The organism is Actimicrobium sp. CCI2.3 (assembly GCF_035019065.1).
Lineage (GTDB): Bacteria > Pseudomonadota > Gammaproteobacteria > Burkholderiales > Burkholderiaceae_D > Actimicrobium.
In genome coordinates this window covers 1-56,668 of sequence record NZ_JASJWR010000021.1, presented here as the reverse complement: position 1 = coordinate 56,668, position 56,668 = coordinate 1, and the positions used below count along the sequence as shown (strand labels likewise).

At 57.1% G+C, this 56,668-nt stretch carries 59 protein-coding genes (1 of these 59 cut by a window edge); 15 read left to right on the top strand and 44 right to left on the bottom strand.

From position 1 onward, the window contains the following. From QN370_RS12820 to QN370_RS12805, 4 genes are all read right to left on the bottom strand, one after another. On the bottom strand, positions 1-203 hold the start of the coding sequence (locus QN370_RS12820; RefSeq protein ID WP_322126212.1) for a DUF971 domain-containing protein. 229 nt of this gene lie to the left of the window's left edge; the window shows 203 of its 432 coding nt (coding positions 1-203); its start codon is at positions 201-203; its stop codon lies off the left edge, out of view. A gap of 28 nt (positions 204-231) precedes the next feature. Beyond that, positions 232-666: an HIT family protein gene (locus QN370_RS12815; RefSeq protein WP_322126211.1), complete on the bottom strand. Its 435-nt coding sequence runs from the start codon at positions 664-666 to the stop codon at positions 232-234. Between the two features lie 2 nt (positions 667-668). Beyond that, complete coding sequence (locus tag QN370_RS12810; RefSeq protein ID WP_322126210.1) at positions 669-4,661, bottom strand: FAD/FMN-binding oxidoreductase; 3,993 nt, start codon at positions 4,659-4,661, stop codon at positions 669-671. Positions 4,662-4,755: 94 nt separating this feature from the next. Continuing rightward, positions 4,756-5,244, bottom strand: a complete 489-nt coding sequence (locus tag QN370_RS12805; RefSeq protein ID WP_322126209.1) for a YqaA family protein — start codon at positions 5,242-5,244, stop codon at positions 4,756-4,758. Between the two features lie 117 nt (positions 5,245-5,361). Between QN370_RS12805 and ilvA the strand changes: the two genes are divergently transcribed. From ilvA to hprK, 4 genes are all read left to right on the top strand, one after another. Further along, positions 5,362-6,954, top strand: coding sequence for a threonine ammonia-lyase, biosynthetic (ilvA, locus tag QN370_RS12800; RefSeq protein ID WP_322127195.1), 1,593 nt, complete (start codon positions 5,362-5,364; stop codon positions 6,952-6,954). A 5-nt stretch (positions 6,955-6,959) separates the two neighbouring features. After that, positions 6,960-7,817 carry an NADPH-dependent 7-cyano-7-deazaguanine reductase QueF gene (queF, locus tag QN370_RS12795; RefSeq protein ID WP_322126208.1) on the top strand — a complete coding sequence of 286 codons (858 nt, stop codon included), beginning with the start codon at positions 6,960-6,962 and terminating at the stop codon, positions 7,815-7,817. Between the two features lie 194 nt (positions 7,818-8,011). Continuing rightward, on the top strand, positions 8,012-8,485 hold the full coding sequence (locus tag QN370_RS12790) for a PTS sugar transporter subunit IIA (RefSeq protein WP_322126207.1): 474 nt from the start codon (positions 8,012-8,014) through the stop codon (positions 8,483-8,485). Positions 8,486-8,508: 23 nt separating this feature from the next. Further along, positions 8,509-9,447, top strand: coding sequence for an HPr(Ser) kinase/phosphatase (gene hprK / locus QN370_RS12785; protein ID WP_322126206.1), 939 nt, complete (start codon positions 8,509-8,511; stop codon positions 9,445-9,447). 20 nt (positions 9,448-9,467) lie between these two features. Here the strand turns inward: hprK and QN370_RS12780 are convergent, their stop codons facing one another. The 5 genes from QN370_RS12780 to tyrS form a co-directional block, all read right to left on the bottom strand. After that, the gene (locus tag QN370_RS12780) at positions 9,468-10,550 is read right to left on the bottom strand and encodes a GGDEF domain-containing protein (protein WP_322126205.1); all 1,083 of its coding nucleotides are present in this window, start codon (positions 10,548-10,550) and stop codon (positions 9,468-9,470) included. Positions 10,551-10,614: 64 nt separating this feature from the next. Then, positions 10,615-11,259 (bottom strand): histidine phosphatase family protein, encoded by a 645-nt coding sequence (locus QN370_RS12775; protein WP_322126204.1) that lies wholly within the window; start codon positions 11,257-11,259, stop codon positions 10,615-10,617. 7 nt (positions 11,260-11,266) lie between these two features. Next, positions 11,267-11,908, bottom strand: a complete 642-nt coding sequence (locus QN370_RS12770) for a YbhB/YbcL family Raf kinase inhibitor-like protein (protein ID WP_322126203.1) — start codon at positions 11,906-11,908, stop codon at positions 11,267-11,269. A 47-nt stretch (positions 11,909-11,955) separates the two neighbouring features. Then, positions 11,956-12,414 (bottom strand): D-aminoacyl-tRNA deacylase, encoded by a 459-nt coding sequence (gene dtd, locus QN370_RS12765; protein ID WP_322126202.1) that lies wholly within the window; start codon positions 12,412-12,414, stop codon positions 11,956-11,958. After that, the gene (gene tyrS, locus QN370_RS12760; protein ID WP_322126201.1) at positions 12,414-13,688 is read right to left on the bottom strand and encodes a tyrosine--tRNA ligase; all 1,275 of its coding nucleotides are present in this window, start codon (positions 13,686-13,688) and stop codon (positions 12,414-12,416) included. Before tyrS ends, dtd begins: the two co-directional genes overlap by 1 nt. Before the next feature lie 139 nt (positions 13,689-13,827). Here tyrS and QN370_RS12755 point away from each other — a divergent pair, with 139 nt between their 5' ends. Together QN370_RS12755 and QN370_RS12750 are read left to right on the top strand one after the other, a co-directional pair. Next, positions 13,828-15,192 carry a M23 family metallopeptidase gene (locus QN370_RS12755; protein WP_322126200.1) on the top strand — a complete coding sequence of 455 codons (1,365 nt, stop codon included), beginning with the start codon at positions 13,828-13,830 and terminating at the stop codon, positions 15,190-15,192. 7 nt (positions 15,193-15,199) lie between these two features. Next, complete coding sequence (locus tag QN370_RS12750; RefSeq protein WP_322126199.1) at positions 15,200-16,327, top strand: anhydro-N-acetylmuramic acid kinase; 1,128 nt, start codon at positions 15,200-15,202, stop codon at positions 16,325-16,327. A 65-nt stretch (positions 16,328-16,392) separates the two neighbouring features. Here QN370_RS12750 and erpA read toward each other — a convergent pair whose 3' ends face one another. The 6 genes from erpA to rplM all read right to left on the bottom strand — a co-directional run bounded on the left by erpA (position 16,393) and on the right by rplM (position 19,952). Further along, on the bottom strand, positions 16,393-16,743 hold the full coding sequence (gene erpA, locus QN370_RS12745) for an iron-sulfur cluster insertion protein ErpA (protein WP_009666893.1): 351 nt from the start codon (positions 16,741-16,743) through the stop codon (positions 16,393-16,395). 51 nt (positions 16,744-16,794) lie between these two features. Continuing rightward, on the bottom strand, positions 16,795-17,199 hold the full coding sequence (locus QN370_RS12740; RefSeq protein WP_322126198.1) for a polymer-forming cytoskeletal protein: 405 nt from the start codon (positions 17,197-17,199) through the stop codon (positions 16,795-16,797). A gap of 11 nt (positions 17,200-17,210) precedes the next feature. Continuing rightward, a complete protein-coding gene (locus tag QN370_RS12735; RefSeq protein ID WP_322126197.1) occupies positions 17,211-17,939 on the bottom strand; it encodes a DUF6776 family protein in 729 nt (242 codons plus the stop codon). A gap of 22 nt (positions 17,940-17,961) precedes the next feature. Next, positions 17,962-19,005 carry an N-acetyl-gamma-glutamyl-phosphate reductase gene (gene argC, locus QN370_RS12730; RefSeq protein ID WP_322126196.1) on the bottom strand — a complete coding sequence of 348 codons (1,044 nt, stop codon included), beginning with the start codon at positions 19,003-19,005 and terminating at the stop codon, positions 17,962-17,964. Between the two features lie 116 nt (positions 19,006-19,121). Next, positions 19,122-19,514 carry a 30S ribosomal protein S9 gene (gene rpsI / locus QN370_RS12725; protein WP_009666889.1) on the bottom strand — a complete coding sequence of 131 codons (393 nt, stop codon included), beginning with the start codon at positions 19,512-19,514 and terminating at the stop codon, positions 19,122-19,124. Positions 19,515-19,523: 9 nt separating this feature from the next. Further along, positions 19,524-19,952, bottom strand: a complete 429-nt coding sequence (rplM, locus tag QN370_RS12720; protein WP_322126195.1) for a 50S ribosomal protein L13 — start codon at positions 19,950-19,952, stop codon at positions 19,524-19,526. Positions 19,953-20,182: 230 nt separating this feature from the next. On the opposite strand from rplM, the gene QN370_RS12715 reads away from it, so the two are divergent. After that, positions 20,183-20,608 (top strand): OsmC family protein, encoded by a 426-nt coding sequence (locus tag QN370_RS12715; protein WP_322126194.1) that lies wholly within the window; start codon positions 20,183-20,185, stop codon positions 20,606-20,608. A 3-nt stretch (positions 20,609-20,611) separates the two neighbouring features. On the opposite strand, the gene coq7 is transcribed toward QN370_RS12715, so the two are convergent. After that, positions 20,612-21,241 carry a 2-polyprenyl-3-methyl-6-methoxy-1,4-benzoquinone monooxygenase gene (gene coq7, locus QN370_RS12710; RefSeq protein WP_322126193.1) on the bottom strand — a complete coding sequence of 210 codons (630 nt, stop codon included), beginning with the start codon at positions 21,239-21,241 and terminating at the stop codon, positions 20,612-20,614. A 227-nt stretch (positions 21,242-21,468) separates the two neighbouring features. Here coq7 and QN370_RS12705 point away from each other — a divergent pair, with 227 nt between their 5' ends. Continuing rightward, positions 21,469-22,614, top strand: coding sequence for a porin (locus QN370_RS12705; RefSeq protein ID WP_322126192.1), 1,146 nt, complete (start codon positions 21,469-21,471; stop codon positions 22,612-22,614). Between the two features lie 84 nt (positions 22,615-22,698). On the opposite strand, the gene QN370_RS12700 is transcribed toward QN370_RS12705, so the two are convergent. Both QN370_RS12700 and pyrC read right to left on the bottom strand, forming a co-directional pair. Then, complete coding sequence (locus QN370_RS12700; RefSeq protein WP_322126191.1) at positions 22,699-23,520, bottom strand: DUF3025 domain-containing protein; 822 nt, start codon at positions 23,518-23,520, stop codon at positions 22,699-22,701. Further along, positions 23,517-24,563: a dihydroorotase gene (pyrC, locus tag QN370_RS12695; protein WP_322126190.1), complete on the bottom strand. Its 1,047-nt coding sequence runs from the start codon at positions 24,561-24,563 to the stop codon at positions 23,517-23,519. Before pyrC ends, QN370_RS12700 begins: the two co-directional genes overlap by 4 nt. Here pyrC and QN370_RS12690 point away from each other — a divergent pair. Beyond that, positions 24,562-24,699, top strand: coding sequence for a hypothetical protein (locus tag QN370_RS12690; RefSeq protein WP_323581730.1), 138 nt, complete (start codon positions 24,562-24,564; stop codon positions 24,697-24,699). The two genes, pyrC and QN370_RS12690, sit on opposite strands and share 2 nt — an antisense overlap. Here QN370_RS12690 and QN370_RS12685 read toward each other — a convergent pair. From QN370_RS12685 to QN370_RS12660, 6 genes are all read right to left on the bottom strand, one after another. After that, entirely contained in the window at positions 24,689-25,414 is a 726-nt protein-coding gene (locus QN370_RS12685; RefSeq protein WP_322126189.1) for an amino acid ABC transporter ATP-binding protein, read from the bottom strand. The two genes, QN370_RS12690 and QN370_RS12685, sit on opposite strands and share 11 nt — an antisense overlap. A gap of 58 nt (positions 25,415-25,472) precedes the next feature. Further along, positions 25,473-26,165 carry an amino acid ABC transporter permease gene (locus QN370_RS12680; RefSeq protein ID WP_322126188.1) on the bottom strand — a complete coding sequence of 231 codons (693 nt, stop codon included), beginning with the start codon at positions 26,163-26,165 and terminating at the stop codon, positions 25,473-25,475. A gap of 2 nt (positions 26,166-26,167) precedes the next feature. Further along, entirely contained in the window at positions 26,168-26,911 is a 744-nt protein-coding gene (locus QN370_RS12675; protein ID WP_322126187.1) for an amino acid ABC transporter permease, read from the bottom strand. 173 nt (positions 26,912-27,084) lie between these two features. Continuing rightward, a complete protein-coding gene (locus QN370_RS12670; RefSeq protein ID WP_322126186.1) occupies positions 27,085-28,008 on the bottom strand; it encodes a transporter substrate-binding domain-containing protein in 924 nt (307 codons plus the stop codon). 461 nt (positions 28,009-28,469) lie between these two features. Beyond that, positions 28,470-29,444: a LysR family transcriptional regulator gene (locus QN370_RS12665; RefSeq protein WP_322126185.1), complete on the bottom strand. Its 975-nt coding sequence runs from the start codon at positions 29,442-29,444 to the stop codon at positions 28,470-28,472. A 40-nt stretch (positions 29,445-29,484) separates the two neighbouring features. Further along, entirely contained in the window at positions 29,485-31,338 is a 1,854-nt protein-coding gene (locus QN370_RS12660; protein ID WP_322126184.1) for an ABC transporter ATP-binding protein/permease, read from the bottom strand. Between the two features lie 61 nt (positions 31,339-31,399). Between QN370_RS12660 and QN370_RS12655 the strand changes: the two genes are divergently transcribed. After that, positions 31,400-31,807, top strand: coding sequence for an acyl-CoA thioesterase (locus tag QN370_RS12655; RefSeq protein WP_322126183.1), 408 nt, complete (start codon positions 31,400-31,402; stop codon positions 31,805-31,807). Positions 31,808-31,862: 55 nt separating this feature from the next. On the opposite strand, the gene QN370_RS12650 is transcribed toward QN370_RS12655, so the two are convergent. The 9 genes from QN370_RS12650 to QN370_RS12610 form a co-directional block, all read right to left on the bottom strand. Beyond that, positions 31,863-33,545 carry a long-chain fatty acid--CoA ligase gene (locus QN370_RS12650; protein WP_322126182.1) on the bottom strand — a complete coding sequence of 561 codons (1,683 nt, stop codon included), beginning with the start codon at positions 33,543-33,545 and terminating at the stop codon, positions 31,863-31,865. Positions 33,546-33,744: 199 nt separating this feature from the next. Then, entirely contained in the window at positions 33,745-34,827 is a 1,083-nt protein-coding gene (locus QN370_RS12645) for an aminopeptidase (RefSeq protein ID WP_322126181.1), read from the bottom strand. A gap of 30 nt (positions 34,828-34,857) precedes the next feature. Further along, complete coding sequence (locus QN370_RS12640; RefSeq protein ID WP_322126180.1) at positions 34,858-36,927, bottom strand: molybdopterin oxidoreductase family protein; 2,070 nt, start codon at positions 36,925-36,927, stop codon at positions 34,858-34,860. A gap of 249 nt (positions 36,928-37,176) precedes the next feature. Continuing rightward, positions 37,177-38,352, bottom strand: coding sequence for an acetylornithine deacetylase (gene argE, locus QN370_RS12635; RefSeq protein ID WP_322126179.1), 1,176 nt, complete (start codon positions 38,350-38,352; stop codon positions 37,177-37,179). A 20-nt stretch (positions 38,353-38,372) separates the two neighbouring features. Continuing rightward, a complete protein-coding gene (locus QN370_RS12630; RefSeq protein WP_322126178.1) occupies positions 38,373-39,380 on the bottom strand; it encodes an ABC transporter ATP-binding protein in 1,008 nt (335 codons plus the stop codon). Then, positions 39,377-40,357 carry an ABC transporter ATP-binding protein gene (locus QN370_RS12625; protein ID WP_322126177.1) on the bottom strand — a complete coding sequence of 327 codons (981 nt, stop codon included), beginning with the start codon at positions 40,355-40,357 and terminating at the stop codon, positions 39,377-39,379. Before QN370_RS12625 ends, QN370_RS12630 begins: the two co-directional genes overlap by 4 nt. An 8-nt stretch (positions 40,358-40,365) precedes the next feature. Further along, a complete protein-coding gene (locus QN370_RS12620) occupies positions 40,366-41,271 on the bottom strand; it encodes an ABC transporter permease (RefSeq protein WP_322126176.1) in 906 nt (301 codons plus the stop codon). A 2-nt stretch (positions 41,272-41,273) separates the two neighbouring features. Continuing rightward, positions 41,274-42,251: an ABC transporter permease gene (locus tag QN370_RS12615; protein WP_322126175.1), complete on the bottom strand. Its 978-nt coding sequence runs from the start codon at positions 42,249-42,251 to the stop codon at positions 41,274-41,276. Between the two features lie 84 nt (positions 42,252-42,335). After that, positions 42,336-43,931: an ABC transporter substrate-binding protein gene (locus tag QN370_RS12610; RefSeq protein WP_416172109.1), complete on the bottom strand. Its 1,596-nt coding sequence runs from the start codon at positions 43,929-43,931 to the stop codon at positions 42,336-42,338. Positions 43,932-44,091: 160 nt separating this feature from the next. On the opposite strand from QN370_RS12610, the gene QN370_RS12605 reads away from it, so the two are divergent. Together QN370_RS12605 and QN370_RS12600 are read left to right on the top strand one after the other, a co-directional pair. Continuing rightward, entirely contained in the window at positions 44,092-45,285 is a 1,194-nt protein-coding gene (locus QN370_RS12605) for a M20 aminoacylase family protein (protein WP_322126174.1), read from the top strand. Further along, positions 45,276-46,286 (top strand): DUF2891 domain-containing protein, encoded by a 1,011-nt coding sequence (locus QN370_RS12600; protein WP_322126173.1) that lies wholly within the window; start codon positions 45,276-45,278, stop codon positions 46,284-46,286. The genes QN370_RS12605 and QN370_RS12600 overlap by 10 nt, the downstream gene beginning before the upstream one ends. A 12-nt stretch (positions 46,287-46,298) precedes the next feature. On the opposite strand, the gene QN370_RS12595 is transcribed toward QN370_RS12600, so the two are convergent. After that, complete coding sequence (locus tag QN370_RS12595; protein ID WP_322126172.1) at positions 46,299-47,222, bottom strand: NAD(P)-dependent oxidoreductase; 924 nt, start codon at positions 47,220-47,222, stop codon at positions 46,299-46,301. 234 nt (positions 47,223-47,456) lie between these two features. On the opposite strand from QN370_RS12595, the gene QN370_RS12590 reads away from it, so the two are divergent. The 3 genes from QN370_RS12590 (at position 47,457) to QN370_RS12580 (ending at position 49,045) form a co-directional block, all read left to right on the top strand. Further along, positions 47,457-48,005, top strand: a complete 549-nt coding sequence (locus QN370_RS12590) for an acyloxyacyl hydrolase (RefSeq protein WP_322126171.1) — start codon at positions 47,457-47,459, stop codon at positions 48,003-48,005. A 64-nt stretch (positions 48,006-48,069) separates the two neighbouring features. After that, on the top strand, positions 48,070-48,690 hold the full coding sequence (locus QN370_RS12585) for a flavin reductase family protein (RefSeq protein ID WP_322126170.1): 621 nt from the start codon (positions 48,070-48,072) through the stop codon (positions 48,688-48,690). Positions 48,691-48,745: 55 nt separating this feature from the next. Then, entirely contained in the window at positions 48,746-49,045 is a 300-nt protein-coding gene (locus QN370_RS12580) for a hypothetical protein (RefSeq protein WP_322126169.1), read from the top strand. On the opposite strand, the gene QN370_RS12575 is transcribed toward QN370_RS12580, so the two are convergent. The 10 genes from QN370_RS12575 to QN370_RS12530 all read right to left on the bottom strand — a co-directional run bounded on the left by QN370_RS12575 (position 49,046) and on the right by QN370_RS12530 (position 56,412). Continuing rightward, the gene (locus QN370_RS12575) at positions 49,046-49,546 is read right to left on the bottom strand and encodes a LapA family protein (RefSeq protein WP_322126168.1); all 501 of its coding nucleotides are present in this window, start codon (positions 49,544-49,546) and stop codon (positions 49,046-49,048) included. Positions 49,547-49,643: 97 nt separating this feature from the next. Beyond that, complete coding sequence (gene ehuA / locus QN370_RS12570) at positions 49,644-50,420, bottom strand: ectoine/hydroxyectoine ABC transporter ATP-binding protein EhuA (protein WP_322126167.1); 777 nt, start codon at positions 50,418-50,420, stop codon at positions 49,644-49,646. A gap of 13 nt (positions 50,421-50,433) precedes the next feature. Next, entirely contained in the window at positions 50,434-51,099 is a 666-nt protein-coding gene (gene ehuD, locus QN370_RS12565; RefSeq protein WP_322126166.1) for an ectoine/hydroxyectoine ABC transporter permease subunit EhuD, read from the bottom strand. Further along, positions 51,096-51,752: an ectoine/hydroxyectoine ABC transporter permease subunit EhuC gene (ehuC, locus tag QN370_RS12560; protein WP_322127193.1), complete on the bottom strand. Its 657-nt coding sequence runs from the start codon at positions 51,750-51,752 to the stop codon at positions 51,096-51,098. The genes ehuD and ehuC overlap by 4 nt, the downstream gene beginning before the upstream one ends. Positions 51,753-51,764: 12 nt before the next feature. Further along, positions 51,765-52,610 (bottom strand): ectoine/hydroxyectoine ABC transporter substrate-binding protein EhuB, encoded by an 846-nt coding sequence (ehuB, locus tag QN370_RS12555; protein ID WP_322126165.1) that lies wholly within the window; start codon positions 52,608-52,610, stop codon positions 51,765-51,767. A gap of 63 nt (positions 52,611-52,673) precedes the next feature. Further along, entirely contained in the window at positions 52,674-53,594 is a 921-nt protein-coding gene (thpD, locus tag QN370_RS12550; RefSeq protein WP_416172108.1) for an ectoine hydroxylase, read from the bottom strand. Between the two features lie 14 nt (positions 53,595-53,608). Then, positions 53,609-54,013: an ectoine synthase gene (locus tag QN370_RS12545; protein WP_322126164.1), complete on the bottom strand. Its 405-nt coding sequence runs from the start codon at positions 54,011-54,013 to the stop codon at positions 53,609-53,611. After that, positions 54,010-55,302, bottom strand: a complete 1,293-nt coding sequence (gene ectB / locus QN370_RS12540; RefSeq protein ID WP_322126163.1) for a diaminobutyrate--2-oxoglutarate transaminase — start codon at positions 55,300-55,302, stop codon at positions 54,010-54,012. The genes QN370_RS12545 and ectB overlap by 4 nt, the downstream gene beginning before the upstream one ends. A gap of 50 nt (positions 55,303-55,352) precedes the next feature. Beyond that, positions 55,353-55,883, bottom strand: coding sequence for a diaminobutyrate acetyltransferase (gene ectA / locus QN370_RS12535; RefSeq protein ID WP_322126162.1), 531 nt, complete (start codon positions 55,881-55,883; stop codon positions 55,353-55,355). 79 nt (positions 55,884-55,962) lie between these two features. Beyond that, positions 55,963-56,412: a MarR family winged helix-turn-helix transcriptional regulator gene (locus QN370_RS12530; RefSeq protein WP_322126161.1), complete on the bottom strand. Its 450-nt coding sequence runs from the start codon at positions 56,410-56,412 to the stop codon at positions 55,963-55,965. Positions 56,413-56,668 lie beyond the last annotated feature (256 nt).

Below are 56,668 nucleotides of genomic sequence, written 5' to 3'. Positions count from 1 at the left end.
ATATCGCGCTTGCCAGTCTGCAGCGTTTCCTGGCCGGGACCGTGGCCGCGCACTTCCGCCGACGGCGAATACACGCGCAGCAATTCAAACGGCAAGGAAAAATTCTGGCCATCGTTGAAACCGATTTCCAGCAGGCGGGACTTGCGGTGCACGGTCAGTCCGGTCGGGCTGACTTTTGGTGGGGATTGCTTGGAGCCTGTCATGAATAAGTTATCCGGAAAAAGTTAAAGGTCAGGCATGCAAGGCATGCACAAGCGCGCGACGTAACGCGGGCAACAACGCACGGCGCGCGGCTATTGATGAGGTCGTCGGTACGCGTACCGCTTCGGCCCAGACCGGTGCCGGAAAATGCGCATCATCGATGAAGCGCGGTATCACATGCCAGTGCAGATGCGGCACCATGTTGCCCAGCGCCGCGAGGTTGATCTTGTGCGGCGTCATCACTTGCCGCAACACCGTTTCGACCTTGCAGACGGTCATCATCAACATGCTGCGATCGGCCGGCAGCAGGTCCGTCAATTCGGCCGCATGCGCGTTCCAGATCACGCGGCAGAAACCCGGATAGCGGGCGTCGTCGACCAGCACGACGCGCAGGTGGTCGTTGCGCACGATGACTTCACCGCCATCGGTATCGCACAATTCGCAAGCGGGCACGGTCGTCGTCACGGCTACACCAGAATCCGTTCGATGCCGCCCGCATTGGCCCGGGCGACATACTCGGGCAACCAGTTCGGACCGAGGATGTGACGTGCCATTTCGACGACGATGTAATCGGCATCGGTGCCGGAATCTTCATCGTAGCGCGACAGACCCTGCAGGCAAGAAGGGCAACTGGTCAGTATCTTGACCTCGCCGGTGAAGCCATCGGCGCGGACCTTGTCGACGCCCTTGACCATTTCTTCTTCCTTGCGAAAGCGGATCTGGGTCGAGATGTCAGGCCGGGCCACCGCCAGCGTACCGGACTCGCCGCAGCAGCGATCATTCTTTTCGATCTTCTGGTCGTCAATCGTCGTGATGAGACTGTTGACGGTTTTCAGCGGGTCCTGCAATTTCATCGGGCTATGGCAAGGGTCGTGATACATGTAGCGCGTGCCGGTGACGCCTTCGAGCTTGACGTTCTTTTCGAGCAGGAATTCATGGATGTCGATAATGCGGCAACCCGGAAAAATCTTCTCGAATTCGTAGCCCTGCAACTGGTCATAGCAGGTGCCGCACGACACCACGACGGTCTTGATGTCGAGGTAATTGAGCGTGTTGGCCATCCGGTGGAACAGCACGCGGTTGTCGGTGATGATTTTTTCGGCCTTGTCGAAATCGCCCGACCCGCGCTGCGGATAACCGCAACACAGGTAACCCGGCGGCAGCACGGTTTGCACGCCGGCATGCCATAGCATCGCTTGCGTGGCCAGTCCGACTTGCGAGAACAGCCGCTCCGAACCGCAGCCCGGAAAATAAAACACCGCTTCGGTATCGGCCGTGGTGTTCTTCGGATCGCGGATCACCGGGACGATCTTGTCGTCTTCGATATCAAGCAAGGCGCGTGCGGTTTTCTTCGGTAAATTACCCGGCATCTTCTTGTTGATGAAGTGGATGACCTGTTCGCGGATCGGCGCTTTGCCGTGGGTCGATGGCGGTGCCTTGGTCTGCTTTTTGGCAAACTTTTTCAGGATGTCGTTACCCAGGCGCTGGGCCTTGTAGCCCCAGCCGATCATGACCTGACGGGTCGCGTTGATGGTCGCCGGATCGGTCGCATTGAGGAAGAACATAGACGCGGTCGTCCCGGCATTGAAGGACTTCTTGTTCATCTTGCGCAGCAGGTTGCGCATGTTCATCGACACTTCGCCGAAGTCGATATCGACCGGGCACGGCGTCAGGCATTTATGGCAGACCGTGCAGTGGTCGGCGACATCCTCGAACTCTTCCCAGTGCTTGATCGAGATGCCGCGCCGAGTCTGTTCTTCGTACAGGAAGGCTTCGACCAGCAGCGAGGTGGCGAGGATTTTATTGCGCGGCGAGTACAACAGGTTGGCGCGCGGGACATGCGTGGCGCAGACCGGTTTGCATTTGCCGCAACGCAGGCAATCCTTGATGCTCGTCGAGATCGCGCCGATATCGCTTTGCTGCATGATCAGCGACTCGTGACCCATCAGGCCGAACGACGGCGTGTAAGCATTGCGCAAGTCGGCATCAATGCCCGGCAAGTCCATCATCTTGCCCTTGTTGAAGCGCCCTTCCGGATCGACGCGCATCTTGTAGGCGCGGAAATCCTTGATCTCGTCGTTGGTCAAAAACTCCAGCTTGGTGATGCCGATGCCATGCTCGCCGGAGATCACGCCATCGAGTGAGCGCGCCAGGATCATGATCCGCGCGACAGCGGCGTGGGCATCCTGCAGCATTTCGTAGTGGTCGGAATTGACCGGCAAATTGGTGTGCACGTTGCCATCGCCGGCATGCATGTGCAGCGCGACGAAGACGCGCCCGCGCAGGATGCGTTTGTGGACCGCGCTGCATTCGTCGAGGATGGGCTTGAAGGCCGCACCGCTAAACGACAGACGCAACGGCGCACGCACTTCGGCTTTCCAGGAGATACGGATGGTACGGTCTTGCGCCAGGTCGAATACGGTGGCGGCAGGTTGCTGCAGCAGACGTTCATCGAACGCCGCCGACAATTTTTGCAAGCCCAGCGCGACCAGCTCGTCCTTGGCATCGACCAGCGGACGGTCGAGGTTGGCCAGCACGTAGGTCCAGCGCGCATGGGTCTTATCGAGCAGCGCTTGCGCTTCGGTGACGCGGTCTTCCAGCATTTCGGCCGGGGGAATCGCGTCGCCGTCGTCGCTCTTGCCCAGCGGCAGATTGCCCTTCTCGAAAAATTCGCTCAGGGCTTCGACCAGCTGCAACTTGTTCTTGATCGACAGCTCGATATTGATGCGCTCGATGCCGTCGGTGTATTCGCCCATCCGGTTCAATGGAATGACGACATCTTCATTGATCTTGAAGGCATTGGTGTGACGGGCAATGGCGGCAGTGCGGGCGCGGTCCAGCCAGAACTTCTTGCGCGCTTCCGGGCTGACGGCAACAAAGCCTTCACCGACATGCTTGTTGGCCATGCGCACCACTTCGGAGGCCGCTTGCGCGACGGCCACATCATCGTCACCGACGATATCGCCGAACAGCACCATTTTCGGCAACACGCCGCGCTTGGATTTGGTGGCGTAACCGACCGCACGCAAATAGCGCTCGTCGAGATGCTCGAGGCCGGCAAGGATGGCGCCGCCCTTGCGGGTCTCGCCGTCAAGGTAGTCCTTGATTTCGACAATGGACGGAATCGCTTCGCGCGCCTGCCCGAAAAACTCAAGGCAGATGGTGCGCGTGTGCTTGGGCATCTTGTGCAGGATCCAGCGGGCCGACGTAATCAACCCGTCGCAGCCTTCTTTCTGGATACCCGGCAGGCCGGACAGGAATTTATCGGTGACGTCCTTGCCGAGACCTTCCTTGCGGAATGAGCGGCCGGGGATGTTCAGCGTCTCGGTCTTGAATGGCGCAGTGACGACACCGTGTTCGGCCGGATGGGTCCAGACCAGCTCGAAGGTCGCCATCGGCGCATCGTGGATCTTGCTCAGGTTGTGGCCGATGCGGGTGACTTCGAGCCAGTCGCCATTCGGATCGACCATTTTCCAGCTGGCGAGGTTGTCGAGTGCGGTACCCCACAGCACGGCTTTTTTGCCGCCGGCATTCATGGCGACGTTGCCGCCAATGCAGGAAGCTTCGGCCGAGGTCGGGTCGACGGCGAACACGAAGCCGGCTTTTTCGGCCGCATCAGAAACGCGCTTGGTAACCACGCCAGCGCCGGAATAAATCGTCGCGTAATCGCGCTCGACACCCGGCAGGCGCGTCATTTCGACGGCACCGAGCTGTTCGAGTTTTTCGGTATTGATGACGGCCGACATCGGCGTCAGCGGAATCGCACCGCCGGTGTAACCGGTGCCGCCGCCGCGTGGAATGATGGTCAGTCCGAGTTCGATGCAGCCTTTGACCAGACCGGCCATTTCATTTTCGGAGTCTGGCGTGAGGACAACAAACGGGTATTCGACGCGCCAGTCGGTCGCATCGGTGACATGCGAGACGCGTGACAGGCCATCGAACTTGATGTTGTCTTTTTGGGTGTAACGCGACAAAACCTTGTTGGTGCGCTTGCGCAAATCATAGGTGCGCTTGAATTCTTCGCCAAAATCCGCGACCGCCTTGCGCGCCGCGCGCAGCAGCGCTTCGACATTGGCACTGCGGCGCGTTGCGACCGCATCGCCCGCTTCCGCCAGATCGGTGGTGATGCGACGCTTGTCGACTTCGCCCAGACGATGGTTCAGTGCATCGACCAGCGCCTGACGGCGCTTCGGATTGTCGAGCAGGTCGTCTTGCAAATAGGGATTGCGCCGTACGACCCAGATATCGCCTAGCACCTCGTAGAGCATGCGGGCCGAACGGCCGGTCTGGCGGGCACCGCGCAATTCGTCGAGCAAGTTCCACGCATCTTCACCGAGCAGGCGGATGACAATCTCGCGGTCGGAAAACGAGGTGTAGTTGTACGGAATTTCACGCAGTCGTGACGCGGCAGCATGGCCGCTGTCTGCGATGAGGGATTGAATTTGCGCCGGAGCGTTCATCGAATAATTGCCTGCAGGATTCTAAAAAAGCATTTTAGCGTATTGCGCTGCACCAGACTTGAACACCCTTCCACGAACGCGGGGAAGCAAACATTCAAAACCAGTTGCCAATATGACGCCACCAATCGTCCGGCACAGTCAGCAATACGGTAGTGGCGGCCAGATAGCGCAAAAATTTTCCCAGTGCCATGTAAAAAACACAGGGCCAGAACGGCAAACGGGCCCAGCCACCGAGCGTACACAACGGATCGCCCACCACCGGCAACCAGCTCAGCAGCATAGTCTTCGCCCCGAAATGCCGGACCCAGCGCATCCAGCGGCCATACTCGTCCGGTGCCAACGCTTGCTTGGCACCATAACCCATCCAGTAGTCAACTACACCTCCCAGCGTATTGCCGCAGGTTGCCACCAGAATCGTCGGCCAGAACAGCGCAGGATTGGCCTTGATCACCGCAAACACGGCCGGCTCCGAACCGAGCGGCAACAAGGTAGCTGATATAAAGCTGATCAGGAATACCGATGTCAGGCCGACCGCGGGGGCGGCAATGGCGGCAAGCAGCCAGAGTGTGGCGGTTTCTATCATGGGTGCCGCTTGGACAAGCAGTGCGACAAGGGGATCAAGAGTGTCCTTTTCTGGCTAACGATCAACATCGGAGGTGGCGGGGGCCGTCCATTATAATGACGGTCCGAAGCATTTCCCATTTGCAGTGATGATCCGGCACCTGTCACGGCCGAATCCACCACGCAGCACTCCGACAGCGCTCTCATGACCATCAACTATCTGCAGAAAATCCTTACCGCACGCGTCTACGACGTGGCCGTTGAAACTCCGCTGGAACTCGCACCTACGCTGTCGCAGCGTATTGGCAACCGGATTTATTTCAAACGCGAGGACATGCAGAGCGTGTTCAGTTTCAAATTGCGCGGGGCCTACAACAAGATGGCGCACTTGCCACCGGCGCAAATGAAACGCGGCGTCATTTGTGCGTCGGCCGGCAATCATGCACAAGGCGTGGCACTGAGCGCCACCCGGCTCGGTTGCCATGCCGTGATCGTGATGCCGACCACGACGCCGCAAGTCAAGATTGATGCCGTCAAGGCGCGCGGCGGTGAAGTCGTGCTGTTCGGCGAATCGTTCACCGATGCCTACGCGCATGCGCTCAAACTGGAAAAGCAACTCAAACTGACCTTCGTCCATCCATTCGACGACCCCGACGTGATCGCCGGTCAGGGCACCATCGGCATGGAAATCCTGCGCCAGCACTCCGGCCCCATCCACGCCATTTTCGTCGCCATCGGCGGCGGTGGACTGATCGCCGGGATCGCCGCCTACGTCAAGGCGGTGCGTCCCGACATCAAGATCATCGGCGTGCAAACCACCGATTCGGATGCGATGGCACGCAGCATCAAGGCGGGCAAGCGCGTGACGCTACCCGATGTCGGACTGTTTTCGGACGGTACTGCCGTCAAGCTGGTTGGCGCGGAAACCTTTCGCATCGCGCAGTTGCTGGTCGATGAAATCATCCTGGTCGATACCGACGCCGTCTGCGCGGCCATCAAGGATGTGTTTCAGGATACCCGCAGCATTCTCGAACCGGCCGGTGCGCTGGCCGTGGCCGGTGCCAAAGCCTATGTCGAACGCTCGCTGAAGACCAAAAAGCCGATCAAAAACGAAACCCTGATCACCATCGCTTGCGGTGCCAACATGAATTTCGATCGCCTGCGCTTTGTTGCCGAGCGTGCCGATGTCGGCGAATCACGCGAGGCGGTCTTCGCGGTCACCATCCCGGAAGAGCGCGGCAGCTTCCGGCGATTCTGCGAGCTGGTCGGACCGCGCAATGTCACCGAATTCAATTACCGCATCAGCGATGCCGCCCAAGCGCATGTCTTCGTGGGTATCCAGATTGCCAATCGCGACGAGTCGGCCAAGATTGCCATCCAGTTCGACAAGCATGGCTTCAAGACGCTCGACCTGAGTCAGGATGAATTGGCCAAGTCGCATATCCGCCATCTGGTCGGTGGCAAGAGTGCACTGGCGCACGATGAATTGCTGTACCGCTTCGAGTTTCCCGAGCGGCCGGGCGCGCTGATGCGTTTCCTTGACAGCATGGCGCCCAACTGGAATATCAGCCTGTTCCACTACCGCAATCAGGGTGGCGACCTCGGCCGCATCCTGGTCGGCTTGCAGGTGCCGAAAAAAGAAATGAAAGCCTTCCGCGACTTCCTCGCCACACTGGGTTACGGCTTCCACGATGAAACCGCGAACCCGGTCTACAAGCTGTTTTTGGGATAACACGAATGACCACGACCATCATTGCACCGCGTGCGGCAAACGCCTCGCCACTCGGCAAACCGGCCACTTATCAGTCGCACTATGACGCCTCGCTGTTGTTTGCGATCGCGCGCCAGGACAAGCGCAGCGAACTCGGCCTGGGTGCCGGCAGCACGTTGCCGTTCTTTGGCATCGATATCTGGAATGCGTACGAAGTGTCGTGGCTGAACCTGCGCGGCAAACCGCACATCGCGATGGCCACGATCACGGTGCCGGCCGATTCGCCCAACATCATCGAATCGAAATCCTTCAAGTTGTACCTGAACAGTTTCAACCAGACCCGACTGGCCGATAGCGATGCGTTGCTTGAACTGTTACGTACCGATCTATCCCGCGGATTTGGCGCGCCGGTACAAATCGCTTTGACACTGCCGGATCAGTTCGGCACATTGCGCTTCGGCGAACTCGATGGCTTGCTGCTTGACCGGCTCGATATCGAGGTCGATGACTATATTCCCGACCCCGCGTTACTGCACGCGGCCCATCATGAACCCGCGGTTGAACAGACACTGGTGTCGCATCTGCTGAAATCGAATTGCCTGGTCACCGGCCAGCCCGACTGGGGCAGTGTGCAGATCCACTATGTCGGTGCGGCCATCGATCAGGAAGGTCTGTTACGCTATCTGATCGGTTTTCGTGAACACCATGAATTCCACGAACAATGTGTTGAGCGGATTTTCACGGATATCCTGGCGCGTTGCCGACCGCACAAGCTGGCAGTCTACGCGCGCTACACGCGACGTGGCGGGCTCGACATCAATCCATGGCGGAGCAATTTCACGACCGGGAAGATGCCGCCGAACCAACGCAATGCACGCCAATAGACGACGCGCATTCATTAAAGTAATGGTAGCAAAGACAAATCTACCATTTGGTATCTGTCGGCAAACGATGCCTGCATGACATAGGCGCTTAAAAAGGTGATTTCTGATTGCTTTAATGTTGTAATCAAGCATACAAACAGGCCTATAATCCGCTCGAATTCACCTTTCGTGCGATGCCTTTATCCCTCCGAAATATGACGAACCTTGCCAAAATCCTTACCCCCGACAATGTTGTACTCGGGTTAGAAGTCTCCAGCAAAAAACGGGCGTTTGAACAAGCCGGCCTGATTTTTGAAAATAATTGCGGCATCGCCCGCTCCAGCGTTTCCGAAAACCTGTTTGCCCGCGAACGTCTCGGCTCGACCGGGCTGGGTCACGGCGTGGCCGTACCACACGGACGCATCAAGGGTTTGAAAGCGCCGCTGGCGGCCTTTGTGCGACTCAGCGAGGCCATTCCGTTTGAATCCCCCGATGGCTTGCCCGTCAGCTTGCTGGTGTTCCTGCTGATCCCGGATCACGTCACCCAGCAACATCTCGAAATCCTGTCTGAAATCGCCGAAATGTTTTCAGACGATGCATTCCGTACCATGCTGGCAACCGATCCTGATCCGGCTTCCGTTCACACCCGCCTGATTGCATGGCAGGGCAGCATGCACGACCTGGGCTAATCCCACCCCGCCAAGGAGCCACGATGCCGACCACGACCTTGCTGACCATCCAGCAAATTTACGATGAAAACCGCGAACTGCTTGATCTTGGCTGGTTTGCCGGCTTCGCCGGTGGCGAACGGCTTATTTCCGGTGACGCCGCATCGGCTGCCGACCAGGTCGGTCACCTGAATCTGATCCATCCGGGCCGCATCCAGATTTTCGGCCATCAGGAAACCGAGTATTACCAGCGCCTCTCGCCCGAATCACGGCGCTACCAGACCGCCGAACTGGTCGCCGGCGAACCGCCGGCCTTCATCATTGCGCAAGGACTTAACGCGCCGCCGGAAATCATGGAAGTGTGCGACGCGCGCAGTATCCCGCTATTTTCCACGCCGCTGGCTGCCGCACAGGTCATCGATTATCTGCGCGTCTACTTGTCCAAAAAGCTGGCACAACACATCACGATGCATGGTGTGTTCATGGATGTGCTGGGTGTCGGCGTACTCATTACCGGTGAATCGGGTCTTGGCAAGAGCGAACTGGGACTGGAGCTGATTTCGCGTAGTCATGGACTGGTCGCCGATGATGCCGTCGAATTTGCCCGCATTGCACCGAACATGATCGAGGGCCGCTGCCCTACCCTGCTGCAAAACTTGCTGGAAGTGCGCGGACTTGGCCTGCTCGATGTCAAGACTATTTTTGGCGAGACCGCGGTACGTCGCAAGATGCGCCTGAAACTGATCGTGCATCTGGTTCGACGCAGTACGCTGGAAGAGAATTACGAACGGCTGCCGCTGAATGCCCAGCACGAAGAGGTGCTCGGACTGCCGATTCGCAAGGTTGTCATTCCGGTCGAAGCCGGCCGCAATCTTGCCGTACTGCTCGAAGCTGCGGTACGCAATACGATCCTGCAACTACGCGGCATCGATACGTTGAAGGAATTCATGGTGCGCCAACAGCGGGCAATCGACAGCGACTGACCACGGCACAAGAAAGAGGCTCAGAACAGCGGGCGTGTCACTGGCAGCATTTGCTGGATCGCCTGCTGGATCAGGTCATCGACTCCGCTACTGGCGGGCGTGTGTGTCGCCACACCGACCCCGACAGTGAGCCGGATCGACAGGTTTTTGACGTGAATTGCCTGCCCTTGCAAATACTGCGACAGCTGACCAGCGAGCACTCCGGCCTGCTCGGCATCACATCCCTGCAAGATATAAACAAACTCGACCCCGGTCCAGCGTCCTGCCTGAACCGCCGGTGCCATGCGTGCACCAACCAGGCTGGCAAATGCCGCCAGAATCGCGTCGGCATCGAACCAGCCATACACGTCGTTGAGCTTGTCGAAACCCTGGACCCGACATAACAGCACGGATAAGGGCTCGCCAGCGCGCGTGGCGTGGTCGATCGCTGCAGTCAATACGAATACGGTTTTGCGCCGGTTCATCAGCCCGGTCAATCCGTCGAACTCGATTTGCTGCGTCAGCGACTGCGACAGGTGGGATTGTTTCCAGATAAATTCTGCAACATGGCTGAACGCCTGGAAGGGCACGAGTCCGAGACGGGAAAAATAGTCGATATCAGCGGCATAAAACACCATGAGCCCGGCCACCCCGGCGCGGCCGGAACGCAGCGGAATCGCCAACGCACAATGCGCGGTGCAGCCATCCATGTTGTTGCGCCAGGGTGCGAACAGCGAGGGAAAATCATTGGGCACCGCTACATTTTCGAGGGCGGCCTGCGAGTACGGCACGATGCTGTCGAAACAGGCCGAAGGCAGACTCCAGTCGTCGCAGTCGCTGGCATATTCACCTTCTACAACCAGTGGCGCGACGTTCATGACAGGCTCCTCGCGCATCCCGATCCAGACAAAACGTAATTCGCCCGTCGCGTCAACGATTGCACGACACAGTTGTTCGGCACCAGATGACAATTGCTCCGAGAGCGGCAACTGTTCCAGCATCTGGTTCAACGCACCAGCGAGGTTGGCACGCTCGCTATCGGTCCGTTGCGGACGCGAGGCGATGCGGGTTGTCGCCATCACGGTTGTCAGCAAATTGAAACGGGAAAACAGGTTGAATTTCATCGCGCGTCACTCAGGAGTGTGTCACTCGAAAACCGGGCATCGGAGTGATCAAGAGTAACACGCCCTATTGGCTGGCTTCATCAAGTGCTACCTGGCCAAGATGCGCAACGTTGCCCCATTGCAGCACACTTAATACCTTGCCATCCCAGTGGAATCGGTTGATGCCGGTATTGATGATGTCAAAGTCCCGCACGCTGTCGAGGCCCACTCCACGGGCGGCACGATAGACGCAATCGAGCACGCCGCCGTGAGTCACGATAGCAATTTTTTGTCCGGCATGACGTCGCGCGATGGCAATGATGCTGTCGACCGCCCTTGCTGAAAATTCCCGCAGCGTTTCGGCATGCTGCTGGCCGGGCGGAAAGCGGGCATCGACCTCGCGCGCCATCCAGGAAGCGTGCGCTTGCGGAAAATGACCGGCGATTTCATCGTAGAGCAGTCCTTCAAACGCGCCATAGCAACGCTCGCGCAAGCACGCATCGGTCTGCACCGTCAGGCCGCGCGGCAACGCCAGTGCCTGTGCCGTGTGGACCGCGCGCTGCAGATCGCTGGCAATGACCGCGTCGAGAGCTTCATCGCGTAGTGCCAGCGCCAGCGCGACTGCTTGCTGTCGACCACGATCGTTGAGGCCGATATCGAGGAAGCCTTGCAAGCGACGTTCGGCGTTCCAGTCGGTTTCACCATGGCGGATCAGCAGCAGTTCAGTCATCGGGCAGTCATTCCTGTAACCTCGGGTTCAGTGTGTAAATGGCGACGACACTGGCCTCGTCGAGAACATGCGATGCCATCGCAGCCAGCACCTGGGGACCGGTAAACGTGTCTTCGAGCGGCAGTCGTGCAATATCAAGCGCATACAACGTAAAGACATAGCGGTGGATTTCCGAATCGTTCCAGGGTGGGCAGGGACCGTCGTAACCAAAGTACTCCCCCGCCATCAGCGGATCGTCGGCAAACCAGCCGGTATAGTCATTGAGGCCGTGACGCGCACTGCCGAAAACAGCATCGACGATCTGCGGTCCGAACTTGCCACCCGACGTGACGCCGTCGCTGAAATGTCCTGCCGGCATCGAATGAATACCGGGTGGTATATCGACCATCACCCAGTGAAAAAAATCAACGCGCGGTAAGTCCGGTGGCACGGTCCGATCTTCCTGATTGACGTCATCCGGTTTCGATGGCACGTCGGGATCGACGCAGATCAGGACCAGCGATTGGGCTGCGGCAGGCAGTTCATTCCAGGCCAGGTGCGGACTCCGATTCGCCGACAGCGTCACGTGTGTGACCGGATCGACCGTGCACAAGGCAAATTCACCGGGAATGAAGCCACCGTCTCTGAAAGAATTGCTCCACAATTTCATCGCAGTCTCCTGAAGTCCATGGGATTTGGTCCCTGAAGTGTAGCTGACTAACCGCCAATTTCCACTGGTTTGACCTGCAACCAGAACGTCACGGGGCCATCATTGGTCAACGATACTTCCATGTGTGCGCCAAACACGCCCGCGGCGACCGTGCCGTGCAACTGGCAAGCCTGCGTCAGGAAGTAATCGAACAACCGTCGCGCCTCATCCGGTGCTGCGGCAGGCGTGAAGGATGGACGGGTACCCGAACGCGTATCTGCCGCGAGCGTGAATTGCGGCACCAGCAACAAGGCCCCGTCAACATCGACCACGCTGCGATTCATCTTGCCCTCAGCATCACCGAACACTCTGTAACCACGCAGCTTGGTCAGCAGCAGGTCGGCCTCCCGCACACTGTCGCCGCGCTCGGCACACAGCAGCACCAGCAGGCCGTTGCCAATGGCACCGACTTCCTTTCCCTCGACCACAACACTGGCGCGGGTGACGCGCTGGATCAAGCCAATCATCAGGACAACGTGATCCGTGCGAACTTGCGCTTGCCGACCTGCAATACGAAGGTGCCCGCCTCGACCTTGAGTGCCTTGTCGCTGATGGCCGCACCATCAATGCGAACACCATTTTGCTCGACCATGCGCAACGCTTCGGACGTCGAGGCACACAGATTGGCCTGCTTGAGCAGCTGCCCGATACCCAGCGGTGCGCCGTTCAGTTGTATTTCAGGAATGTCATCCGGAATCCCGCCACGTGCGCGATTGTCGAAGTCTGCCAGGGCATCCACAGCGGCCTGCTGGCTGTGGAAACGCGCCACGATTTCCTGTGCCAGCGCGACCTTGATGTCGCGCGGATTGCGCCCTGCCTCGACTTCCGTCTTGTATTGCGCCAAGTCGGCCAGCGAGCGGGCCGACAACAGTTCGTAATAGCGCCACATCATCACGTCGGAGATGCTCATCACCTTGGCAAACATGCTGTTGGCCGGCTCCGTGATGCTGATGTAATTACCCTTGGACTTGGACATTTTTTCGACGCCGTCCAGGCCTTCCAGCAGCGGCATGGTCAGAATGCACTGTGGCTCCTGGCCCCAGTCCTTTTGCAGCTCGCGCCCGACCAGAAGATTGAATTTCTGGTCAGTACCACCCAATTCCAAATCGGCATGCAGCGCGACCGAATCGTAGCCCTGCATCAGCGGGTACAACAATTCATGCACCGAAATCGGCGTGCCGGCCTTGAAACGCTTGGTGAAGTCTTCGCGCTCGAGTATCCGGGCGACCGTGTACTTGGACGACAACTCGATCATCCCGCGCGCGCCGAGCGGATCACACCATTCGGAGTTGTAGCGAATTTCCGTTCGCTCGGCGTCCAGTACCAGACTAGCCTGTGCAAAGTAGGTTCTGGCGTTGTCTTCGATCTGTTCTTTCGTCAGCGCAGGCCGGGTAATGTTGCGTCCGGACGGATCACCAATCATCGATGTGAAATCACCGATCAGGAAAATCACCGTGTGCCCGAGATCCTGCAACTGGCGCATCTTGTTGAGAACAACCGTATGGCCAAGATGCAAGTCCGGCGCAGTCGGATCAAGTCCGAGCTTGATGCGCAGCGGCTTGCCGCTCAGCTCGGCGCGTGCCAGTTTCTGGGCAAATTCGGACTCGATCAACAGTTCGTCCACGCCGCGCTTGGTAATGGCCAGCGCGTGCTGTACGCTGTCCGACAGAATCAGCGCAGGCTGCCTCGAAGCAAGTGTTGTAAATGATTTATCTATTTTTAATTTTTGGTCAGAATTCATTGATCTAAAGCAGTAAATTGAGGCAGAAATCCAAATCTGGTTTGGTATAATCCAGACTTCTTTCAACCATTGCATCGACTCACTACAAAAGCAAAAAGAAGAAAGAAGTGAATCGAGACGGCAAATTCTAACTTATTGCATGTTCAATTCAGACAAATTCAATCGCATTCGCAATAGCGCCCGCCATTTTGTTGGTACCTCTCGCAAGACACGCATCATCTCCGCCTCGGCGCTGTTCCTGGCCATCTGTGCATTCGGAGCTGCCGCTGTCGCACCATTGGCACCCGATGCTTCCGACATTCCGGTCCGATCAATCGCCCACGAGCTGAACCTGCCCGACATTGCCGACCAGATCGCCAGTCTCGAACAGTCTCCGCAAACGTATGTTGTCGAAGAAAAAATTCGTTCCGGCGATACGCTGGGCACTGTCCTGATTCGACTTGGCATCGACGATGATGCGGCAGAATCCTTCATCAAATCCGACCCTGTCGCACGAGGCGTATTACAACTCAAATCGGGCAAACGCATCCAGGCAAGTATCAGCGAAGACGGTCAGTTGCAGTGGCTGAGCATGCTCACCGACGAGCGCAATGACACGACTAAAAATCTGATGATCACCCGTGATGGTGAACACTTCAAGGCTAACGAAGCACCGATGGAGCTCGAGCGTCGTGTTGAAATGCACGCGGGCGAGATCCAGTCCTCACTGTTTGCCGCAACCGATGCGGCACAAATTCCAGACAATGTGGCACGACAAATCGTTGACATGTTCGCCACCGATATCGACTTCGCCTCTGACCTGCAACGCGGTGATCGCTTCGATATCGTCTATGAAACTTTCTGGCAAAACGGCGAGTTCGTACGCGGCGGCCGCATCCTTGCTGGTGAATTTCAGAATGGAAAGAAAAACTATAAATCGATCTGGTTCGACGATGTGGAACCGCGCCTCGGCGGCGGCTATTACACGTTTGAAGGCAAGTCGCTGAAAAAAGCCTTCCTGAAATCCCCGATTAAATTTTCACGAATTTCATCCGTTTTTTCGATGAGGAAACATCCGATTTCAGGCCAGTGGAAACAACATACTGGCGTTGATTTCGCCGGCGCAACCGGCACGCCCATCCACGCCTCAGCAGATGGCGTCGTGGAGACGGTGGCTACTCAAAACGGTTACGGCAATATCGTCATACTCAAACATTGGTCCAATATCACGACCGCCTACGCACACATGAGCCGCTTTGCTGCTGGCCTGCGCAAGGGTGAAAGAGTCAGCCAGGGTGATGTCATCGGTTATGTCGGATCGACCGGATGGGCTACCGGCCCTCACCTGCACTATGAATTCCGGGTTGCTGCCAAAGCACGTGATCCGATGTCGGTCGACATCCCGAGCGTACAGGCATTGAATAACGCGGACTTGAAACGCTTTCGCACTGTCGCTGGCGACATGACGCACCGTTTCGTGTTGCTGCATCAGGAAGAAAATGCGCTGAAGCTGGCACTCAGGTAATCGACCAATGCCATTGTTCATCGGACTGATGTCCGGCACCAGTCTCGATGGTGCCGACGGCGTGCTGGCGAGCATTGATGAACACGTCGACGGCTGTCAGGTGCAGGTGCTGTCGGCTGGCCACGTTGATTTTCCGGAGAACCTGCGCAGCACGCTGCTTGCACTCCAGCATCCAGGAGCAGATGACCTGCATCATGAGGCGCTGGCCGCAAATCAGTTGGCGACGTGCTATGCCGCCTGTGTCAGACAACTCCTGACAAGTGCTGGCATCACTTCAGATCAGGTCGTCGCCATCGGCGCACATGGCCAGACCATACGCCACCGCCCTGAACTCGGCTATACCCGCCAAACGAACAACGGCGCGCTGCTCGCAGAATTGACGGGCATTGATGTCGTCGTCGACTTTCGCAGTCGCGACGTCGCTGCGGGTGGTCAGGGCGCGCCCTTGGTACCGGCATTTCATCAAGACCTGTTCGCTGCAGGAGGCTTGCGTGTCATCGCCAATATTGGCGGCATCAGCAACATCAGCATTCTGCCGCCTCGCGGCAGCCACGCTGTGCCGACAACCGGATTCGATACCGGCCCCGGAAACATGTTGCTTGACCTGTGGACTCAACGCCATTGTGCCCAGGCGTACGACCGTGGAGGCCAGTGGGCTGCGAGCGGCACAGTCAATGCTGCGCTGCTGACCGTCTTGCGTGAAGATGCATTTTTCCGCCTGCCAGGGCCGAAGAGTACCGGTCGGGATCTGTTCAATGCGCGCTGGCTGGACCAGCAACTGACCCACTTTGGCAATCTGACTACGACCGATGTGCAAGCCACACTGGTCGAATTGACAGCCACAACGTTAATTGACGCACTCGTCACCGTGGCACCTCATGTCAACGAGGTATTCATCTGCGGAGGCGGAGCGTACAACACATTTTTAATGGGCCGGTTGCACAGTGCGTTGGCCGCTCGCGGGAGCACGGCGACCGTGCAGTCGACATTGGAGATCGGCGTACCACCGGATCAGGTCGAGGCACTCGCCTTTGCCTGGCTGGCGTTACGTTTCATGGCACGCACAACGGGTAACTTGCCAACCGTCACCGGCGCGCATGGCACGCGCATTTTAGGTGCCCTTTACCCGGCCTGAAAACACAGCCGTCCAATAAAAAAAGCGCAGATAAGTTCTGCGCTTTTTTTTCCGTCCCGCCTGGATCAGGCCGAGAACGACGATCCGCAACCACAGGTTGTCGTGGCATTGGGATTCTTGATGACGAACTGCGCGCCTTCAAGGTCATCCTTGTAGTCAATTTCTGCTCCGACCAGATATTGATAGCTCATTGAATCGATGAGCAACTGGACGCCGTTCTTGGTCATTGTCGTATCGTCTTCGTTGGCGATCTCGTCGAACGTGAAGCCATACTGAAAACCCGAACAACCACCGCCCTGGACGAACACGCGCAATTTCAGGTCAGGATTGCCTTCTTCTTCGATCAATTGCGCGACTTTCATTGCAGCACTGTCACTAAACAGGATTGGTGCTGGCATTTCGGTAACTGCATTCATTTCATGACTCCCACTGGACTAATGTTTTGTATTATAGACGGCCACACAGGATCATGTGCCGGACGATGCCAACTTTGGCTGCGCCAGCTTCAGCAACGGCTCACCGGCCAAATCATGGGTCAGCTTGCCGGACACAACGGCACCACCGTGCATCTCCAGCGCCTTGTAATAGACGTCACCAGTTATGCGGGCTTTCGGCTGCAGTTCAAGTAGCTCGGACGAAAACACCTGCCCTTTGATTTCCCCATTGACGACCAGATGCGCCACCCTGACGTCGCCCTCGATTTTCGCCTGCTCCGAGATGACCAGAATGCTCGTTTCCGTTTCGCTGGCAATCACGTTGCCCTTGACTTGTCCATCGATGCGCAAGCCGCCCTTGAAATGAACATCACCAACAATGGAGGTTGAAATACCAATCAGACTATCAATAGTGCTTTTGGATTTGCGACCGAACATGACATCCCCCTTTACAAATTTGCCGACGCTTGGGTCCGCATCTGGCCTTTTTCAAAAATCCGTGCCTGCACGGACTTTGCCGATGTACCGTCGGGTAGCGTGAGCAAACCTTCAATACGTTGATAGTGGCGAAACCCAAGCTTGAACTGAGGAGTATCACTGGAATTTGCCGTAGGGAAAAGTATGACTGCACTCCGCCCTGCTTGCAATGTCGTAACGGCAAGCTGGAGTGTGCCAATAAAATCGTTGCTCCCACGCGCACCTTGCATTAGCAGCAAACGATAGCGCAACTGGTTCGGCCCAACCATATCGACCGTAAGACGGCGAATAGAAACCTCCGGGCCGCCGGTATCCTTCGGCAACAAGCTTTCAAAGAAGGCGAGATCTTCCTTGAGACGCACATTCTCACCCTCCAGTAACTTGACTTGCGCGGCCAACTGCTTTTGCGCGCTGCGTTCTATCATCAGCTGACTTTCCGACGCATTGACTGTGCTGGAAAATCGATCTCTCTGGGCGGACAACTTGGCGAGTTGCTCCCGATAGGCGGCAACGTCCTGACTTGGCGACTGATCGTGCCCGGTGAACTGTCGACCAAGGTCGTAAATCCAGAGGGCAGCTGCACCCCCGAGAGCGATCGTGCAGACCATGAACAGCATTTTCAGCGGCCATGGAAAATGACTCTTGATCGTCACGCGAGGGGCAGAAATCGACAACCGCCGCAACCATAACTTGAACCTCATGATGGATGCAGGGCCAGCAACATCAAGGCATGACCGGCACGTGCATCAGACCTGCTGCCTCGTCGAACCCGAACAGGATATTCATGCACTGCACGCCCTGACCAGCAGCGCCCTTGACGAGATTGTCTTCAACCACAAGGATGACCAGCAGGTCACCATTGCCGGGCCGGTGAACCGCAATGCGTAACATGTTGGAAGCCCGAACTGACCGGGTTTCTGGATGACTACCGGCGGGCATCACATCGACAAACTGCTCCCCCTTGTAATGCTGCTCGTACAACGCCTGAAAATCGGTGTCACGCGCATGCGGCAGAATCTGCGCGTACAAGGTCGAATGAATTCCACGGATCATCGGTACCAAATGCGGTACGAAAGTCAGACCAATCGGCCGCCCCGCAATCGCTTGCAGACCTTGTACGGTCTCCGGTAAATGACGGTGTCCCTTGACGCCGTAGGCCTTGAAATTGTCACTGGCCTCAGCCATTAACGAGCCCACTTCCGCCTTGCGGCCAGCCCCGGAGACGCCCGATTTACAATCGGCAATCAGGCCCGATTCATTGACCAACGCGGCGGCACCGCTCAGCAAGGGAGCGTAGCCGAGCTGCATCGATGTCGGGTAGCAACCAGGCAAACCGATCAACCGGGCGCTGCGGATTGCCTCGCGATTAACTTCAGGCAATCCGTACACGGCTTCTGCCAATAATTCCGGACACGAATGCGGCATCCCGTACCATTGCTCGAATGTCGCGGTATCTTGCAAACGAAAATCGGCAGCTAGGTCAATGACCTTGACGCCGGCTTTAAGCAACGCGGGTGCCTGTGCCATTGCGACGCCATGAGGCGTCGCGAAGAACACCACATCGCATTCGTCAAGACGCGCTTTTTCAGGTGCGGAAAACGCCAGCGACACTCTGCCACGCAACGACGGAAACATGTCGGCCACCGGCAATCCATCTTCTTTGCGAGAAGTGATTGCCGTCAGCTCAACGTCAGGATGAACGGCAAGCAAACGCAGCAACTCGACGCCGGTGTAACCGGTACCTCCTACGATTCCAACTTTGATCATTTGTATTTCCCCGAATAGTTATTTCTAATTCTAACAGCAGCCGAAATACGTCGGCCGCACGCAAAAAAAAACCGCCAGACGAATCCGGCGGTTTTTTTGCAAAACTGAAGACGCGATTAACGCTTCGAGAATTGCTTTGCGCGACGTGCTTTGCGCAGGCCGACTTTTTTACGCTCGACTTCACGTGCGTCACGAGTAACAAAACCAGCCTTGGCCAGTTCTGGCTTCAGGGTGGCATCGTAGTCGATCAAAGCACGGGTGATACCGTGACGAACTGCACCAGCCTGGCCGGATTCGCCGCCGCCGTTGACGTTAATCATGATGTCAAAAGTGGTGACGTTGTTGGTCAGTTCCAGTGGCTGGCGAATCACCATCAGACCGGTTTCGCGCGAAAAGTATTCGTTCGCTGGCTTGCCGTTGACGACGATTTGACCGCTTCCGGTTTTGATGAAGACGCGGGCGACTGCACTCTTGCGACGGCCGGTCCCGTAGTTGTAGATACCGATCATGTCAGTTCCTTAGAGTTCAAGTACTTTGGGTTGCTGCGCGGTATGCGGATGTGTTGCCTCTGCATAAACCTTGAGCTTCGTGATCATCGCGTAGCCCAGCGGGCCCTTAGGCAACATGCCTTTGACTGCTTTTTCAAGCGCGCGACCCGGAAAACGCTGTTGCATCTTCAGGAAGTTGGTTTCGTAGATACCGCCTGGATAACCGCTGTGGCGATAGTACGTACGCTCGGTAGCTTTGCTACCGGTAACACGCAACTTGCCTGCATTGATGACGATAATGAAATCACCCGTATCAACGTGCGGGGTGAATTCAGGTTTATGTTTGCCGCGCAATCGGAGTGCCACTTCGCTGGCAACACGTCCGAGGATTTTGTCCGTCGCGTCAATCACAAACCATTCACGCTTGACCTCATGGCCTTTAGCGGAAAAAGTTTTCATGATGACTTCCTAACTAGATTGATTCGCTCAAAGATAGGTGGTTCCACGCGCACCATTGCGCAGACTCTGCCTTGTTATCTCTTCCTGAGCGTACAGAAGAACGCGAGAGTGTACCCGTATTGCGTGCATCGGGTCAATTAAAACGGAATCACCTAAGACAACGGCCGCACCAGTCGTTAAACTCCGTCCGGTAAAAGATGACGCTCACCGAATACTTGGAGAAACCACCCATGGAATGCACCGTACGCTGGACCGGCTTATCCGGAATGACTTTTCTTGCCGAGACCGGTTCTGGTCACGTTGTCGCCATGGACGGCGCACCGGATGGCGGCGGACGCAACCTGGCACCACGGCCAATGGAAATCGTACTGCTCGGCACCGGCGGATGTACTGCCTATGACGTCGTCCTCATCCTGCGCAAAAGTGGCCAGGAAATCCGCAACTGTGAAGTCAAACTGACTTCGGAGCGTGCAGAAAAAGACCCGAAAGTTTTTACGAAAATCCATTTTCATTTCGTCGTCACCGGCATCAACCTGAAACCCAATCTGGTCGAGCGTGCCATCAAGCTGTCTCACGACAAATACTGTTCGGCATCGATCATGCTCGAAAAATCTGCTGTCATCACACACAGCATCGAAATCCTCGAGCAAGCCTGACGCTTACAAATAATAAGCAGTACGAGTCATGACCTTGCTGACCAGGCCCATCAGCAGGCGCGCTGGCTTCGGCATAGAGCTGGCACCGAGCGCCTGGGCTGCTGCACCGTGGGAGACTTCGTCATCGCGCATTTGCAGCACGATGGCGCGCGACCTCGTGTCCGTGACCGGCAACGTGTCGAGATGGTGCGAGAGGTGCGCTTCGACTTGCCTTTCGGTTTCAACGACGAAGCCAAGACTGTGGGCGTCGCCTGCACGCGCGGCAACCATCCCGAGCACGTAGGCACCAGCAAACCAGATCGGATTGAGAACGCTGGGATGCGACCCCAATTGTGTAATGCGCTCGGCAGTCCACGCCAAGTGATCTTCTTCTTCCCGCGCTGCATGCGCAAATTGCACGGTCAGTTCGGTACTGCGGGCAAATTGCCCCTGCGCTTGATACAGCGCTTGTGCACACACTTCACCCACATGATTGACGCGCATCAGACCTGCGCTATGCCGCCGATCCGGTTCACTCATTGGCACATCCTCGATCGACAAGCCCGGGCTCGTCCGCTCTGCCATCGCCACGCCAGCGATGATTCGCAAGGCACGATCAAAACCAGTAATCCAGTTATCCGTGCGAAAACTCATGATTTATCCCATTTGCCAATATAAAAATATGGTGTTGCGACAACACAACATGATGACTTATTTACTACCAACAAACAAAATTCTCTTTGCTCTAGAGACTGTAATTTGTTGAAATGCTTCCCAGCTTCTTGTCTCGCAATAGAGAGTCGGCACCGCAGACCAGCGTCCCGTCGAGCGTTTTAAATTACAACAATAATGTTTTCTCAAAAAACTCGTGGAGATTATCAATGAAAAAATCATTACTCGCACTCGCCGTCTTGAGCGCTATCGCTGGCTCAGCTTCAGCCCAAAGTTCGGTCACGGTGTACGGCATCATGGATGCCGGTGTTGTTCATGAAAGCGGCAACCCATCCGGTTCCGTCAACAAACTGACAAGTGGCATTACTGCCGGTTCACGCCTCGGATTCCGCGGCGTGGAAGACTTGGGCGGTGGTCTTGCAGCCGTTTTCCTGCTGGAGACGGGTATCACCATCGATACTGGTGGCAGTGCTCAATTGGCATCGAGTGCGAATCCAACCGGCACTGTTTTCGCTCGCCAGGACTTTGTCGGCCTGAAAAGCAATAGCGGCACGCTGACCATGGGTCGTCAATACAATCCCTACTTCAAAACAGTCGCTGCAATTGATCCGTTCGGCGCAGGCGGCGAAGGCAACACCGGCAACCTGATGGCGTTCACTGGTTCGAACGGCCGCAGCAACAACAGCATTTTGTATGTCAGCCCGTCATTTTCGGGTTTCAGCGGTGAATTGCTTTACGGTTTTGGTGAAGTTGTCGGTGACTCGAAACTGGGTCGTGTCATCAACGGCGCAGTCCAATATGCAAATGGTCCTCTGGTAGTACGAGCAGCGTTACAGCGCCAAAATGCAACACCTGCGGCCGCCACTCCGGTAGCCTTCGCGACCGCTCAGAACACAGCTGTCGCCAAAAACGCCATCATTGCTGCAATCTATGATTTTGAAGTTGTCAAAGTAAGCGCGGCCTATGCCACGCTGAAGACACCGACCAAGTTCTCCTATTCGTCCGAAGCGATCGGTCTGGGCGTACCATATCGCACAGCGGCGACAGCGCTGGCATTCCCGGCATCACCTACGACCGACGCGCGGGATTTCATGCTCGGCGCAACCATCCCGTTTGGCGTAAGCAATGTCCAGCTGTCGTACATCGACCGCAAAGACAAGACCGCAGCGGCGCAAAATGCCAAGCAAATGGCAGTCGGCTATGAATATAACGTGTCCAAGCGGACCGCTTTGTATGCCCAGTTTTCACGCATGAAAAATGAAAATGGCGCAGGTTATACGGTCGGCAATGCTGGTGATGTCACTGCTGGCTCCGGCGACAAAGGTTACGCAGTCGGCGTTCGCCACACATTCTGATACCCCTTTGGTCACAACGGTGACCAGTGGAGCTCAGCAAAAAAAGCACCTTCGGGTGCTTTTTTCATGTTCACTTATTACTCATCACCGATTGCGGCCGGACCTGAATACCGACGAATCGGCATAGAAGTCCGCATCTTGTGCCTCGGCCCAGCCGGGGATGCCCATTAACGGTAGCGGCGCGTAATCGCGATTACGTAAAGCTGACGTGAGCTGACCAGCGATCACGCCATCGACATGCGCCATCCGGTCGGCTTCAGGAAGGTCAAAATAATCCTCGTCTACCTCGACCAGCCAGGCATGGGCGGTGATTCCCTTGTAGGGCGCAACCAGCTTTTCCATCAGCGCATGCCCAAACAAATAGACTTCGCATGTCTGTCCGAAATCGTCACGCCGTTCAATAAAAACCGAACTCCAGTCATGCGCACGCAAGGCAGCAAACAGGCTCACGTCACTCGACACCAGCAATGCCGAGCTTTCGTCGAAGATCGTCAGCGCGTCACGCAGTTGGCCGCGATGGCCGGCGACAACGCCACCAGACTCGATTAACTGGCGCGCAATATCTTCGGCCTGTAATGCATTGAGCCTTGCCTTAATCCGAGGGAAGGCCAGCCAGACTTGCGCATTGAAAAAGTCATGCGCATTGTTACGGGTGGGAACCTGGCCAGTCGCACTGATGAACGCCTCGTAGCCTTGCCCGGACGGCAAATCCGACTGCGCAACGAAGCGCACCGGCAAGTCGCGATGATTGCGCATACCACTGCGCAGCGCCTGCTCATTGAGCGCGCTGCGCCAATCTACTTGCGGCTGACAAAGCGGTTCGCCGCGCACACGCAACGGTGCCAGCCACGGTTGATGCCAGTCGATACCGAACCTGAAATCAACCGGCTCGGCACCACCATTCATTCCAGCTTCCAGGGAAGCATCTCGCCAGCATTGAGCGGTACGACAGTTGACTCGCCAACCGCCAGTTCGGCGGGCATTGTCCACTCTTCGCGTCGCAACGTGATGGAGTCGGCATTGCGGGGCAACTGATAGAAATCCGGCCCGTTGAAACTGGCGAACTGTTCCAGCTTGTCGAGTGCGCCGACGCTGTCAAAAGCCTGCGTGTACAACTCCATCGCATGCAACGCGGTATAGCAACCGGCACAACCGCAGGCATGCTCCTTCAACCCCTTCGGATGGGGTGCCGAGTCAGTTCCAAGGAAAAAGCGCGGATTGCCCGACGTCGCGGCCGTCATCAACGCCAGTCGATGCTGCTCGCGCTTGAGCACTGGCAGGCAATAGTAATGAGGACGGATTCCCCCTTTGAAAATTTCATTCCGGTTATAAAGCAAATGATGTGCGGTAATCGTTGCCGCAATCGGGCCGGCGGACTGCGCCACGTACGACGCCGCCTCGCTGGTCGTGATGTGCTCGAAAACAATCTTCAACGCCGGCATGGCCGCGCGCAACGGCATCAGCACGCGATCGATGAAGACAGCTTCCCGATCGAACAGGTCGATCGCCACATCGGTGACTTCACCATGCAACAGGAGTGGCAAGCCGACTTCCTGCATCACTTCCAGCGTCTTGTAGCAGTTGGTCAGGTTGCTGACACCGGCATCGGAATTGGTGGTCGCGCCCGCTGGATAGAGTTTGACACCATGCACGATGCCACTGTCTTTCGCACGACGGATTTCATCCGGTGCAGTGTTATCGGTCAGGTACAAGGTCATCAATGGCTCGAACGTCAACCCGACCGGCAAGGCGGCAACGATGCGGTCACGGTAGGCCACTGCGTGACTGGTCAACGTAACCGGCGGCTTGAGGTTTGGCATTACGATGGCGCGACCAAATTGCCGCGCCGTGTGCGGCAGCACACTCGCCATCATCGTGCCATCTCTCAGGTGCAAGTGCCAGTCGTCGGGACGAGTGATCGTAATCGTTTGGGGCGTGGAATTGGACATGCGTGCTCTCATCAATGGCGTGCCGCATTTTACCTGTTGCGCTGTCTGGCGCAGATCGACGATGCGCGAAAAAAAACCGCCTGTTGCTAATGCAGAGGCGGTTTTTGATCATGCCGGAAGCAGACTCAATGAATGATTTTTGCCAGGAAGTCACGTGCCCGGTCGGAGCGCTGCGTATTGAAAAACTCATCCTTGGTGCAATCCTCGACAATCAGACCGCTATCCATAAAGATGACACGATTGGCAACCCGCTTGGCGAAACCCATTTCGTGTGTCACGACCATCATCGTCATGCCTTCTTCGGCCAGTCCGACCATCACGTCCAGCACTTCATTGATCATTTCCGGATCCAGTGCCGAGGTCGGCTCATCAAAGAGCATCGCGATCGGATCCATGGACAGCGCACGGGCAATCGCCACGCGCTGCTGCTGGCCACCTGACAACTGCCCCGGAAACTTGTCCTGCTGCTCGATCAGGCCTACCCGATCAAGGTATTTCAAGCCTTTGGCAGTGGCTTCGTCGACGCTACGACCCAGCACCTTGATCTGGCCGATCGTCAGGTTTTCGCGGATCGACAAGTGCGGAAACAACTCGAAGTTCTGGAACACCATCCCGATCCGGGCGCGCAGTTTCGACAAGTTGGTTTTCGGATCACCGACGGAGACGCCATCGACAAAGATCTCGCCTTTCTGGAATGGCTCAAGACCATTTACCGTCTTGATCAACGTCGATTTACCCGACCCCGATGGACCGCACACCACGACCACATCGCCTTTGGCAACCTTCGTGCTGCAGTCGGTGAGGACTTGAAACTTACCGTACCACTTGCTGACATCTTTGAGTTCTATCATGTGTTTCTCCTGAATCCGTTAATTTTTAATCGTCAACCACGCTGAAGGGAGATGAGCGTCACCGGATAATGGCAACCCGTTGCTGCAACTTTTTCACCAGCAGTGACAAGCCGAAGCACATGATGAAATACACCACGGCGACGAACAGGTACATTTCAATCAGACGCCCGTCGCGCTGCGCGATTTTCGAGGCTGCGCCGACAAAGTCGGTGATCGACAACACGTAGACCAGCGAGACATCCTGAAACAGCACAATGGTTTGCGTCAGCAGCAAAGGGATCATGTTGCGGAAGGCTTGTGGCAGCACGATATGACTCATCGTTTGCCAGTAGTTCATGCCCAGTGCCCTGCCTGCGGAGACCTGGCCACGCGGGATCGACTGGATACCGGCGCGCATGATTTCGCAGTAGTAGGCTGCTTCAAACAAGATGAAGGTAATCAGCGACGATGAAAACGCCCCGACCTGGATGGGTGTCGGTGAGCCGATCATCCAGGCACCGATGTAAGGCACCAGGAAATAGAACCAGAAGATCACGAGGATCAATGGCATTGAGCGAATCAGGTTGACATAGTTGGTCGCCGGCAGCGACAGCAACTTGTACTTGGACAAGCGCATCATCGCCAGCAGCGTACCCAGAACAATCCCGCCGGCCATCGCCATGGCGGTCAGTTTCAGCGTAAAGACCATCCCGGTCTGGAACAGATAAACCCAGGACCGTTCGATGACATTAAAGTCGAAGTTAGCGAGCATGGTCAATGCCCTCCCGAACCGGAAGTAATGAAGCCGGGAACAGCGACTTTCTTCTCAAGCAGGCTCATCAGATTGACGACGATAATATTGACGACAATGTAGATGATCGTGACGACCGTAAAAGCTTCGAATACCTGAAAGGAAAACTCTGACATCGAGCGTGCCCGCGCGGTCAATTCCATCAAGCCAATGGTCAGCGCAACCGAACTGTTTTTGATGATGTTGAGAAATTCGCTGGTCAACGGCGGCAAGACAATCCGAAACGCCATTGGCAACAGCACATAGCGGTAAGTCTGCGGCAGCGTCAGTCCCAGTGCGGTACCGGCAAGCGTTTGCCCGCGCGGCAAGGCCTGGATACCGGCAGAGACCTGGACGGCGACACGCGATGAAGTAAAAAATCCAAGGCAGATGACGGCCGTGATGAACGGCGCATTCGGCATGGCCTTAAGCCAGTCACCCGTTGATGTCGGCACCAGTTCCGGCATCACGAAGTACCAGAGGAACATCTGCACTAGCAACGGAATATTGCGAAACAGTTCGACATACGCATTGGCCAGGCGCACAGCCCAGCGATTAGGCATCGTGCGTATCGTGCCGACAATGGCACCGATGACCAGTGCCATGACCCAGGCCGTCAATGCCGTCGCCAGTGTCCACACCAGTCCCGACATCAGGGTATCCATGTAGGTCCCCACGCCGTCCGGGGACGGCGCCCAGAATATTTGCCAATTCCAGTTGTAATTCATCGTGGCCTCTTTGCTATGTTGTCTTGATTACGGTACTCGCCCCGGCAATGCCGAGGACGTCTTCGTCAGGTGAAAATCCGCTCCCCGCATTATGCGGTGCAGCATCTGAATTGCATAAAATAAAGCGGGAGGCGTTACGCCCCCCGCATCGTCCATCGTGTCGCGGATACTGATTATTTCTTGGCTGATACCATCGCGTAGTCCGCAGGATCACCTGAATCGGTAGGCTTGGCAATCACGCCCTTCAATTGCTCGCTCATCGGGATGTTCAGGTTGATGCCCTTTGGCGGGATTGGTGACTGAAACCACTTGGCATAAATGCGGTTGATCTCACCCGATTTGAACAGGTTCGTGACGGCGGTATCCACCGACTTCTTGAACGCAGGATCTTCGCGACGCAGCATGATGCCGTAAGGCTCGGTCGACAGCGCTTCGGTCGTGATGCTGTAGTCGGCAGGTGCCTTGGAACTGGCGGCCAGCGAGGCGAGCAAGATGTCGTCCATGCCGAATGCAACGGCACGTCCGGTCTCGACCATCAGGAAGGCTTCTGCGTGGTCCTTGGCCGTCATGATGTTCATGCCGAGATTCTGCTCGCCATTGAGAGTAACGAACTGCTTCAGGTTGGAGGTGCCCGATGTCGAAACAAGTGCTTTACCCTTCATGTCTGCCAGCGTCTTGATGCCGGCAGATTTCTTGGCCAGCAGGCGATTGGCGGTGACAAAGGTCGTCGGCGCGAAGGCGACCTGCTTCTGACGCTCGGTGTTGTTGGTCGTCGATCCGCACTCAAGATCAACGGTGCCATTGGCCATCAGTGGAATGCGGGTCGCTGAAGTCACCGGATTCATTTTGACGTTCAGCGAGGTCAGTCCAAGTTCTTTCTGGATTGACGTGACGATCTTCATGCAGATATCGATCGAGTAGCCCTGATACGACTGCTTGTCGTCCAGGTAGGAAAAAGGAATCGACGAATCGCGAACACCCAGCGTGATCTGGCCGCTATCCTTGATTTTTTTCAGCGTCCCTGATTCCTGGGCCTGTGCTGCGGAAGCAATCAAACCCGAACCTATCAGAACCAACATCATTTTCGCTAATTTCATACAGTCTCCTGAGAGTAGAAAGCCATCGGCTCGATGCATCAACATCAATAGGGAAAAATTACCCTATCGTGCATAAAAATTTGTTCATTACAGATTATCCACTTCATCTCAAAGCCCGTATCTCGGATAGTACGTAGTCGTCAATTTGTCACAGGATAACCAGGCAGTTCTTCTCTGTTTTCAGAGTGGAATACTACGATACTCACCAGTACAGCAAAATCCGGGCCATAAATAACGCACCATCTTATCCTTTCGGGAATGCCACCGCGCTAATGACGGGGAGAACAGGAGCCATCAGTTAGCAAGTCCGCACCCGAAAGGTGCTGCGCGTCACATCGCAGCAACGAATCCTAAGACAAGCGCCCATTGCCGCACCAATGTTTTTTCAGCATGATTTCATGCTGAAAAAACATAATTAAAAAAGGAACCAGGCGGCAAAGAAAACCACCGCACGCCCCTGTTCAAGTCGGGATTTTTTTCACACCGCGCTTCCTGCCTGCCGGTTTATCGGTCAGCGCCTGCTGCGCGACCAGATAGTCCCACAACCGGCCGACCAGTGGCTTGCCGGGACGACCGACCGACGGTTTTTCGCGGTATAACCGGATTTCCATCTCGACTTGCCACTCTGGCTGGTCGCTATCCGCGCGCGCCAGTTGCTTTTGCCGCAGCTCGCGCGTCACCGAGGATTCCGGCAGGAACACGACACCGCGCCCTTCCAGAGCCATCATTTTCAACCCCTCGGCCATGTCAGTTTCGTAGCATTTTTGCAAATGCAATGGGTGTTTCGCATCGGCCAGAATCAGTTCGACCATGCGTCCCAGATACGCGTTGGACGTGTACGACAAAAACGGCAAAGGTCTGAGTGCGCTGCCCGGCAAGACAAAGTCGGGAACGCCGGCGCGATTACAGCGGGCGTAAGGACGCAGCGATTCGCTACCCAGCACCAGCATGTCGTAACGACCGGAATCGAGTTGCACTGGCTGGCGCGGATGGTGATAGCACAACAGCAGGTCGCAACCGCCTTCCACCATACTCATCACGGCGTCATGCACATTGAGAGCCATCAAGCGGGTATTGATCGGACCGAAATCGACATCCAGCGCCGTCATCCATTTCGGCATGTAGGTCAGCGATAAGGTGTGCGGCACGGCGAAATCCACCGTGGTTTGCGCGGCTGGCCGCTTGCCGCGCAAGAGCGCCCGGGCGTTGTTGATCTGCCCCAGCATGTCCATTGCTTGCTCGTAAAAAATTTCCCCGGCTGGCGTCAGCCGTGTCGGATACGAAGTACGGTCGATCAGATCAGCGCCTAACCAGGCTTCAAGGGATTGGATGCGTCGCGAAAATGCCGGTTGCGTCACGTGGCGCAATTGCGCCGAACGGCTGAAACTGCGGGTTTCTGCCAGCGACAAAAAATCTTCAAGCCATTTAGTTTCCATCAGATGATGTTAGTCGGCTTCGCGGGCGCAGGTAAAGCAATTACGCCTGGACGGTAACCGGGCTGCCCATCACGACGGGCACGCCGTCCTGGTCTACCCTCGCCTGCTGCCGCTCCCACATCAGGGAATACGCACCGCCAGCTGCCAGCAGGCTGGCATGCGTGCCCCGTTCGATGATGCGCCCCTGGTCGAGTACCAGGATCTGTGCCGCATCGGCGATGGTCGAGAGCCGATGCGCGATCACCAGCGTCGTACGATTGCGGGCGATATCCTTGAGCTGGGTCTGGATCGCCTGTTCGGCTTTTGAATCCAGTGCCGAGGTGGCTTCGTCGAAAATCAGCAGCGCAGGATCTTTCAGTACCGCGCGGGCAATCGCCACGCGCTGCTTCTCCCCACCCGACAATTTCAGTCCGCGCTCGCCAACCATCGTGGCATAACCATCCGGCAACGAAGCGATGAAATCATGGATGTAGGCCGTACGCGCTGCGGCAATCACGTCGTCTTTGGTGGCACCTGTCTTGCCATAGGCGATGTTGTATTCGATCGTGTCATTGAACAGCACCGTGTCTTGCGGCACGATACCGATCGCATGCCGCAGCGAAGCCTGTGTGACGTTGCGCACATCCTGACCATCGATCGTAATCGCGCCGGCATTGACGTCGTAGAAGCGGAACAGCAAGCGCGCCAGCGTCGACTTGCCTGATCCGCTGTGGCCAACGACAGCCGTCGTCGTGCCCGCCGCAATCGTGAAATCGACATCAAACAGAATCTGGCGGTTGGTTTCATAACTGAAATCGACGTGCGAAAAACGGACTTCGGCCGCCGGTGTTGCAAGCACGGTCGCATCAGTCGCATCCGCCACTTCGCGGTTCTGGTCGAGCAGCAGAAACAGCCGCTCCATGTCGGCCAGACTTTGCTTGATCTCGCGATACAGCACACCCAGAAAATTCAACGGGATATACAACTGGATCATGAAGGCATTCACCAGCACCAGGTCGCCCAGTGTCATGGTCTTGTCGATCACGCCTTGCGTGGCGCGCCACAGGATGAGTGTCACGGCCGTGGCGATGATCACCGACTGACCTGTGTTGAGTACCGACAGCGACGTCTGCGACTTCACGGCCGCACCTTCGTAGCGCCGCAAGCCGTCATCGTAGCGACTGGCTTCGTAATCCTCGTTACCAAAATACTTGACGGTCTCGAAGTTGATCAGCGAGTCGATGGCCTTGGTGCTGGCCTTCGAATCGAGGTCGTTCATCGTGCGGCGAAAATGCGTGCGCCACTCGGTGACACTAATTGTGAAGACGATATACACCACCAGCGCGACGGCCGTGATGACCGAAAACCAGACGTCGTAATGCAGCGCCAGATAGCCGATCACCAGCGTGATTTCGATCAGCGTTGGCAAGATACTGAACAGCGTGTACGACACAAGCGACGAAATCCCGCGTGTGCCGCGTTCGATGTCGCGTGTCATCCCACCAGTCTGTCGGTTCAGATGGAAGCGCAGCGACAGCGAATGCAGATGCCGGAATACTTTCAGCGCGATCGTGCGTACCGCGCGCTGCGTGACTTTCGCAAAAACAAATTCGCGCAATTCGGTAAACAACGTGGTCGACAGACGCAATGCGCCATAAGCCACCAGCAAACCCAGCGGCAGAATCAGCGCCGCTTGCGGATGCGACACCGTCACCGTCAATTGATCGACCAGCTTTTTGAGCAGTAACGGCACGCCGACGTTGGCCATCTTGGCACCGATCAGACAGCCAAGCGCCAGCAAGACCCGCCATTTGTAAGTCCACAAATAAGGAACCAGGGTTTTGATGGTGGTCCAGTCATTACGCGTTGCCTGATTGGCGGCGGCGACCGGAGGAGCTACGGAGTGATTACGCATGGAAGGATCGGATCAGATTAGTTTATGCTGCACGGATTGTAGCGGGATAAAGGAAAACATCATGACGAAGACCAACGATAACGCACTGCCCGAAGGAAAAATGCCGGTACTACGGATGCTGCCGATGCCCTCCGATGCCAACGTCTATGGCGACGTATTTGGCGGCTGGATCATGTCGCAGGTCGACATCGCCGGTTCGTTGCCGGCCACACGCCGCGCCAATGGCCGGGTCGCCACCATCGCCGTCAATTCGTTCCTGTTCAAGAACCCGGTATTCGTCGGCGACCTGCTGTCGTTTTATGCCGAGATCGTCAAGGTCGGCAACACCTCGATCACCGTGAATGTCGAAGTCTTCGCCGAACGCAACCGGCTGCAAGCCGATACCGTCAAGGTCACCGAAGCCACACTGACCTATGTCGCCACCGGCGCCGATCGCAAGCCGCGACAATTGCCACCACTGACAGAATAAAAAAGCCGCCCTCAATGGGCGGCCAGCACGCTACGAACACGACAGCATGATCAACTCATGCTGTCTTTTTTTCGTCGCGCAATTCGCGTCGCAAGATCTTGCCGACATTGGTCTTGGGCAGATCGGTTCGGAACTCGATGTACTTGGGTTTCTTGTAAGCCGTGAAATTTTCCTTGCAGTATTCCATCAGCTGCTCGACCGTCAGCGTCGGGTCCTTGCGCACCACGTAGAGCTTGACCGCTTCGCCGGAATGCTCGTCAGGGACACCGACGCAGGCGCTTTCGAGCACACCCGGATGCATGGCGAGTACGCCCTCGATTTCATTCGGATAGACATTGAATCCGGAGACCAGGATCATGTCTTTCTTCCGATCGACGATCTTGATGAATCCGCGCTCATCCATGATCCCGATGTCTCCCGACTTGAAGAAGCCATCGGCCGTCATGACCTTCGCGGTTTCGCCAGGATTGTTCCAGTAACCAGCCATGACCTGCGGACCGCGTATCGCGATTTCACCAGGCTGACCGAGCGCCACGACGACACCGTTATCATCAAGAATGACGATGTCGGTCGACGGCACCGGCAAGCCGATGGTGCCGGTGAACGCCGCCGAGTCCGACGGATTGCAGGTGGCCACCGGTGCCGTTTCGGACAAGCCATAGCCTTCGACAATCGGACAACCGGTCAGCTTGAACCACTTGTCGGCCACGGCTTTCTGGACCGCCATCCCGCCGCCGTTGCACACCTTCAGCATCGAGAAATCGACGGCGGCAAAGTCGGGGTTGTTCAGCAAGCCGTTGTACAGCGTGTTGACCGCCGGCAGCATGTTGATCTTGAACTTGGTCAGCGTCTTGATGAAACCCGGCATGTCGCGCGGATTCGGAATCAGGATGTTCATGCTACCGAGGCGAGTCCCCATCAGGCAACACGAGGTCAGCGCAAAAATATGATAGAGCGGCAGTGCGCAGACGATGGTCAGCTTTTCGATTCTCGGCTCGCGGTTCAGCGCGGGCTGCGCCCATGCTTCGCTTTGCAGGACATTGGCAATCACGTTGCGATGGCTGAGCGTGGCACCTTTCGACACGCCGGTGGTGCCGCCGGTGTACTGCAGGAAAGCGACGTCATCATGTCCGAGCTCGACCGGCTTGAGCGCGATCGCGGCACCCTCGGCGACGGCCTGCTTGAACGAGATCGCATTCGGCAACGAAAACGCAGGCACCATTTTCTTGACATTGCGGACCACGAAATTGACGATACTCCCCTTCACCAATCCGAGCAGATCGCCCATGCTGGCCACGACAATATGTTTGACACGCGTCTTCGACAGCACGTGTTCGAGTGTCGTCGCAAAATTTTCAAGGATGATGATGGCTTCGGCACCCGAGTCATTGAGCTGATGTTCGAGTTCACGCGGGGTGTAGAGCGGATTGACATTGACCACGGTATAACCGGCTCGCAAGATCGCTGCAATCGCCACCGGATACTGCAGCACGTTGGGCATCATGATAGCCACGCGTGCGCCTTTTTTGAGTCCTTTGCCTTGCAGCCACGCGCCCAGTTTTTTCGACATCGCATCGAGCTCGGCATAAGTCAGGAATTTGTCCATGCAGACGTAGGCATTGCGGTCGGCATATTTGGCGAATGCTTCTTCGAGCAAGTGCACCAGTGAGCGGTATTGCGTGTAGTCGATTTCTGCAGGAACGCCTTGCGGGTACGACTTGAGCCAAATCTTATCCATGGTCCACCTCTGTCTCTGATTGTTATGATCCGATTCCCGGCAAAAAAAATAGGAACGCTCGTTCTATTAATTGCTGATGCTATCGGGCAGGACTCCCGGGCGCAAGCTTTTTGCGTACTATCCGAGCAACCCTTCTACCGGACAGTCTCACGGCAGCGCTCCATCGGCCACGCTGCGGCGACAGATTTTGGCGCGTCGTTCAGCGCTTGACCGAAGCATCGACTGACGCCAGCGACGCATTGCGCGTCAATTGGGCCAGCTGCATGTTGCGCTGCGCCGGCTCCAGCGCAGCCATCTTGCGAACCGACGTATAGAATTTTCCCAGCGATTTTTGCTCGGTCATCAGCGCACGAAATGCCGGCACGTAATCGTGGTACGACGCCACTGAAGCCAGATGCGCATTCGACAGTGGCTCGGCAAACCAGCGGTCATAACCGGCGTAACCACCCCAGGCGGTTTTCAGGACCAGGTACTCGTCCTTCAGCGCAGCGAATAGTCTTTTCTTTTCACTGCGCTTGTCGCGATCACTGACCGGGCGGGCATAGTTGGCCACCAGCTGCTTGCGATACTTGAGCAGCAAGCCGAGAAAATCACGCTTGCGCCCATCGAAGACCACGAAATTTTCGCGCATCGCTTCGTCGCCATGTGCCGCCATCCAGCGCTCGACACCGAGTTCCTCGACGGTGGTCGCGAACGATTCATTGAACTGGGTATCGTTGCGCGCGTAGGCGACCTGATGTGCCAGCTCATGGAATACCAGCCGTGCCAGTTCGCCATCGGGATACTGGATGAAGGTCGACAGCACCGGATCATTGAACCAGCCCAGTGTCGAGTACGCCGCCACGCCCGACATCTGCACGTCGTAGCCGGCCTGGCGCAAAACCGCCGCATAGTCGAGCGCTTCCTGCTTGTTGTAGTAGCCACGGTAGTTGACACAGCCCGCAATCGGGAAACACCATTGCGCCGGCTGCATCGACAACTCCGGCGTGGCCACCACATTCCACAACACGTAGGGCCGCTTGACATCGGCGTAATTGGTATAGCTGTTGTTGTCCGGCAGGCCCAGTTCGCGTGCGGCGTAACGGCGAATGTCGCGCACCTTGGTCAGACGTGCCTTGAGCTTTTCTCCGACCTCGGGATCGGCCAGCCAGTCATCAATCGGGCGGGCATCGGACAGCAGCGCAAACTGGCCCTGCGCCGCCTGATAGTAATAATCGATCTGGGCACAACCGCTGGCCAGCAAGATCGTTGTTGCTACCGTTGTCACCGTGTGCCATTTCATGATCGTCTTTCACCTGCATGGAATATCACGTCACTTTTTTTCGACCTCGACCAGTACGTCGTAAAAAGTCGCTCCGCCTGCCATGTCCGTCAGACGCTGGCTGGTTACTTCATTGGCGTTCTTGCCATCGGCCGCCATTTTTTTCCACCAGATCGACAAGCCGACTACCAGCCCTTTGCGGGCCCGGTCCGTCACGCGCGCCTTCGCTTCAAAACTGCCGCGATCATTAAAAATCCGTACCGTGTCACCGTCGCCGATCGCGCGCCGGGCGGCATCCTCGGGATGGATATCCAGATGCGGCTCGCCTTCGGTCGCACGCAAGCTGGCAACATTGACGAAGCTCGAATTGAGGAAATTGCGCGCCGGTGGCGAGATCATCGCCAGCGGATATTTGCTCCCCAGCGAGGCATTGCTGGCGACCGATTCGTACGGCGGGATATACGCCGGGAGGGGATCAAAACCATCGGCCAGCATCTGCGCGGAATAGAACTCGCACTTGCCCGACGGTGTCTCGAAACCGCCATCGGCAAACGGCGCATCGGGCACTGCCAGCTTTTGCCAGCCGGTGCGCTTGAGGCTCTCCCAGTCGAAATGCACCGCACGCGGGTTGCTCTTGTCGAACGCGCTGGCGGCAATCGTCTCGTCGCTCTCGCTCAGGCACGGATCATCGAAACCCATGCGCGCGGCCAGCAAGCGGAAAAATTCGGTATTCGGTTTGGCCTCGCCCATCGGCGCAATCGCGGCATTGTTGGCCATCATGTACAGATGGCCGTAGGTTGCGTGGATGTCGACATGTTCGAGCTGCGTCGTGGCCGGCAGGACGATGTCGGCGTAGTCCGCCGTATCGGTCTGGAAGTGCTCGAGCACGACAGTAAACAAATCCTCGCGTGCAAACCCCTGCATGACCTTGCCGGACTCCGGTGCGACCGCCACCGGATTCGAGTTGTAGACAATCAGCGCGGCGATTTTCGGGCCAAACTCGGGTGACGCCTCGCGCAGCAAATCATCGCCGATCGAACACATGTTGATGGTACGCACAGGCCGGGCCAGATCGGGACGCTCGAGCGCCTGCTTGTTCTTTGCGAAGCTGTCCGAAGTCGACAGCAAGATGCCTCCGGCCGCATTGCGCCACGCGCCCACCAGCGCCGGCAAGCAGGCAATATTGCGCACTGCCATGCCGCCGCCATGCACGCGCTGCAAGCCATAGTTGACCCGGATCGCGACGCCCTCGCCGCGCAATGCAGCCTGTCCGTATTCGCGCGCCAACGTGATGACTTCCTCGGCGCTGATGCCGCACGTGGTCGCGACGCGTTCGGGTGGCCATTCGGCTGCACGGACTTTTAATTCCTCGAAGCCGGTTGTATGACGCGCAACATAATCGTGATCAATCAAATCATCTGCAATCAAGACCTGCATCATGCCCAGCGCCAGTGCGGCATCGGTGCCGGGCAACAGCGCGATATGCTGCTGGCATTTTTCGGCGGTCAGCGAACGGTACGGATCAATCGCGATCACTTTCGCGCCACGCCGCTTGGCTTCCTGCACGCGCATCCACAGATGCAGGTTCGACGCGATCGGATTGCCGCCCCAGATCAGGATCAGTTTCGCGTTCTGGAATTGCTCGGGATCGGTACCGATCCGCTTGCCGATGGTGTAGGTGTAACCGGTGCCACCGGCCGAGGCGCAGATGGAACGATGCAGTTGCGACGCGCCCAGCACATTGAAAAAACGCGATGCCATTGCCTCGCCCTGTACCAGTCCCATCGTGCCCGCGTAACTGTAAGGCACGATCGCTTGCGGATCGGTCGCGGCAATGGCACCGAGACGCAAGGCAATGGTGGTGATGGCCTCGTCCCAGCTGATGCGCTCAAACTTGCCTTCGCCTTTCTTGCCGATGCGTTTGAGCGGAGTCAGCAGGCGGTCAGCATGGTAGGTACGTTCGGTATAACGCGCGACCTTGGTACACAGCACGCCGGCGGTGGTCGGATGATCGGGATCACCGCGCACGGCGGTCGCCACTCCGGCATCAACAGTCACCAGCAACGCGCAGGTATCGGGGCAATCATGCGGACAAACCGCACGCACGGTGGTGATGGTCATCGGTGTTTCCAGTAAGCAGTTAGGTGGTCGCCGCGCACCAGAGAAGCCGTTGCGGCGTTGCCTGTTTGAAGCATCATAAGCGCAGAAAGCGCGATGCGGGAGCCCCGCGCCGCACCCGTTTGCAAATATTTGTCGGTGCGGCTGCGAGCCGTGATCAGTTTGTTATCGAATGCGATGGTAGTGCGGCAAGTCAGTCGATGCCGTTGGATTCAGGCGATCGGTGGCCACCAGCGAGCCACCCTTTCCGGCTTACCGTGACGCTTCCGTTTCCACTAGCCGCGTCATGAATTGCTCGCATTGCGCGAGCTGTTCGAGGGCGACGAATTCATTGGGCCGATGCGCCTGTTCGATATCACCAGGACCGCAAATGACCGACGGGATACCGGCCTGATGAAACAAGCCTGCCTCGGTGCCATACGACACCGCACCGTTCGGTTTGTTGCGTGACAAGCCAACCGCCAGTTGAACAATCGCATCGCTTTCTTCGGCACTCATGCCGGGGGCACTGGCCAGCATCTCGAACGCGATCACGGCGTTCGGCTCGACCCGCAGCATTTCGGGCAGCAGCGTCGCGGCGAAGTCCTGGATTTCCTGATACATCCGGTCTGCCGATGCACCCGGCATCGTGCGCGCCTCGAAATTGAACTCGCAATCTTTCGGCACGATGTTCGAGGCAATACCGCCCTTGATGGTGCCGGTTTGCAGGGTCGTGAACGGTACCGTGAACGCATAGTCACGCGTCTCCAGCTGCGCCAGCCGGTCGGCCATCTGGCGAATGTAGACGATGATGCGCGCCGCGTATTCGATCGAATTGACGCCCTGCGTGGTGTAGCTTGAATGCGCTTCGCGTCCGGTAATGCAGCAACGGAAACGATGGGTGCCCTTGTGCGCAATGATCGGCTGCATCATGGTCGGTTCGCCGACGATGCAGCCGGCGGTTTTCAGACCCATTTCGGTCAGGTCCCGGATCAGGCTGCGCACGCCGATGCAACCGACTTCTTCGTCATACGACAACGCGATATGCAGCGGCGCGTCGGTTTTTGCGGCGAGGTATTTCGGCACCAGCAGCAAGGCGTTGGCAATGAAGCCTTTCATGTCGGCGGTACCACGGCCATATAACTTATCGCCGACGACGGTCGCCTTGAACGGATCGGTATCCCAGATCTGGCCATCGACCGGTACCACGTCGGTGTGACCCGACAGGACCAGCCCGGCGCGACTGCCCTCGCCCACCGTGGCGAACAGGTTGGCTTTCTTGCCGGTCGAGTCATAGGTCAGTCGCGATGTGACGCCCATGCCAGCGAGGTAATCGCGGACCCATTCGATCAGTCCGAGATTGGAATCGCGCGAGACGGTCGGGAATCCAACCAGTCGTTCGATCATCGCCATCAGTTCAGCCGAGGGCTGCAAGCGGTTCGTTTCCATGGTGTCTGCCTTTAAAAAATTCAGGGTTGATCATTCAGATGGCAGGCCGAAAAATGCGCCGGCGCGACTTCTTTCAATGCCGGCTTCTCGACACTGCAGCGCGCCATCGCATGCGTGCAGCGCGGATGAAAATGACATCCTCCCGGTGGATTGAGCGGTGACGGAATCTCGCCGCGCACAGCAAAAAATGCGGTCTTGCGGGCGTCCAGTTTCGGTGCCGATGCCAGCAATGCCTGTGTGTACGGATGATTGGCGTGATCGAAGACGGCGTCGGCCGGTGCCGATTCGACGATCCGTCCGAGGTACATGATAACCACGCGATCGGAAAGATGCCGGACCACGCCGAGGTCATGGCTGATGAACAGGTAAGTCAGGTTCAGTTCATCGCGCAGGCGGATGAACAGGTTCAGTACCTGCGCCTGGATCGAGACATCGAGTGCAGCGACGGCTTCATCGCAGACCAGAAATTCCGGCCGTACCGCCAGCGCCCGTGCAATGCCGACACGGGCACGCTGGCCACCGGAAAACTGATGCGGAAAGCGGCGCAGTACGGCGGGATCGAGACCGACCCGCTGCAACAGGTCTTCGACATACGCGACCTGCTCGGACCCGCTGATCATCTTGTGCGCGACCGGCGCTTCACCGACGATATCGAGCACGCGCATGCGCGGGTTGAGCGACGCATACGGGTCCTGGAAAATCATCTGGATACCCAATTGCTTGATGCGGCGCTCGGCTGGAGCTAGCGCATCGATGTCTTCGCCTTTCCAGCGCCGCGTGCCGGACGACAAGCTGTGCAAGCCGACTGCCATCCGGCCCAGCGTCGATTTTCCGCAACCGGATTCGCCGACCAGACCGACCACTTCGCCGCGCCGGATGACCAGGTCAACTTCATCGACCGCATGGACGATTTCTTCCTTGATGCTGGCACCAAAGACATTGGCAATCCGTGCCGCCGTATCGATTGATTTGACGAAGCGTTTGCTCACGCCACGCAGTTCCAGCATCGGCTGGTCAGGGAGCGTCATGAGGTTGCCTCGGCCAGTTCGGTGATCGGATGAAAGCAGCGCAGTGCGCGACCTTCGGCATGTTCGAGCGGCGGCGACACGGCGCAGGCTGCGCTGGCGCGGTCGCAGCGTTCGCGAAATGCGCAGCCCGTGGGCAGGTTCAGCAACGACGGCGTCATGCCGGGAATCTGGCGCAACGGCTGGCCGCGTGGATTGCGTGATGGTGCCGACGCGATCAGCCCATGCGTGTACGGATGGCGCGGCTGGTCCAGCACTTGGGCGACGGTGCCGCTCTCGACGATTTTTCCGGCATACATGACGCAGACGGTATCGGCCAAACCAGCCACGACGGAGAGGTCATGCGTGATCCAGATCAGCGCGGTGCCGGACTCGCGACACAGCTTTTGCATCTCGTAGAGAATCTGGCCCTGGATCGTCACATCCAGCGCGGTAGTCGGTTCGTCGCAAATGATCAGGTCGGGCTTGTTGAGCAGCGCGATGGCAATCGCCACGCGCTGGCGCATGCCGCCGGAGAACTGGTGCGGATAGGCCAGCAGCCGTTCATCAGGCGATGGAATCCCGACCCGCGCCAGCGCATCACGCGACATCGCGCGCGCCGTGTCCTTGCTGACTGCGTGATGCGCGCGCACCGCTTCCATCATTTGCGTATCGATCCGCAAGACCGGGTTGAGCGTCATCATCGGGTCCTGAAAAATCATCGCGATGCGGTCACCGCGAATCTTGCGCATCGCCTCGGCCGGGATGCCGCGCAACTCGCGGCCCTTGAGCAGAATCGATCCGTCGACGACTTTGCCGGGATGATCGATCAAGCCCATGATCGAGTAACCGGTCATCGATTTACCGGAACCGGACTCGCCGACCAGACCCATGATCTGGCCCGGCATGACCGAGAACGAGACATCGTCGACGGCCTTGACGATACCGGCGCGGGTAGTAAATTGCGTGTGCAGGTGGGACACGCTCAGAGTAGGAACCATGTCGTCTTTCATTGCGTTTGCAGGCGCGGATTGAGTACATCGCGCAATTGATCGGCCACCAGATTGATCGCCACGACGGTCAGCAGCAGCGCGATTCCCGGGAAAAAACTGATCCAGTATTTGCCGGACAACAGGTACTGAAAGCCGTTGGCAATGAGCAGGCCGAGCGAGGGTTCGGTGACCGGCAAGCCCAGCCCGAGGAACGATAGCGTGGCTTCGAGCGAAATGGCCGACGCCACTTGCAGCGCCGAGATCACGATCAGTGGCGGCAAACAGTTCGGTAACAGATGGCGCAGCATGATGCGCGTGGGCGACAAGCCCAGCGCGGTGGCGGCCTCGATGTATTCCTTCTTGCGCTCGACCAGCGCGGCACTGCGCGCAGTGCGGGCGTAATACGCCCATTGCACCGCCACCAGCGCGACGATGATCTTGCCGACACCCGGCCCGGTCAGCGCCAGCAGGATCAGGGCGATCAGGATGGGCGGGAACGACAACTGGATATCGGCCACGCGCATGATGAAGGCTTCGATGCGACCACCCAGATAGCCGGCCAGCAGTCCCAGCGTCAGGCCGATCATCAGCGCGATGACGGTGCTGGTGACGGCCACGGCGACCGAAATCCGAATGCCATACAGGATGGCCGAGAGCATGTCGCGGCCCTGCTCATCGGTGCCGAGCAGGAAGGTCATGGTGCCGCCGAACGACTGCTCGCCGGGTGCCATGCGCGAATCCATCACATCCAGCAGCGACAGGTCGTACGGATTTTGTGGCGAGAGCCACGGCGCGAATAGCGCGGCGAAGACGATCACGACCAGCAGGACAAAGCCGGCAGACGCGATTTTGCTACTGAAAAAATTGCGCACGAAACGCCGGAATGGCGTCTCAAGTGCGACTTGCGGAGTGGTGTTTTCCATGGTCAGCCTTTGGTGTCGGACAAGCGCACTCGTGGATCGAGCAACGAATACAGCACGTCGACCACCAGGTTGATGAAGATGAAAATCACGACGATCAGCATCAGGTAAGCGACGATCACGGGCCGGTCGAGAAAGCGGATCGAATCAATGATCAGCTTGCCCATGCCCGGCCAGGCAAACACCGACTCGGTGACGATGGCAAACGCGATGATCGAACCGAACTGCAGCGCGATGACGGTGACGATCGGGATCAGGATATTTTTCAGTACATGCACGCTGATGATGCGGGCGTTGGTCAGCCCTTTGGCGCGGGCGAACTTGACGTAATCCTGCAGCAGGGCTTCCTGCGCACCGGCGCGCGTCAAACGAATGACCAGCGCGATATTGAACAGCGCCAGGTTAAACGCCGGCATCAGCAAATGCCGCAAGCCGTCGACCGACAGAAAGCTCACCGGCACGCCGAGCAGCAAGCTGGTGGGTCCGCGACCACTCGATGGCAACCAGCCCAACTGCACCGCGAACACCATGATCAGCATCAGGCCAACCCAGAATGTCGGCAACGAAAAACCGAGGATGGAAATGGCCATGATGGATTTGCCGGCAATGCCGTTGGGCCGCAGTCCGGCCCACAGGCCAAGCGGAATCCCGAGCACGATTGACATCACGATGGCAGTCAGCGCCAGCTCCATAGTGGCCGGCATGCGTTCAAAAATCAGCGTCAGCGCCGGCGTTGAAAAGGCAAACGAGTTGCCCATGTCACCGCTCAGTGCATTTTTGACGAAGATAAAATATTGCTCCCACAGCGGCTTGTCGAGTCCGAAAGCGGCGATGGTGCGAATGCGGTCCATCTGGTCGGCATCGGGGCTGATCAGCATGTCGATCGGATTACCGATCGCGTACACGCCGACGAATACCAGCAACGACATGACCAGCAGCACGACCAGGCTTTGCAGCAGTCGGCGAATGATGAATACGAGCATTGAAAAACCTTGATCGGAAAGACTGCATCAGGCCCGCTTGCGGCAGGACTGATGCAGTAGATTGTTGCGTCGTTTTTGCAAAGATTATTGCTGGATGAACTGATAAGCGTGAGTCCGCTCGTCGGTACGCGGAATGTAGGCAATCCCTTTTTTGGTAGCCCAGGTAGTCACTTGCTGATGAATCGGGATGAGACCACCGTCATTGATGACAATCGCCGTGGCATCTTGCAGCAACTTCAGACGGGCCGGATCGTCGACCGTGGCCAGCGCCTTGATCAGCAACTCATCCATCTTCGGATTGCAGTACTTGGCCCAGTTGAAGCCGCCCAGTCCCTTCGCCGGATTGTCGCAAGCCGCCAGCGCACGCAATGGCGACGAGGCTTCGCCGGTTTGCGCACCCCAGCCGAGCATGCCGAGCGAGTACTCCTGCTTGGAACCGCGTGACGAATAAATTGCCATCGGCAACCCGTCGACCTTGGTCGCCACGCCAATACGCGAGAACATCTGGGCCAGCGTCTGGGCAATTTTTTCATCGTTGACGTAGCGGTTGTTCGGCGTGTGCAAGGTCATGCCGAAACCGTCCGGATAGCCAGCGGCCGCCAGCAATTTCTTGGCACCTTCAGGGTCGTACTTGACGACCTTGAGCGCCGGGTTGTTGCCGAACAGGGTGGCCGGAACCAGGTTGTTGGTCGGCTCGGACAAGCCTTCCATCACGCGATCGCGGATCGCATCACGGTTGATGGCCATCGATAACGCAGCACGCACGCGCTGGTCTTTCAGCGGATTCTTGTCGAGCGGCTTGCCATCCTTGTCGGTGATGAACGGCGACTTGTCACGCACGGTATCCGGGAACAGGTAAATGAGACGATGCGAGACCTTCGAATACAAGGCGATATTCGGATCGGCACGCACCCGCGCCAGATCCGGCGTTGGGACGTTTTCGATTGCCTGCACATCACCGGCCAGCAGCGCGGCCAGACGGGTCGAACCGTTCGGGATGAAGCGCAACGTCACTTTCGACCAGGCCGGTTTCTTGCCCCAGTAATTGTCGTTGCGTTCCAGTTCGAGGCGGTCATCGCGCTGGAATTTGACGAACTTGTAAGGGCCGGTGCCGTCCATGCCTTTGCCGCTGGAGAAGTCATCGCTGGACAGGCCGGTGGTGGCCTTGCGCGAGACGATGTAGATCGATGTCAGGTCGGCCAGCAACAGCGGATACGGTTCCTTGGTGGTGAAGCGGATCGTGTTGGCGTCGATGACCTTTTTGCTGGCGATGGCCTTGGTGTAGACGTCCATCTTGCCGGGGCTGCCGACAATCAGCGAAGGACGTTCCATCGACCAGGCCACGTCGTCGGCGGTGAGGTCGCTACCGTCATGAAACTTGACGCCCTTGCGCAGCTTGAACTCCCATGTCGTGTCGTTGATGAGGGTCCATGATTCGGCCAGGGACGGGATCACCTTGCTGTCGGCATCCATCGTGACCAGCGTCTCGAACATGTGGTCGGAGACGTTCAGGTTCGGGAACAGGTTATAGAAATGCGGGTCCATCGACGTCGGTGGCGAACTCATCGCCAGCTTGAATTCCTGAGCGATGGCCATTGGTGCGGCAAAGACAAACAGCGCAGCAAGCGCCGAGGCAAGCACATTTTTCGTGATGAATTTCGATGATAACGACAAACGCATAAGGCTCTCCTTGTGGTTGAACACACTCTGACGGTGCTGGCGTAATATACAAGCTAAAAGACAAAAGTTAAAAGACAAACCTCCCGTAGTCAGCCGAAGAAAAGATCGGTGACACGCGAACATCTCTCCTTCCGTTACGCCCACATCTCAGGTGATAGCCATGAAATTGATCGACCCGATCGTTGCATTCCATTCCGAGCTACAAGCATTGCGACGCAATATCCATGCCCATCCTGAGCTGTGTTACGAGGAGCAGCGCACCGCCGACGTCGTGGCTGAAAAATTGACTCAATGGGATATTCCGGTACTGCGTGGCATGGGCGTCACCGGAGTCGTCGGCATCATCAAGCGCGGCACCAGCAACCGGGCAATCGGCTTGCGCGCCGACATGGATGCATTGCCAGTGCAAGAGTCGAATACCTTTGCGCACCGTTCGACCATCGATGGAAAAATGCACGCGTGCGGTCATGACGGACATACGGCGATGCTGCTCGGCGCGGCACGGCATCTGGCTTTGCATGGCACGTTCGATGGCACCGTGTATGTGATTTTCCAGCCGGCCGAAGAAGGCGGTGCCGGTGCCAGGCGGATGATTGAAGACGGCTTGTTCGAGCGCTGCCCGATGCAATCGGTGTACGGCATGCACAACTGGCCGGGGCAGGCAGTCGGTACTTTCGGCGTTACGCCGGGACCGATGATGGCCTCGTCCAACGAGTTCGAAGTCATCATCAAGGGCAAGGGTGCGCATGCTGCACAACCGCACAAGGGCATTGATCCGATCATGGTCGCCGTGCAGATTGCACAGGGCTGGCAAACCATCGTCTCGCGCAACAAAAGCCCGCTCGATGCGGGCGTGCTGTCGATCACGCAGATCCACTCCGGCAGCACCACGAACGTGATCCCCGACGAAGCGACGCTGGTTGGAACAGTGCGTACCTTCACCATCGAGGTGCTGGACCTGATGGAGCAGCGCATGCGCGATGTCGCCACGCACACTGCCGCGGCCTACGATGCAACCATCGAATTCAAGTTCAAGCGCAACTATCCGCCGCTGATCAATCATCCAGCCGAGACCGCGTTTGCCGTCGACGTACTGCGCCAGATGGTGGGTGAGGACGGTGTCAATGCCAGCGTCGAACCGACCATGGGATCAGAAGATTTTGCGTTCATGTTGCAGGCGCTGCCGGGGTGTTATGTGTTTATCGGCAATGGCGAAGGCGACCATCGCGACATGGGGCACGGCCTCGGTCCGTGCAACCTGCACAATCCGAGCTATGACTTCAATGATGACTTGCTGCCGATCGGTGCGAGCTACTGGGTCAACCTGGCCGAAGCGGCGCTGCCATGCCGCTGACCTTGCCACTCATCGTTCCAGCATCGGCCTACGCCCGCATTGCCCTCGACAACATCGGACAGGAATATCCGAACAAGCTCGATCACGTGATGAATACGGCAGTCGATGTGCGCTCGCCGCGCGATTTGCATCCGGTTTTTTTCGGCAGCTATGACTGGCATTCAGCGGTGCACATGCACTGGCTGCTGGTGCGTCTGCTACATCGGCAACCTGATCTGACGGAAGCCGGCGAAATCACCGGCCTGTTCGACCGCCAGTTCACCAGCGCGCAGGTGGCGATCGAAATCGCGTACCTGCACCAGCCTTCCCGCACGACCTTCGAGCGCACTTACGGCTGGGCGTGGCTGCTGAAATTACAGGCAGAACTGATCGAGATGGCACGGACCCAGCCGCGCGCCGAACCGTGGCGCGATGCGCTGCAACCACTGGCTGATGCGTTTGTCGAACGCTTCCTGCATTTCCTGCCGCTAGCGCAATTCCCGATCCGCGCTGGCACCCATGCCAACAGCGCGTTTGGCTTGTTGCTGGCGCTGGACTACGCGCAAGCCGCCGGACATGACGCCTTGCGCAATCGAATCGAACTGAGCGGCAGAAAATGGTACGGTGAAGATCGTCAATATCCTGCCGGGTACGAGCCGGGTGGCGATGATTTTCTGTCGGGGGGATTGATCGAGGCGGCGCTGATGCGGCGCGTGCTAAGTGCCGATGAACTGGTCGGCTGGTGGCAACGTTTTTGTCCGACTCACGACGCCTTGCAATGCTGGCTGAAACCCGTTGCAGTGAGTGACCGCAGCGATCCGAAAATGGCCCATCTGGACGGACTGAATCTGTCGCGTGCCTGGTGCTGGACCATGCTCCGTCCGGACTTGCCGGTCTCGCTGCAGGAGCCTGTAGCCTTGGCCATCCAGCGGCATCTGGCCGCATCCCTGCCGCATGCGGTAGGTGGTGATTATGTCGGCACGCACTGGCTGGCCAGTTTTGCAGCGCTGGCATTAACCTGAGCGCAGGTCGGCTCAGGTCACTTGGTCATCCTGCTGACCGAGCCGCATGCCGGGATTGGCTAGTTCCAACCCGAGCAGAATCGCCGACTGATCGGCACCTGCCAGTGCGTCAGGCAACGCGCGATAAGCCGCTTGCACCAGCGCCGCCAGAGGCAAGGCGATGCCGGCATCAGCTGCGGCAACGAGCACATTATCGAGATCCTTTGCCTGACTACGCACTTGCCCACCTGCGCGAAAATCCCGCTCAAGCATGCGCTGACCGTGCACTTCGAGCAGCCGGCTTTCGGCAAACCCGCCGCGTAGCGCCTGCCTCACAGCAACCGGATCGGCACCGGCGGCCTGCGCCAGCAACAGTGCTTCGGCAATCACGCTCAAGGTCGCGCCGACGATGAGCTGATTGCATAATTTGGCGACCTGACCGGAACCCGGCTGACCAACCCGCGTCGGACGACCCATCACTTGCAGCACCTCGAGCGCCCGCTCGAAATCCGCCACGGTACCGCCGACCATGATGGCCAGCGATCCCGCTTGCGCACCGAGCACGCCGCCGGACACCGGGGCATCCAGGCAGGCGATACCGCGAGCAGCCAGTACCGCATGCAAAGCCAGTGCTTCATCCTGCCTGGTCGAACTCATGTCGATGACCAGCGCACCCGGCGCTATCGCTCCGATGACAGCCGCAATGACTTCTGCGACAACAGGCCCGGCTTCGAGCATCGTGATAATGATCGCTGCGCCAGCGACGGCGTCAGCGGGTGTCGCGGCGCGTGTGGCACCAGCCGCGACCAGCGCATCGGTTTTCGCCGTCGTGCGATTCCACACCGTGACCCGGTAACCCGTCTTGAGCAAACGGTCGGCCATCGGTCCGCCCATCAGGCCGGTACCAAGAAAGGCGATGCACGGTAGGTTTTCCGGGGAGTTTTTATGCTGAGTCAAAATTTACTTTCAAGAGTTTTCGCCGGCAAAGGGTATGGCAGGATACTTTTTTTCGTAGCGCGCTGTCCAAAAAGTTATTTCATTTTCTGACCGTCATCAGGATCGCATTTCATTGCATTGTCGGACGGTTATTGGCAATAATGGCCTCCATTGAAAATTGCGTTTTTTTCAAGCACAACTTATGGGTTTCATCAACAAGAAACCATCTAATACTTATATTCGTCAGGAGGTTTCATGCGGTCTGCAACAACAGGTTTCAAAGCATTGGTCATCGGTTGCGTTCTTTGTGCCGCCAGCAGTTCGGCATTGGCAGTCGATTCTGTTTCAGCAGAGTTCGGCACGGGCAACAAATCGCAACTCTATCGCGTCGGCATGCAGTGGAACATGGAGCAATCATGGATGCGTTCGGACAAATCCGAAATCTGGGGTTACTGGGACCTGACCGGCGCAGTCTGGCGCGGCAACCAGTTCGAGAATCGTCCGGGCGCGACCCAGACTTTTGGCGATATCGGCTTCACGCCGACCTTGCGCTGGCAGGGACTGAATCACCAGGGTGTCTATGCCGAAGCCGGTCTGGGGCCACATCTTAGTACGGACGTCTACGACAACTTCGGTCGTCGTCTGTCGACCAACCTGCAATTCGGTACGCATCTGGGCTTGGGCTACACGACGGTCAGTGGCCTGGACCTGTCCTTGCGTGTCACGCATTTTTCGAATGGCGGGATCAAGCAGCCGAACAACGGCGTCAACCTTGCATTGGTCCGTGTCGGCTACAAATTCTGAGAAACCGTCTAACTCTGTGATGGCCTCGGCTACTGGCCGGCCATCGCAGCACTCCGGAGCAACCATGTCTGATGCTTTTCATTTCTATGAGCCCCGCAACGGCCATGGATTACCGCATGACCCGTTCAATGCCATCGTCGGTCCTCGTCCGATCGGCTGGATTTCATCGTGCAGCACTGAGGGTGTGCTGAACCTGGCACCGTACAGTTTTTTCAATGCCTTCAATTACACGCCACCCATCGTCGGGTTCGCCAGTGTCGGCTACAAGGACACCGTCCGCAATATCGAACAAACCGGTGAATTCGGCTGGAACCTGGTCACCCGCGAACTGGCCGAAGCGATGAACCAGAGTTGCATGCCCGTTCCGCCTGAGGTGAATGAATTTGAACTGGCAGGTCTGACACCCGTCGCTTCGCGCCTGATCACGCCACCGCGCGTGGCAGAAAGTCTGGTTTCGTTTGAGTGTCGCTGTACACAACTCATTCAGCTGCAAGGTATTGACGGCGAAAAAGTACCGACCTGGCTGATTCTTGGCGAAGTCGTCGCGGTCCACATCGCGCAGACCCTTCTCGAGGATGGCGTCTACAATACGGCACGCGCCGGCCATGTGCTGCGCGGCGGCGGACCAGCAGATTATTTTTCAGTCGGACCGGAACAATTGTTCAAGATGAGCCGTCCCACTTGAACCGCCCCTTTGCACGACCGGGCACACCTCACTATTTTGAAGGACACACCAACGCATGAACGAACAAGCTATCAACACCAGCACTAGCACCAGCAACGCATTCTGGGATGAATGGCAATTGGCCGCCATCGAAGCGGGCGTCGCCGTCCCGCTGGCCGAACTGGGTTGCGAAATTTTGCGCACCCATCGCAAGAATCGCTGGAGCAAGGATTTTTTAGGTGTTGAGGACGACGGTCCGGTCATGCTGGAAATGTGCCTCACCGAGCCGGTCGAGGCAGAGATGCTCTTTATCGAAAACCTGCATCCCTACAATACGGCGCTGTTGGAAGCAACCCGGATCCGCCTGGGATTCTGATCAGTAAGTTTTGTCGAGATTGACGACGCCCGCGTTCCTGCCAAGGCGGTCGTCGAGTTCACCGATGCTGGCGCTCAGTGACAGTTCGGCTTGTTCGAGCGCGGCCTTCCAGTCCTTGTCGGTCCGATCCATTCGCTCCAGCAATGCCGTGCGCGACGCCAACCCGGCCTCCGATTGCAGTGTCAGTCCTGCTTCAAGAACACTACGTAATTCCGTGAAGCGCGACGCTTCCGCCTGATCAGCCAACTCGCGATTGCTGCGCAGTTCGCGGGCGTGGTGACGGGTGTCGAACAGCACCGACGTCTGCAAGTACAGGATGAAGATCAGGAAAAAAACAATGAGTACGCACATTAACCCGAGCATCACCATGCCCAGTGGAGCCTGAATGTCGGCGATACCGAGCGACAGCGTGGTGGGGGTCATGAACGCATTCCAGTTCAATGCAGCAAAACTGGCAATCGCCACCAGCACGATCAGTAAAATCAGGGTGCGTGCTTTCATGGTCGTACTCCTTTTTTAAAAAAGCAGATTGTAAGTCCGAAGCATTGGCGGCTTGTGCGGGTTAAGTCGCTTACGTTGCTTACGTTGCTTACATTGTTCATGCCGCGTCCATGACTGCACTGAGGAATGCCTGCGTCCGTTCATTTTTCGGTGCGCCAAAAATTTCTTCGGACGTGCCTTGCTCGGCAATTTTCCCTTCCGAAAAAAAACAGACCCGGTCCGCAAACTCGCGTGCAAATCCCATCTGGTGCGTGACCATCAGCATGGTCAGATCGTGCTTGTCGCTGAGGCGGCGGATGACGTTGAGCACTTCGCTGCATAGCTCCGGATCGAGCGCCGACGTGACTTCATCGAACAGCATGACTTGTGGTCGCATTGCCAGCGCGCGGGCAATCGCGACGCGCTGTTGCTGACCGCCGGAGAGTTGCGACGGATAGTGATCGAGCTTGTCGGACAGGCCGACCATATCGAGCAGTTCGACACCGCGCTCGTTGGCTGCCTGTCTGGTCAGCCCCAGCGTTTTGCGTGGTGCTTCAGTCGTATTTTGCAGCACGGTCATGTGTGGAAACAGATTGAAATTCTGGAACACCATGCCGATATTGCGGCGACCGTTGCGCTTGTAACTCTCGCTCGCCGGCACCAGCGTGCCGTTGCGGTTCATGTGCGTGAGCGGTTCGCCATCGACTTCAATGACGCCGTCATCGATGGGTTCAAGCATCATTAGCACCCGCAACAGCGTCGATTTTCCGGACCCGCTAGGGCCGATAATGGCGACTTTTTCATTGCGTTCGACATCGAGATCGAGCTTGTCGAGCACCGTCAGCGGGCCATACCGTTTTGTTACACCGCGAAAGCGGATCAGGGGAGATGTCATCTTCAGGAGTCCTTTATGGCATGCGCAAATGCGCTTCGAGACGGCGCACCAGTAGCGCAACGACCAGACTGATCAGCAGGAAAAACAGGCCTGTCAGCGTGATGGGTTCGATGTAGCGAAACGATTGTGAGCCGATATTTTTGGCTTGCAGCATGAGCTCGACCACGGTGATGGCCGATAGCACTGGCGTGTCCTTGAACATCGCAATCAGGTAATTGCCCAGCGCCGGGATGATGGGCCGGATTGCCTGCGGCAGAACGATGCTGCGGTACACGTTCCACGGCCCGAGGCTCATCGCCTTGGCCGCTTCCCACTGACCACGTGGCACGCTGTCAAGACCGGCCCGGTACACCTCTGCGACATAGCACGCGTAATGCAGCGCCAACCCGATTGTGCCCGCCGTCAGTGCCGACATCGTTACGCCATATTCCGGCAACACGAAGAATAAAAAGTACAACTGAATCAGCAGTGGCGTACTGCGGATAAATTCGATGACGCCCGTTGCGGGCCAGGAGAACAGGCGCAACCGGGAACGTCGCATCATGGCCAGAACCAAGCCGAGTGCCAATGCCAGCGCGAACGCCACCAGCGTGATGACTATCGTCGTCATGGAAGCATGCAACAGATCGGGCAATATCTGCCAGGCAAACTGCCAGTCAAACAGGGTAGCGTTATTCATGCATGCCCCCTGACGATGCCACGTGTCAGCCGGCGCTCAAGCAGGCGCATCAGTAGATTGATCGCTTGGGCAATGACAAAATAAATCACCAGTGCAATCGAAAAAATCTCGGTGGTCCGAAAGGTGGCTTCGACCAGCTGGTTGGCACGAAAGGTCAGGTCTGCCAGTGTGATGAGCGACACCAGTGACGTTCCTTTTAATAGTTCGATCAGCAGGTTCGTTGCCGGCGGAATCGCATTGGCTAGTGCCTGCGGTAGCACGATGTGAAAGAACCGATGCATGGGCGAGATGTTGAGCGCCACAGCCGCCTCGATTTGCCCACGCGGTACCGAGCTCAATGCGCCGCGCATGACTTCGGCACCATAGGCTCCGATGTTAAGTCCGAGACCGAGAACCGCCACTGAAAACGGCGTGAGCGTGACATTGAACGGCGGTAGCGGCAGCACGAAGAACAGCCAGAACAGCTGCACCAGCAGCGACGTCCCGCGAAATACCTCGATATAGGCATTGGCCAGCCAGCGCAATGCGCGCCAGGGTGACATCTTTGCCACCGCTGCGAGCAATGCCAGCGCCCCTGCGAGCAACGCGGCGAGTGCAGTAATGCGTAACGTGACCAGCGTTCCCTGCAGCAGTAGCGGCAGCAAGGTCGTCAGTGCGTCACTCACTTATTGCGCCGCAATGTCGGCGACGGTTTTCTTGGTCAGGTTGCTCTTGTCGAACCCGAACGGTGCCACGGTTGCCAGATGCTCTGGGCTACCAAGCCATTGCTGAAGCGCCGTGTTGACGGCATCGCGCAGGGTCTGATCCTCGTAACGAAAGGCCAGCGCGCCGTAACCGATATGGGATGGATCATCGGTGAAATCGGTGATGGCTTGAACCCGCTTGCCCCCCTTGACCGCCAGTGCCTTCATGGTCAACGCCGTACCGACTGCGGCATCGGCGCGGCGGGTGCGCACTGCTTGCAACTGCGCCGTGGTGGTCGGGACCTGCATGATGCGGCTCTCTGGCACACCGGCTGCAACGGCATACGCATATTGGGATGTCCCCGCCATGACGGCTAGCCTGATTTTATCGTTGCCGGCAATGTCGGCGTAACTGCGCAGCTTGCCCGGATTGCCTCTCGCCACCAGCAGTGTATCGGCAAGCTGGTAATGCGGATCCGTGAACAACACTTGCTTGGTGCGCTCAGGAGTCACGTACATGCCAGCCGCAATGACATCGAAACGACCCGCCATCAAACCCGGAATCAAGGCCCCCCATTCCACCAGCACAGGCTTGACGGTTTTCACACCTATCTTGGCAAAAATGATCTTGGCGATTTCCGGCGACTCGCCGGTTACCTTTCCGTCGGCTAGGGTGTAGGCGAACGGCGCTTCGTTGGCATAGGCGATGCGAATTTCGCCAGTACGCTGGACACGCTCCAGTGTGGTTTCGGCACTGGCTGACGTACCCAATGTGAGCGCAGCAACGGAAAGTAAAGCAAGGAAGGGGAATTTGATGAAGGATTTCATGACGATGCCTTTCGAATTTGAATTGATGGTCCGCATCGCGTGACACGATGCGGCAGGCGTCAGTCAGGGAAGAACGAACGGCTCGGATTCCAGCGCTGCAACATCGTCGCGCGCAGCGATGAAGTTTGGTCGTGGTGCGAGGCCATCAACTGGCGCTTGCAACTGATTCTCGACGCTGTTGTAGACAAAAAACAAGTTGCTGCGCGGGTACGGTGTGATATTGCCGTTCGAGCCATGCATCGTGTTGCAATCGAAAAATACGACCGATCCAGCCTTGCCAGTGCAGGAGGTGATTCCACCAAGATCGGCCAGATAGGTCAGCAGAAAATCATCCGGCACACCTGCCACCTGTTTTTTTAATGACTTTTTGTAGTTGTCATCGGGCGTCTCACCCAGGCAGGAAATGAAGTGTCGCTGCGAGCCCGGAATCAGCATCAACGGACCGTTCATGTCGCTGTTGTCGGTCAGCAGGATCGAGCAACTCAGGGCGCGCATGGCCGGCATGCCGTCTTCGGTGTGCCAGGTTTCAAAATCCGAATGCCAGTAAAACTCTTTGCCGGTAAAACCCGGTTTGTAGTTGATCCGTGACTGGTGGATGTAGACCTCGCTACCGAGAATTTCACGCGCGACGTTGAGGACGCGCGGATCACGGACTAGATTGGCAAACAGCGCGTTGAGTTTGTGGACATCGAAAATCGAGCGGACTTCGCCACTGCCAGGTTCGGCGATGACTTCGGCGCGTCCGGTCCGGGTAAAGTCACCGCGCATTTGCTGCATTTCATCGTACAAGCCCGTGACTTCATCGGCTGAAAACAGGTCGGGCAGAAGCAGGAAACCGTTTTCACGGTAGACGTCGCGCTGCGCCGAATTGAGTTGCGGTGCGCTGGTGGTCTCGACTTCGTCGTACACGACCGGTTCATTGCGTTTCAGAATGGCAGCCGTGCTCTGCGCACGGCTTTTGTAAGCATCTTGGGATAACAGCATAGGGATCCTTTCTCTTATTGGCCGCCGGTTTCCGCGGCGACGGCGTACACGCCGTCGGCATCATGGACTTCGGTACCAACCAGTGGTGGATTGAAGGAACAGACGACACGCATGTCGCCACCCGCATCGGCACGCAGCCAATGCTGGTCATTTTTATTGAGCGCGTACATGGTGCCGGGCTCGATCCGGAAAATTTCTCCGGAGGGAATCAGCTCGACCTCACCGGAACCTTCGACGCAGTAGACCGCTTCAAAGTGATTTTTGTACCAGATGTGGGTCTGTGTTCCGGCAAAAATGGTGGTCTCATGCATCGAGAATCCCATGCCATCTTCGCGTAGTAACAGGCGGCGACTGGCCCAGGTATCGGTGACAATATCGCGCTCGGTATGGAGAATATCTTTCAGGCGACGGACGATCATACGGTTACCTCCACGGGTTCTGCATCGGTTGCACTCAGTTGATTGACGGTATCGGCCATTGCTTGCTCCAGGATGTCTAGCCCGGCCAACAATTTTTCCGGTTCGATGGTCAGTGGCACCAGAAACTTGATGACTTCGCTGTTACCACCGGAGGTCTCGATAATCAGGCCGTTCTGGAATGCTAGCGTGGTGATGCGGTCAGCCAGTTCAGGATCCTTGAAAGCCAGACCCTGCATCAGGCCACGACCGCGACGGGTCATTTCGGCCGCCGGATAATTCTTGACCAGCTTGTCGAGGTAAGTCGTCATGGTCTGGCTTTTCTTTTCGATGGACGCCTGGAATTTGCTGTCGCTCCAGTAGTGATCGAGTGCGGCAACGGCGGTGACGAACGCCATGTTGTTACCGCGGAATGTGCCGTTGTGCTGACCGGGTTTCCAGATATCAAATTCGGGCTTGAGCAGCACCATCGAAAATGGCAGGCCATAGCCGGACAACGACTTCGACAGGGTGATGATATCCGGGGAAATGCCCGCCGGCTCGAAACTAAAGAAGGTACCGGTACGACCGCAACCGGCCTGGATGTCGTCGACGATGAGCAGGATGTCATGGCGGCGGCAGAGTTTTTCCAGCTTTTTGAGCCAGTTCAGCCCCGCTACGTTCAGACCGCCCTCGCCTTGCACGGATTCGACAATGACAGCGGCAGGATGATCGACACCGCTACTCGGATCGGCAATGAGCTTGTCGAGCATGGCGATCGTGTCGACGTCTGGTCCAAAGTAGCCAGCGTAGGGTGCGTGGTGCACATTGGATAAGGTGACGCCGGATGCTTCACGGTATTTGCGGTTGCCTGTCAGCGACAACGAACCCAGGCTGACGCCGTGGAATCCGTTGGTAAATGAGATCACGTTCTGGCGCTTCGTCACGTTGCGGGCCAGCTTGATGGCTGCTTCCACGGCATTCGTGCCGGTTGGACCCGTGAACTGCAATTTGTACTGCATCTTCCGAGGCTTCAGGATACGGTCTTCAAAAGTATGCAGGAACTTCTTCTTGGCTGTGGTGGCCATGTCGAGCCCGTGCACCACACCGTCGGTGGCCAAGTAATCCATCAATGCTTTCTTGATGACAGGATTATTGTGGCCGTAATTCAAACTACCGGCGCCTGCAAGGAAGTCGATGTACTCCTGGCCGCTCTCGTCGGTCAGTACAGCATTCTGGGCTTTGGTGAAAATAGTTGGAAAGGAACGGATGTAACCACGAACCTCTGATTCCAGTCGGTTAAATATACGCATCAAGCTTCTCCTTACGGATGGATGGATGGATGGTGAAGAACGTCGTTGAGTCAGTCTCTTTGGTCCAGCGGACCGATTTTGTAGAGGCGCTCTTCTTCGTGACCACTTTCACCGAAATTTTCGGCGGTGAATAAAGTGGTGATTGAACAGCCTGCGTCGTGTTGCGACGCAAAGCTTGTGAACAGTTTGTGTGATGCCGCGTTGTCCGGGCTGATGGTGGTTTCAATCCAGCGTAACTGGTGCGGAATACACATTTCCTGGAACAGGTAGTCGAGCATGCGCTTGCCTAAGCGTTGGCCACGACTTGCTGATGCAACGGCAACTTGCCAGATGAATAATGTATCGGGCTGTGTCGGCGGAATGTACGCCGTTACGGCTCCGACAAGCACGCCGTCGAGTTTGGCTACGACGCTGGTCTGTGCGTGATGGTGACAGAGCAGCAAATAGGCGTAGCGGGAATTCAAATCCAGTGGCGGACAGGCAGCAATTAAGTCATGCAGTGCTGCGCCATCTTGTTTTTGCGCCGGTCGGACAATTGCCGGGTGATGCGTTATTGGCTTTTCAGCCATCAACTTATTCATTCAGTCTCCTTTTTTAAAAAACTCATTTATCCGGAGGATTTCAACCAGAGAAACAAGGTGTAGATCAATTACTGCGGGATCAAACTTCAAGCAATCCCGCGAAGCGTTCCAGCATCGCAACCAGTGCCGATCTGTCATTTTCTGGCAAGGCACTGAGTGCGCTGACGAAGCCAGGAGGCATTGCTGACGGAGCATCGTCGGCGAGTAACTGCCCATCGGCAGTCAATGCAACAAAAACATTTCTCCGGTCTTGCGCGTCGCGTTTCCGGACGACTAATTTTTTTTCTTCCAACCGGTCAACGATACCAACCACGGTGCTCGGACTCAGGTGGATTGCCAGGCCAATGGATTTCAGGGTGCTCGGTCCAAGTTGTGCAATGGCGAGCAATGCAATCAATTGCGGCGATGTAATGTCGTAGGTCGCATTGAGGTGTTTGGAGTGCTGCTCTACTTTTTGCGCAATGCGACGCATGCTTTGCAGAACGCGGAGGGAGTCACTTTTGGCGACAAACTTTGAGACATCGCTCATTGCACACATCCAATTTCTTATTGAATTTTTACTCTGCTAACTGCTTAAAAATGTGGCTTTTCATCAAGCAATTTCGCTTCCATGTGAATTACTATACCCTCCTGACTTTTTATGTCAATAAGAATCGAGTTATATCGAATCATTCGTATTGAATTTAATTAAATGGAGTCAAGATGAACGTAAGCGGTCACCCAGCGGCGTTATAGCCCCCCGTTAAACCTCCCGTCAGAATCGAATTTTGATCAATGACGCGGAG

Bases quoted from the DNA above. Each gene is read 5' to 3' on its own strand.
- QN370_RS12810 (WP_322126210.1), bottom strand. From the start codon at position 4,661: ATGAACGCTCCGGCGCAAATTCAATCCCTCATCGCAGACAGCGGCCAT.
- QN370_RS12805 (WP_322126209.1), bottom strand. From the start codon at position 5,244: ATGATAGAAACCGCCACACTCTGGCTGCTTGCCGCCATTGCCGCCCCC.
- queF (WP_322126208.1), top strand. From the start codon at position 6,960: ATGACCACGACCATCATTGCACCGCGTGCGGCAAACGCCTCGCCACTC.
- QN370_RS12790 (WP_322126207.1), top strand. From the start codon at position 8,012: ATGACGAACCTTGCCAAAATCCTTACCCCCGACAATGTTGTACTCGGG.
- hprK (WP_322126206.1), top strand. From the start codon at position 8,509: ATGCCGACCACGACCTTGCTGACCATCCAGCAAATTTACGATGAAAAC.
- QN370_RS12780 (WP_322126205.1), bottom strand. From the start codon at position 10,550: ATGAAATTCAACCTGTTTTCCCGTTTCAATTTGCTGACAACCGTGATG.
- QN370_RS12775 (WP_322126204.1), bottom strand. From the start codon at position 11,259: ATGACTGAACTGCTGCTGATCCGCCATGGTGAAACCGACTGGAACGCC.
- QN370_RS12770 (WP_322126203.1), bottom strand. From the start codon at position 11,908: ATGAAATTGTGGAGCAATTCTTTCAGAGACGGTGGCTTCATTCCCGGT.
- dtd (WP_322126202.1), bottom strand. From the start codon at position 12,414: ATGATTGGCTTGATCCAGCGCGTCACCCGCGCCAGTGTTGTGGTCGAG.
- tyrS (WP_322126201.1), bottom strand. From the start codon at position 13,688: ATGAATTCTGACCAAAAATTAAAAATAGATAAATCATTTACAACACTT.
- QN370_RS12755 (WP_322126200.1), top strand. From the start codon at position 13,828: ATGTTCAATTCAGACAAATTCAATCGCATTCGCAATAGCGCCCGCCAT.
- QN370_RS12750 (WP_322126199.1), top strand. From the start codon at position 15,200: ATGCCATTGTTCATCGGACTGATGTCCGGCACCAGTCTCGATGGTGCC.
- erpA (WP_009666893.1), bottom strand. From the start codon at position 16,743: ATGAATGCAGTTACCGAAATGCCAGCACCAATCCTGTTTAGTGACAGT.
- QN370_RS12740 (WP_322126198.1), bottom strand. From the start codon at position 17,199: ATGTTCGGTCGCAAATCCAAAAGCACTATTGATAGTCTGATTGGTATT.
- QN370_RS12735 (WP_322126197.1), bottom strand. From the start codon at position 17,939: ATGAGGTTCAAGTTATGGTTGCGGCGGTTGTCGATTTCTGCCCCTCGC.
- argC (WP_322126196.1), bottom strand. From the start codon at position 19,005: ATGATCAAAGTTGGAATCGTAGGAGGTACCGGTTACACCGGCGTCGAG.
- rpsI (WP_009666889.1), bottom strand. From the start codon at position 19,514: ATGATCGGTATCTACAACTACGGGACCGGCCGTCGCAAGAGTGCAGTC.
- rplM (WP_322126195.1), bottom strand. From the start codon at position 19,952: ATGAAAACTTTTTCCGCTAAAGGCCATGAGGTCAAGCGTGAATGGTTT.
- QN370_RS12715 (WP_322126194.1), top strand. From the start codon at position 20,183: ATGGAATGCACCGTACGCTGGACCGGCTTATCCGGAATGACTTTTCTT.
- coq7 (WP_322126193.1), bottom strand. From the start codon at position 21,241: ATGAGTTTTCGCACGGATAACTGGATTACTGGTTTTGATCGTGCCTTG.
- QN370_RS12705 (WP_322126192.1), top strand. From the start codon at position 21,469: ATGAAAAAATCATTACTCGCACTCGCCGTCTTGAGCGCTATCGCTGGC.
- QN370_RS12700 (WP_322126191.1), bottom strand. From the start codon at position 23,520: ATGAATGGTGGTGCCGAGCCGGTTGATTTCAGGTTCGGTATCGACTGG.
- QN370_RS12690 (WP_323581730.1), top strand. From the start codon at position 24,562: ATGCGTGCTCTCATCAATGGCGTGCCGCATTTTACCTGTTGCGCTGTC.
- pyrC (WP_322126190.1), bottom strand. From the start codon at position 24,563: ATGTCCAATTCCACGCCCCAAACGATTACGATCACTCGTCCCGACGAC.
- QN370_RS12685 (WP_322126189.1), bottom strand. From the start codon at position 25,414: ATGATAGAACTCAAAGATGTCAGCAAGTGGTACGGTAAGTTTCAAGTC.
- QN370_RS12680 (WP_322126188.1), bottom strand. From the start codon at position 26,165: ATGCTCGCTAACTTCGACTTTAATGTCATCGAACGGTCCTGGGTTTAT.
- QN370_RS12675 (WP_322126187.1), bottom strand. From the start codon at position 26,911: ATGAATTACAACTGGAATTGGCAAATATTCTGGGCGCCGTCCCCGGAC.
- QN370_RS12670 (WP_322126186.1), bottom strand. From the start codon at position 28,008: ATGAAATTAGCGAAAATGATGTTGGTTCTGATAGGTTCGGGTTTGATT.
- QN370_RS12665 (WP_322126185.1), bottom strand. From the start codon at position 29,444: ATGGAAACTAAATGGCTTGAAGATTTTTTGTCGCTGGCAGAAACCCGC.
- QN370_RS12660 (WP_322126184.1), bottom strand. From the start codon at position 31,338: ATGCGTAATCACTCCGTAGCTCCTCCGGTCGCCGCCGCCAATCAGGCA.
- QN370_RS12655 (WP_322126183.1), top strand. From the start codon at position 31,400: ATGACGAAGACCAACGATAACGCACTGCCCGAAGGAAAAATGCCGGTA.
- QN370_RS12650 (WP_322126182.1), bottom strand. From the start codon at position 33,545: ATGGATAAGATTTGGCTCAAGTCGTACCCGCAAGGCGTTCCTGCAGAA.
- QN370_RS12645 (WP_322126181.1), bottom strand. From the start codon at position 34,827: ATGAAATGGCACACGGTGACAACGGTAGCAACAACGATCTTGCTGGCC.
- QN370_RS12640 (WP_322126180.1), bottom strand. From the start codon at position 36,927: ATGACCATCACCACCGTGCGTGCGGTTTGTCCGCATGATTGCCCCGAT.
- argE (WP_322126179.1), bottom strand. From the start codon at position 38,352: ATGGAAACGAACCGCTTGCAGCCCTCGGCTGAACTGATGGCGATGATC.
- QN370_RS12630 (WP_322126178.1), bottom strand. From the start codon at position 39,380: ATGACGCTCCCTGACCAGCCGATGCTGGAACTGCGTGGCGTGAGCAAA.
- QN370_RS12625 (WP_322126177.1), bottom strand. From the start codon at position 40,357: ATGGTTCCTACTCTGAGCGTGTCCCACCTGCACACGCAATTTACTACC.
- QN370_RS12620 (WP_322126176.1), bottom strand. From the start codon at position 41,271: ATGGAAAACACCACTCCGCAAGTCGCACTTGAGACGCCATTCCGGCGT.
- QN370_RS12615 (WP_322126175.1), bottom strand. From the start codon at position 42,251: ATGCTCGTATTCATCATTCGCCGACTGCTGCAAAGCCTGGTCGTGCTG.
- QN370_RS12610 (WP_416172109.1), bottom strand. From the start codon at position 43,931: ATGCGTTTGTCGTTATCATCGAAATTCATCACGAAAAATGTGCTTGCC.
- QN370_RS12605 (WP_322126174.1), top strand. From the start codon at position 44,092: ATGAAATTGATCGACCCGATCGTTGCATTCCATTCCGAGCTACAAGCA.
- QN370_RS12600 (WP_322126173.1), top strand. From the start codon at position 45,276: ATGCCGCTGACCTTGCCACTCATCGTTCCAGCATCGGCCTACGCCCGC.
- QN370_RS12590 (WP_322126171.1), top strand. From the start codon at position 47,457: ATGCGGTCTGCAACAACAGGTTTCAAAGCATTGGTCATCGGTTGCGTT.
- QN370_RS12585 (WP_322126170.1), top strand. From the start codon at position 48,070: ATGTCTGATGCTTTTCATTTCTATGAGCCCCGCAACGGCCATGGATTA.
- QN370_RS12580 (WP_322126169.1), top strand. From the start codon at position 48,746: ATGAACGAACAAGCTATCAACACCAGCACTAGCACCAGCAACGCATTC.
- QN370_RS12575 (WP_322126168.1), bottom strand. From the start codon at position 49,546: ATGAAAGCACGCACCCTGATTTTACTGATCGTGCTGGTGGCGATTGCC.
- ehuA (WP_322126167.1), bottom strand. From the start codon at position 50,420: ATGACATCTCCCCTGATCCGCTTTCGCGGTGTAACAAAACGGTATGGC.
- ehuD (WP_322126166.1), bottom strand. From the start codon at position 51,099: ATGAATAACGCTACCCTGTTTGACTGGCAGTTTGCCTGGCAGATATTG.
- ehuB (WP_322126165.1), bottom strand. From the start codon at position 52,610: ATGAAATCCTTCATCAAATTCCCCTTCCTTGCTTTACTTTCCGTTGCT.
- thpD (WP_416172108.1), bottom strand. From the start codon at position 53,594: ATGCTGTTATCCCAAGATGCTTACAAAAGCCGTGCGCAGAGCACGGCT.
- QN370_RS12545 (WP_322126164.1), bottom strand. From the start codon at position 54,013: ATGATCGTCCGTCGCCTGAAAGATATTCTCCATACCGAGCGCGATATT.
- ectB (WP_322126163.1), bottom strand. From the start codon at position 55,302: ATGCGTATATTTAACCGACTGGAATCAGAGGTTCGTGGTTACATCCGT.
- ectA (WP_322126162.1), bottom strand. From the start codon at position 55,883: ATGAATAAGTTGATGGCTGAAAAGCCAATAACGCATCACCCGGCAATT.
- QN370_RS12530 (WP_322126161.1), bottom strand. From the start codon at position 56,412: ATGAGCGATGTCTCAAAGTTTGTCGCCAAAAGTGACTCCCTCCGCGTT.